We start from the raw sequence: 54,420 nt of genomic DNA, 5'->3' as shown, positions 1-54,420 counted from the left end.
GACTGCTGCGACCGTATCCGTCATCTGGGTTTCCTGTGGACTCTCGTTCCTTGCGCGAACCGTAGCCGTGGCTGCGCAGGCTGCAAAAGAAAAAGGGCGGCGGCTCTGTCGAACCGCCGCCCCAGTTTCGTCATTCGGCGATCAATACCGGACGGTGACCGACGCAGAGAAGGTGCGCGGCGGGCCGTAGAAGGCCGAAATCGAGTTGTTGAAGGTGGCGCCGGCGAAGTTGTAGCCGCCGACCTTGTATTCCTCGTCCGTCAGGTTCCGGCCGGTCAGGGCGACCTGATAGTGGCCGTTCGGAGCGGTCCAGATCGCGGCCAGGTCAACCAGGGTGTAGGCGGCCTGGTCGAGGATCGGATCCGGCGCGTCGAACAGGTGGTAGTCCGAGCGGTAGGAGATCGACGGGGTGATGTTCAGCTCGCCGCCGGCCACATCGCCCGTCCAGGTCACGCCCCAGAAGGCCGACCATTCCGGTGAGTTCTGTGGCTCACGCAGGTTGGAGATGTCGACCGGCACGCCCGTCACCCGGGTGATGAACCGATCGAACTCATTCTTCAGATAGCCGACCGACACGTTGGACGTGATGCTGTCGGTGATGAAGGCGCGACCCTCGAACTCGAAGCCGTAGATGGTCGAGGCGCCGGCGTTGTCGACGACCGAGGCGATGCCGACGGCGGGAAGCGTCGCCACCTGCTGGGTCGTGATCTGCTGGTCCTGGAAGTCCGAGTAGAAGGCCGCCGAGGCGAACGACATGCGGCGATCAAACGCCGTGCCCTTCAGGCCGAGCTCATAGGTGGTGACGGTCTCGGGCTGATAGCCGTTGACGGTCGAGGGCACCAGGGCCGCGTCGCCGCGCATGTCCCAGCCGCCGGACTTGAAGCCCTGGCTGATCGAGGCATAGCCGGTCATTTCCTCGGTCAGATCATACGAAATGCTGGCGCGGGGCGTGAACTTCTCGAAGGTGTCGTCAGCCGTATAGTTGGTCCGGGTCGCGAAGATCGGACGGGCCGCGCCGCCGGTCAGCGGCGTGCGGGCGGCGCCGAGGTAGAAGAAGCGCTGAACGCCGGCGTCCTTCTTGTCCTGGGTGTAGCGGCCGCCGAGCGAGGCGTGCAGGCGATCCGAGAAGTCGTAGCTGAAGTCGGCGTAGGCCGAGAACGACTCCGTGTTGACGTAGCCGGCGGCGGCGATCGCGAGGCCGAGGTTGCCGGCGATGGTGTCGAACACGCCCGAGGATTTGCCGTCCAGGTAGAACAGGCCGGCGACTCCCGACCAGTTGTCACCCTGCATCAGGGCCTGGAACTCCTGGGTGAACTGTTCGTCGGCGTAGACGGCCGGAACGTCCAGGAACGGCAGGGGCGTCTGGTCGAAGTCGATGACGGTGGCGGTGTCGCCGCTGCGCCAGGCCGAGATCGACTTCAGCGTCAGGGTGTCGTTGACAGTATATTCGACCGTGACGGCTGTGCCCTGGGTCTGGACTTCCTGGTTGCCCTGAACGCCGGCGTTGGTGTCATAGATGTTGGCCGGGGGCGTGTAGCCGCCAGTAGTCGAATTCACTTCGCGGTGGCCGTGACGGGGGGCCGAGTTGTCCTCGACGCGATCCCAGGCGAAGCGCACGAACAACTGGTCGGTGGGGGTCCACTCGGCGCTGGCGCGATAGGCGGTGACATCCTTGTCATACTGTTCTTCGCCGGTGAACAGGTTCGTGCCGAAGCCGTCACGGTCGTATTTGGCGAAGGCGCCGCCGACGGCAAAGGTCTCGCCCAGCGGGATGGTGGCCGACACCAGGGCGTCGCGCTGGTTATAGCTGCCGACGGTGCCACGACCCATGAACGCGAACTCGTCGCCGAGACGCTTGGTCACATATTTGATCGCGCCGCCGATGGTGTTGCGGCCGTAGAGGGTGCCTTGCGGACCGCGCAGGACCTCGATGCGGTTCACGTCGAAGATGTCGAGCACGGCGCCTTGTGGGCGGGCGACATAGACGTCGTCGATATAAAGACCCACGCCGGGCTCGAAGCCCCACAGCGGATCCTGCTGGCCGACGCCGCGGATGAAGCTGATCAGGGTCGAGTTGGAGCCGCGGGCGATCTGGACCGTGGCGTTCGGGGTCTGCTGCTGCAGGGCCGTGATGTCGGCGGCGCCGGTGCGCTCAAGCTGTTCGGCCGACAGGGCCGAAACGGCGACCGGAACGTCCTTCAGCTGTTCGTCGCGGCGACGGGCCGTGACGACGACGTCGTCCAGCGCGGTCTGGTCGTTTTGCGGCGCGGCGTCCTGCGCCATCGCCATCGATGACGCGGCGCTCCACGCGGCCCCGGCCAGCAGCACGCTCTTCATGACTCTGTTCATGCGAAACCCTTTTCCAATGATGTTTCCAGCCGAGACGCTTTTATTCAGCGTTCGATGATTTACCGGGAAACTGACGACCTTTGGCCCCGGTGTCAAACGGCAGAGCTTGCCAGGCGTCACGTCGAGGCTCGTCTGTGGCGCCGTTGCACCGAAGGGGGTTTTCGTGACTAGCTTGGCTTCATGAGTAAGCTGGACGTCACGGCCCCGGTTCCCGTCGCCCCCACCCGTCGCGGCCGCCCGCCAAAGGTCAAGGCCGAGGGCGTCGGCGGCGACACCCGGGAGTCCATCCTGGACGCGGCTGAAGACCTGTTTTCAAAACATGGATTCTATGGCGTCACGATCCGCGAGGTGGCGCGTGAGGCCGGGGTCGATACGGCTTTGGTCCACTATTACTTCGGGGCCAAGCGCGGCCTCTTCGACGCCGTCTTCCTGAGGCGCGCCGAGGTCTGGAACAATGAGCGGGTCGAGGCGATCAACCGCTATGCCCTGGCGAATGTCGGGACGATGACGCTGGAAGGGTTGCTGCGCGCTTTCCTGGAGCCGCCGTTCCAGTGGTCGCTGAAGGGCGGACCCGGATGGAAACACTATTCCGCCCTGGTCGCGCAGACCAACGCCAACCCCACCTTCGGCGGCGAGACCATGGCCCGATACTATGACCCGGCCATCCGGCGGTTGATCGAGCTGATCAAGCTGATCCTGCCGCAGGCCCGCGATGTCGACCTGTACTGGGCCTGGCATAACCTGTCGGGCGCCCTGACCCTGACGCTGGGCGAGACGGGGCGGCTGGACCGGCTGTCGAGCGGCCTGTGCCGGTCGGGCGATCTGGAGACGGCGTGCGACTACATGGTGCGGTTCGCCTCGGCGGGCTTCCGCGCGGTGTGCCCTCCATCTCCCTAGGGGCTATCGCTCTCGCGACGCGGTCTCTGACGGTCTGAGCCTAGCGCAGCGCGAACGCCTGCCGGGCTCCGGCCGCCGGGAGGTCGAAGGCGGCGGCGGAGAAGTTCGGCGGGCCGAAGCGACCGCGCGCGTTGCGGGAGAAGCCATAGGCCTCCCTCGGCAGACCGATCGGCCACAGGGTCAGGTCGCCGTTTCCGTCCGTGTCGTGGAAGGCCGCCACCGCATAGCGTCCGGGCGGCAGGCCGGTGATGACGACGGAGGTCACGGCGCCGGTGCGGTCGACCATTCGGCTGGCGACCGGTCCCTCGCCACGCCGGAAAGCCTCGGCGTCGCGATAGACAGCCACTGCAATCCGCCCGCCAGAGCCTCGCGTGGACAGGTCCAGGGTCAGGTCAGCGGCGGTTGCGGTCGACGCCAAACCGGCGAGAAACGTCGCCAAAACGCCGGCCAAGATTGCCAACTTCATCGAAACGCCTTTTCGTGGATGGGATAGCCCAGCCACGAGACACGCGCCGGAGAGGTTCGTCCAGCCATGACCGCCACCGTCGCCTCTGTTCGCTCACCGGCGCGCACCATCATGGTCGGACTGGCGCGGAGCCTGGCCATCGCCGCGGCGGCCGGGGCCGTTCTGGCGCTGACCGGGGCGTTCCACACCATCAATTCGCCCCTCTGGGTGAGGCTCGTCTACTGGATGCCGGTGATGCTGGCGGGGGCGATGTGGGGGCAGGTCTGCTCGTTGCTGATCGATCGCTGGATCGACATGGACGAGCGGCCGTGGCTCGCGGTGGCGGCCCTGACCGGGGCGATCACCGGCCCGGTCTCGGTCCTGGTCTGGTTCGTCACCGGCCTGGTGTTCGACGGAGACGTCTATCCGCTGGCGACCCTGCCGCTGATGGTCGGCCCGGTGCTGACCATTACCAGCGTCCTGAGCGCCATCAACGTCTTCGTGTCCAGGGCGCAGCCGGTCCAGACCCATGCGGCCCCGGTCGGAGCCGCCCCCGCCCGCTTCCCCGACCGCCTGCCGGTCAAATTGCGCGGCGCGGCGATCCGGGCGGTGCAGGCGGAGGATCATTATCTCCGCATCCATACCGACCGGGGATCGGACCTGATCCTGATGCGGCTGTCGGACGCCCTGGAGGAGCTGGAAGGCCTCGAAGGCTCCCAGACCCATCGCAGCTGGTGGGTGGCGAAGGACGCGGTCCGCGACGTGGCCCGGGGGGACGGTCGCGCGACCCTGACCCTCGAAGGCGGCGTCACCGCGCCGGTGAGCCGCCGCTACGCCCGGGCCCTGCGCGAGGCCGGCTGGTACTGATCCCCCGGCGACCGCGCGGTCGCGCGACTTGCGCCGGCTACCCCCTCCACGACCCGTGAAATCCGGCCGGCAGGGCCACGTCGGCCCGCCATGTCGCGACCGGCCCGTCGGACACCCGGGCGGCGTCGAACGCGTGCAACTCGGTGACGCCCTCGGCCAGGTTGATCGACGGGGCGATCAGCCAGGCGTCGCGCTCGGCCGAGGCGCCCGGCTTCGGGACGAAGACCGCCTCCTCCATGATCTGGTCGTCGCCGAACAGGAAGCGGTCGGATCGGCCCGCGTCCCAGTCCCATGTGGCCAGACCGGTCGGGAGCGGCCGGTCCGGGCGTTCACCGGCGACGTGGGCGGTCAGGCGACGGGCGAGGCCGGCGCGACGCGGATCGGCCTTGGGAAACTCGGCCGTAACGCCGCTGGAGGCCAGTTCGGCGCGGCCGTTGGTGTGCAGGGTGACCAGTTTCAGCACGGCATGTTCGCCGGGGACCGTGCCGCGCTGTTCGACCAGAACCCGAGCCCCGGCGATGGCGAAGGCCACATCCCTGCCGGCCGCGACGTCGAAGCGGATCGTGCCGTCGGCCTCTTCCCAGCCGTCGCCGAGGTGGAAGAAGCTGAAGGTCGGCAGTTCAAAGATCCGGGTCGAGGTCAGGTCGGCCTTGTCGACGACCAGCACCTGGGTCCCCAGCTCGGGTTTCCAGGCGAACTGGGTCGCATAGGGCATGCCGCGGTGATCGAAGACCCAGGGCTGGAGCACGAAGATCAGATGCCGCTCCGTCGCGGTGAAGTCGTGCAGATAGCTGGCGCGCGGCAGCCTCAGGACCCCGGCGTCGATCAGCGAGCCGTCGCGGTTCAGATGCCAGACAATGGCCTGGTCGCCGCTCATGCCGACGTTCCACACTGTGCCGTCGGGGGCGAAGCGGGGGTGGGCCTGGAACGGCATGCCCTTCAGGTCGTCGCGCAGGGTGACGAACTGTTCCGTCGCGAGGGTCGCGGCGTCCATCTCCAGCGGCGAACCGCCTTCCCACAGGGCCCAGACCTTGTCGCCCGTGACCATGACGGCGGTGTTGGCCGCGCTGGCATCGTCGGCCGAGCCGACCCGGGCGCGGGCGTCGCCGGCCGTGCCGAAGCCGGGAGTGACGACGGCGTCGAGTTCGGTCTCCGTGCGGCGCTTGGGCGTGTCGGCGAAGCGGGCCGCCAGGGTCACCGCGCCGTCGTTCACCGTGAACGATCGCATCAGCCCGTCCCCGTCGAACCAGTGGGTGGCGCTGCCGCCGGGCCGGCGGAACTTGCCCGGACCGTTGCGGAACAGGGTCCCCTCCAGCCCCGCCGGCGCCCGGCCGTGGACCAGTCGCATGGGGCGCGGCGCGATGTCGCCTTCGAGATCGGCGGTGGCCAGGGCCCAGGGAGCGGCGACCTCCTGGGCGATCGCGGCACGGACCCTCTCGGGGGTGGCGACGGCGGCGGACAGGGCCGCGGCGCCCATCAGGAAATGACGGCGGGAGGGAGTCATGTCTGCTGTTCCCTAGCGGATCGAAATGGTCTGGCTGGCGGCGCCCGAGACGCTGAACTTCGCGCGATCCCAGCTGGCGGGGCCCATGTTGCCGACCGCGTTGTTCGAGAAGGCGTAGGGCTCGACCGGCATGCCGAAGGGGTTGGTGTCCATCTGGCCGTTGCCGTTCAGGTCGTGGAAGGCTTTCACCCCGTAGTCGCCGGCCGGGAGACCTTCGAAGGTGACGCTGTGCTCGCCGCCGGCGACGTCGATGCGGGCGGCGCGGACTGGCTGTCCCCCGGCGTAGCTGGTCTCGTCATAGAGGGCGACCATCACGGCCCCGGTGTTCGCTCCGGTGTCGAAGGTCAGGGCGAGGCTGGCCGGGTCGGAAGCCAGGGCGGGGGCGGCGGTCAGGAGGGTCGTGGCGAGCAGGAAGGGGGCGAAGGCGGCGGTGCGGATCATCTTGGCGGTCCTTGTGAGGAGAGGCGTCAGGTGAGGCCTCGTGGGGATCTCGATGCCCCGACGATCGCCCCGCTCCGCCCCGGCCGCCAGCGGACTTGCGGCGACGGACGGTCCGGCTTCGTGAACGGCGGCCTGTGACCGCTGGCGAAGCGCGAACGAACACCTCTGCGCGCCTCCCTGCGTCAATGGACCGGTGGCCAGCGGAGCCGTTCGGGCGCACTATGCGGTCCGGGGCTGATCCTCCACCGGAGACTTGCCGATGACCGCGCGTATCCTCCTTTCATCACTGCTGCTGGCCGCCTCCCTGAGCGCCTGCGCCATGACCTCGAGCTCCCGTCCGACCTATGGACAGGAGCTGGACCAGCTGACCGCCGACTGCCGCGAGCGGGGCGGTATCCTCAGCCCCATCTCGGGCGCCCAGACGGGCCGGCCCCAGACCGACTACGCCTGCGAAATCCGGGGCGGGGCCAGCCGGTTGACCCGGAACTAGGGCGTCTTCGCCGGCGTCGTCACTGCCGTCGTCGGTGAGGCGGGGTGTGGGTGAGCCAGACTCCGCAAAGGGAGTGTGGAGCGTCCATGGAGTCTGGCCGGACGGCAAAACACCGTCCGAAGCGTTCGGCCGGGTTCGGAACCTTGTGCAGGATAAACCCGCTGCGAGGGGCGTCGCGTAAAAAGCCCCTCGTCAGGGCCGGCCGTTGAAATCACGGGCGGAGTCCGAGCGTCCGTTGATGGGTATCAGTCGTCTTCCGTCGGCGGGACCCAGTTCGGATCGTTCACCGGATACCAGTCGGCCGCGAGGTCCAGCCAGTTCGGGTTCGCCGTCTCGATCAGTTTCAGTTTCCAGTCGCGCAGCCATTTCTTCAGCCGCTTCTCGCGCCGGATCGCCTCGGTCACCCACTGGTGCTGTTCGTACCAGACCAGTTGGTCGCAGCCGTGCTCGGCCGTGTAGCCATCGTAGGTCCCGTTCTTGTGCTTCCACACCCGCGCGTGGAGGTTCGACGACATCCCGACATAGACCCAGCCGTTCCGTCCGCTGGCCATGATGTAGGTCGCGATAAAGGTGCGATGGGTCCCCATTCGCACAACCTATGCGCACCCCTTCCTTTCGTCATCCTCTGCCCCCGCTTCCTCCCTCCCCTTTCGTCATCCTCCGGCGTAGCGAAGCGAAGACCGGGGGACGCAGCGGCGCCGAAGGCGACCTGTTCAGGCACGATGTCGGAAGCAGGGTGTCCGCGACAGGTTCGCGCTCCCGCGCGCCGCTGCGTCCCCCGGTCTGCGCCGCGAAGGCGCGGCTTGCCGGAGGATGACGAAAGGATGGGGTTTTCCCCGTCCGTGCGACGGCTTCGGCGACGGACAGGCCCGACCCTCATCCGTCTCGCTGCGCTTGCCACCTTCTCCCACCGGGAGAAGGAAGGGAGTGAGCGGTCGCAGACGGCCCCTAATGCACCCGCGCCTTCCCGATCTCCAGCCCGTCCGCCCCCGCTGACACGGCGATCACGGACCCGTCCTCCAGCTCTCCGGCCAGCAGCTTCTTGGCCATCGGGTCGACGAGGTCCTTCTGGATCACCCTCTTCAAGGGCCGCGCGCCATAGACGGGGTCGTAGCCCTTGTCCGCCAGCCAGGCCAGGGCGCCGTCGTCGATGGACAGGGTCAGTCTCCGGTCGGCCATCAGCTTTTCCAGACGCGACAGCTGGATGCGGACGATGCCGGCCATCTGGTCGCGGCCCAGACGCCTGAACAGGATGATCTCGTCGATGCGGTTCAGGAACTCGGGCCTGAAGTGGGCGCGGACGGCCTCCATGACATAGGGGCGGACGGCCTCGACATCGTCACCCTCGCCCTGGTTGGCCAGGGCTTCCGAACCCAGGTTGCTGGTCATGATGATCAGGGTGTTGCGGAAGTCGACGACCCTCCCTTGCCCGTCGGTTAGGCGGCCGTCGTCGAGCACTTGGAGCAGGACGTTGAAGACGTCGGGGTGGGCCTTTTCGACCTCGTCGAACAGGACGACCTGATAGGGGCGGCGGCGCACCGCCTCGGTCAGGGCGCCGCCCTCGTCATAGCCGACATAGCCCGGAGGGGCGCCGATCAGGCGGGAGACCGAGTGCTTCTCCATGTATTCCGACATGTCCATGCGGGTGATGGCGGTCTCGTCGTCGAACAGGAAGGCGGCCAGGGCCTTGGTCAGCTCGGTCTTGCCGACGCCGGTGGGGCCGAGGAACAGGAAGGAGCCGAGCGGGCGGTGGGGGTCGTTGAGGCCCGCGCGCGCCCGGCGGACGGCGTCGGCGACGGCTTCCAGCGCCGCGTCCTGACCGACGACACGACCACGAAGCGCGTCCTCCATCGCCAGCAGTTTTTCGCGCTCGCCCTCCAGCATCTTGTCGACCGGGACGCCGGTCCAGCGGGAGACCACGGCGGCGATCTGCTGGGCATCGACGACCTCAGGGGTCAGCGGTGAGCCGGTCTTCTCGTCGGCCTCGGCCTGGGCCAGCTGCTTCTCGATCTGCGGGATCTGGCCGTAGGCGATCTCGGACGCGCGGCCGAGGTCGCCGTTGCGCTGGGCGGCGGCGAGTTCGGCGCGCAGGCGGTCGAGGGTCTCGCGCAGCTGGGCGCCCTGCCCGACCTTGTCCTTCTCCGCCTTCCAGCGGGCGGTCAGGTCGTCGGACTCGATCTCGAGGTCGGAGATTTCGTCTTCCAGCTTCTCCAGCCGCTGGACCGAGGCGCTGTCGGTCTCCTTCTTCAGGGCCTCGCGTTCGATCTTGAGCTGGACCAGACGCCGGTCGATCTCGTCGAGGGCCTCGGGCTTGGAATCGACGGCCATGCGCACGCGGCTACCGGCCTCGTCGATCAGGTCGATGGCCTTGTCGGGCAGGAAGCGGTCGGTGATGTAGCGGTTCGACAGGGTGGCGGCGGCGACGATGGCGCTGTCAGAGATGCGGACCCCGTGGTGGACCTCGTACTTCTCCTTCAGGCCGCGCAGGATCGAGATGGTGTCCTCGACCGTCGGTTCGGCCACGAACACGGGCTGGAAGCGGCGGGCGAGGGCGGCGTCCTTCTCGACGTGCTTCCTGTATTCGTCGAGCGTGGTGGCGCCGACGCAGTGCAGTTCGCCACGCGCCAGGGCGGGCTTCAGCAGGTTCGACGCGTCCATGGCCCCGTCGCCCTTTCCGGCGCCGACCAGGGTGTGCATCTCGTCGATGAAGAGGATGATCTGACCCTCGGCGGCCGTGACCTCGCCGAGCACGGCCTTGAGCCGTTCCTCGAACTCGCCGCGGTATTTCGCGCCGGCGATCAGGGAGCCCATGTCGAGGCTCATTACGGTCTTGTCCTTCAGGCTCTCGGGCACGTCGCCGTTGACGATGCGCAGGGCCAGGCCCTCGACGATGGCGGTCTTGCCGACGCCGGGCTCGCCGATCAGGACGGGATTGTTCTTGGTGCGCCGGGCCAGGACCTGGATGGTGCGGCGGATCTCTTCGTCGCGGCCGATGACGGGGTCGATCTTCTGATCGCGGGCGGCCTGGGTCAGGTCGCGGGCGTAGCGTTTGAGGGCGTCGTAGCCGTCCTCGGCGGCGGCGCTGTCGGCGGTCTTGCCCTTGCGGACATCGGCGACGGCGGCGTCGAGCTTCTCGGCCGTGACCCCTGCGGATTTCAGGGCGTCGCCGGCGGGGCCGCCTTCACGGGCGATGGCGGCGAGGATCCGTTCGGTGGTGACGAAGGCGTCGCCGCCCTTCTTGGCCGTCTCCTCGGCATTGGCGAAGACGCGGGCGGTGGCGCCGTCGAGATAGAGCTGGCTGGTGGCGCTCTCGACCTGGGGGCGTGTCTTGAGCAGGGCCTCGGCGGCCTCGGAGGCCTTGGCCGGGTCGCCGCCGGCGGCGGTGATCAGATTGCGGGCCAGGCCGTCGCGCTCCTCCAGCAGCACCTTCAGCAGGTGCTCGGGGGCGAACTGCTGGTGCTTGCGGGCGAGGGCCAGCGACTGGGCGGACTGGACGGCCTGTTTGGCGCGGTCGGAATAGAGGTCGAGGTTCATGAGAGGTCGGTTTCCCCGGAAAGGCGGACAGGATCCGTGCGTCCTTGTGTGAAGCGACGCCTTGATCTGGGGCAAGACTTGGGTGTGGCGATGCAGCCACACAAGTCCTGACGCAACCCCGGCGCCGCTTCCACAAAATCGACGCCCGCGTCGAGGGCGCCCAGGCGGACGCCGCCCCGGCCCGGCTCGCGATTGCGAAGGTCGGGAAGCGGTCATGTCCATTGGGCGCACTGGCGCATCGATCGGCGCCGGACACCCTGATCCCGGGCCCGCGGCATGCTAAGCGGCGGGGATGAAGACTGAGACCTTCGATGTTCTGGTGGTCGGCGCGGGCGCGGCCGGGATGATGTGCGCGATCGAGGCGGGCCGGCGGGGGCGCAGCGTCCGCGTCGTCGATCATGGGCGGGCGCCGGGCGAGAAGATCCGCATCAGCGGCGGGGGCCGGTGTAACTTCACCAATACGGGCACGAGCGTCGCCAACTTTCTGGGCGAGAACCCGATGTTCGCGGCCTCGGCGCTGAAGCGCTACAGCCAGCGGGACTTCATCAAGCGCGTCGATGAGGCGGGCATCGCCTGGCACGAGAAGACCCTGGGCCAGCTGTTCTGCGACGACAGCGCCAAACAGATCATCCGCATGCTGACCGACGACATGCGGGCGGCGGGCGTGGTCCTGTCGACGGGCGTCGGGGTCGACCGGGTCGAGGTCGGCGAGGGATTCGAGGCGGCGCTGTCGGACGGGTCGGTGGTGCGCTGCGCGTCGCTGGTCGTGGCGTCGGGCGGCAAGTCGATCCCCAAGATGGGGGCGACGGGGTGGGGCTATGACCTCGCACGGCAGATGGGCTTGCGGGTGACGGAGACGCGGCCGGCGTTGGTGCCGCTGACATTCGAGGCGGGGCTGCTGGAACAGACGACGCCGCTGGCGGGGGTGGCGGTCGATGCGGTGGTCTCAGCGGGGAAGACGAGGTTCGAGGAGGCCATGTTGTTTACGCACAGAGGGCTGTCGGGGCCGGCGATCCTGCAGATCAGCTCCTACTGGCGCGAGGGCGAGGCGATCACAGTGAAGATGGCCCCGGGCGTGGATGTGCTGTCGCGGCTGAAGGCGGCGAAGGCCGACAACGGCGGCAAACAGGCGGTGCACACGGCGCTCGGCCATATCGTGCCGCGGCGGCTGGCCGAGGTGCTGACCGCGCGCGAGGGCGCCAACGGCAAGCTGGCCGAGGTCGGGGACAAGGTGCTGGCGCGGCTGGATGCGGCGGTGAACGGCTGGACCGTCAAGCCGGTGGGGTCGGAGGGCTATCGGACGGCCGAGGTGACGCTCGGCGGGGTAGCGACGGACCAGCTGGACCAGCAGACCATGGCGACGAAATCCGTGCCGGGCCTCTATTTCATCGGCGAGGTCGTGGACGTAACAGGCTGGCTGGGCGGCTATAATTTCCAGTGGGCGTGGAGCTCTGGCTGGGCGGCGGGGCAGGCCTGCTAGTGCGCCTCGGGCGGCCGGGCCGCCGGGTCGAGGTATTCGTTCTCGGAATGAGGGTGGGCCGACAGGACGAAGCGGCGGTCGCAGTAGCCGCATTCGACGAAATTCTCGCCGCCCATGTCGAGATAGACCAGGGGATGGCCCAGCACGCCGCCGCCGTCGCAGGCCACGCGCTTGGTGGCGACCGTGATTTCCTCGGGCGGGAGGACGAGGTGATCGGGGTGGCGCGGCGGCATGGATCGTTCCGTGGTCTTGGCGTGGAGGGGCGCGACGCCTAGTTAGACGGCCTGCTCCCGCGCCGAAAGCCCCTTATGACCGAGACCGAAGCCCTGCCCGTCAACGCCATTGAGGTGCGCGGGCTGGAAAAGACCTATGCAGGCTCGAAGAAGTCGCCGCCGAAGACGGCCCTGCGCGGGGTCGATCTGGTCATCCCGCGAGGGTCGATGTTCGGCCTGCTGGGCCCGAACGGGGCGGGCAAGTCGACGCTGATCAACATCCTGGCGGGTGTGGTCAACAAGACCGGCGGGACCGCCGCCATCTGGGGTCGGGACATCGACGAACGGCCGCGTGACGCACGCGCCGCGCTCGGCGTCGTGCCGCAGGAGATCGTCGCCGACGTCTTCTTCACCCCGCGCGAGGCGCTGGAGGTGCAGGCCGGCTTCTATGGGGTGCCGAAGTCGGAGCGGCGTTCGGACGAGCTGCTGGCGGCCCTTGGCCTGTCGGACAAGGCCAACGCCTATGTGCGGGCCCTGTCGGGCGGGATGAAGCGGCGGCTGATGGTGGCCAAGGCCCTGGTGCACAATCCGCCGATCCTGATCCTGGACGAGCCGACGGCGGGGGTGGACGTCGAGCTGCGTCGCCAGCTGTGGGAGTATGTCCGGCGCATCAACGCCGAGGGCGTCACCATCCTGTTGACCACCCACTACCTTGAGGAAGCGCAGGAGCTCTGCGACACCATCGCCATCATGAACCGGGGCGAGGTCGTGGCCTGCGAGCCGACGCCGCAGCTGCTGCGCCGTCTGGATACGAGGAACGTCGTGGTGACGCCGGAACACGCCCTGGACGGGCTGCCGACCGTGGCCGGGTTCGACGTCGTGGCCCGGGCCAACGGCGCCTTCGCCATCTCTTACAGGAAGGGCCAGTCGTCGGTCGAACAGGTTCTGGCCGCCGTGCGCGCCGCCGGGATCACGATCTCGGACATCACCACCGAGGACCCGGACCTGGAGGACGTCTTCCTGGCCCTGACCTATGGGGATGTGAATGCGGTCAGCCCGACGAAGGATTGAACCGGGGCATTCGCCCCCATCGAGGGTCTGGCGATCTCGACATGTCGGCCGTGGGTCGAGAGAGGAACTCCAGTTTTACCGCCTTGGCGGGAACCCTCTTGCAGCTTCGCCGATTCGCGATTGGCGTAGATTTCTCACCGTATCCCGGTGATCCTCGCTGAGGCGGGGAAAACGTGCTTTTCGTAGGCTCAATGGCCACGGACCATCTTGCGTCTTCTGATGCACGTGACCCCGTGCGCGTCGCCCACCGACCCCCGGATGTCGTGCGCCAGGCCCTGCGCGCCGCGACGAACGAGATCCATGAGCGACTCCATCAGCATCCGGCTCTGGCCGCCGTTCAGGATGGCGCCATCGACAGCCTGGCCTACCGTCGCCTCCTGGCGCGGTTGTACGGATTCCATATCGCCTTCGAACGCGCCGCCCGGCTCAAGCCGGAACGGAGCGTCTGGCTTGAGAAGGACCTCGCGGCGCTGGGGATGAGTCCCGAGCGCAGGGCCGCCCTGCCCCTCTGTCGCGGATTTCCGGCCCTGGCCCTGCCTGAAGCGCTCCTCGGTGCGCTCTACGTCGTCGAGGGCTCTGCCCTCGGGGGCGTCACCCTGGCGCGAGGCCTGGAGGGGCTCGTTGGCGTCGGCGTTCTGGACGGGCGTCGCTTCTTCACCGGACATCAAGCCGAGACGGGTCGCGCATGGCGCGCCTATCTCGCCCGGTTATCGGCCACAGACTGGACGGCGGAACAGCAGGCGACGATCATCTCCACCGCGACGACGACTTTTGCACTGTTCGAATGCTGGCTTGGCGGATGGAACGATACCGATGACTGACTCCGTCCTTGCCCGTGACCAGGTCGACCTCACCAATTGCGACCGAGAACCGATCCACATCCCGGGCGCGATCCTGCCGCACGGAGCCATGCTGGTGCTCGATGGCGCCAGTCTTCGCGTGCTCCAGGCGGCGGGAGACACCGAAGGCCTGCTCGGTCGCCCCGTCAGCGCCCTTCTGTCCCGACCGCTCGACCACCTGTTCTCCAGCGAACAGATCAATCGCATTCGCGCCCTGAGCCAGGAGCCGGACCTGGTCAAGCCGCGCCACCTGCTCGACCCGGTTCTGCGCATCGCGGGGGGCGCCCCGCTCGACGCCAGCGCGCACCGCGTCGACGGCGATCTGGTCCTGGAGTTCGAGGCCACCGCGACCGACGATGCCTTCGTCACGGATCCGCTGGCGGCTGTGCAGTTGATGGTCGAGGGGTTCAGCGCCGCGCCGTCGCTCTTTTCGCTCTGCCAGATGGCGACGGCGAGCGTGCGTCGCGTGGCGCAATACGACCGGGTGATGATCTATCGCTTTATGCAGGACGGGTCCGGCTGGGTGATCGCCGAAAGCCGCGCCCCCGAACTGGCGCCGTTCTTGGACTTGCATTATCCGGCCGCCGACATCCCACAACAGGCCAGGGCGCTCTACCTGCGGAGCTGGCTGCGGCTGATCACCCAGGTCGACTACGACCCGGCGCCGCTGACGCCGGAGCTGAACCCGCGCACCGACAAGCCGCTGGACATGAGCCATGCGATCCTGCGCGACGTTTCGCCGATCCACCGTGAATACCTGCGCAACATGGGCATCAATGCCTCGATGTCGATTTCCATCATCGTGGCGGGCAAGCTCTGGGGCCTGATCGCCTGCCATAATGACAGTCCCCGACGGCTGCCCCGACACCTGCGGGCGGTCTGCGAACTGTTCGGCTCGATGTTCTCGCTGCAGCTCGAGGCCCGCGAGAAGAGCGAGCAGTTCGAGGCCCGTCTGGCCAGCCGCAAGATTCTCCAGGAGCTGATGCTGAACCTCGCAGGCGTGGAGGACTATGCCTATGGACTGACACAGCAGACCCCCAATCTGCTCGACTATATCCATGGCGGCGATATCGCTCTGGACGGGCAGCGAGGCGGCGGGGTCGCGGTCCGGGTGGAAGGCGCGACCACCGCTCTGGGAGCCACGCCCGACAAGGCGCAGATCACGGCCCTGGCGGAATGGCTGACCTCCTATATGACCGATACCGAAGGCGTGTTTTCGACCGATCGGTTGAGCGAGATCTACCCGCCGGCCAAGGACTTCGCCAACGTCGCCTCAGGGTTGCTGGTCATCGCCGTGTCGCGCGATCCATCCGACTTCATCCTGTGGTTTCGACCAGAGCTGGTCGAGACAGCCCTTTGGGCCGGTGATCCAACCAAGCCCTCAAAAACCAGCGCTGACGGCGACCGTCTATCGCCGCGCAAATCGTTCGAGGTCTGGAAGCACACGGTGCGAAACCGCGCCCTGCCGTGGACGGCCGCCGAGGTCGATTCGGCGTTCGACCTGCGGGTCTCACTGCTTCAGGTCGTGCTGCGCAGGATCGAGGCCGCGTCGCGAGAACGGGCCAAGGCGCATGAGCGGGACAAGCTGCTTATGGCCGAGCTGGATCACCGGGTGAAGAACACCCTGGCCAACATCCAGGCCCTGGTCACCCAGTCCAGCCGAAACGCCGCCTCGCTGACCGGCTTTGTCGAAGGTCTGGACCGGCGGATCCATTCCATGGCCAAGGCGCACAGCCTGCTGACCCAAAGTCGCTGGGAAGGCGTCTCGGTCGAGGGCCTGCTGACCGAGGAACTGGGCTCCTATATCCAGGGTTCCGGGGTGGTTCATCTCGAAGGTGATGACGCGGTCCTGACCCCCAAGTCGGCGCTGTCTCTGTCGCTCGCCCTGCACGAATTGGCCACCAACGCGGCCAAGTTCGGATCCCTTTCGCGGGTCGAGGGGCAGATCTCCGTCTCCTGGCGCGTTTCCGATGACGGATCCCTGATCCTGACCTGGCGGGAGACCGGCGGGCCGACCGTGATGGCTCCGACCCGACGCGGCTTCGGCTCCAGCCTGATCGAGCGTGCCCTCGCTCTCGAGACCGGCGGCAGGGCTACGATAGATTACGCGCCGACGGGCGTCATCTGCGAGATCATGCTGCCCAAATCGGCCTTGGTGGAAATCGGCGACAGAGCGTTGATGCGGGTCGAACCGCCGGAGGCTCCCGTTCCCGCATATGATATTCCCGACAAGCCGAGACTCTTAATCGTCGAGGACTCCTGTCTGGTGATCCTGACCCTGGAGGCGATGTGCGAGGATCTGTCCTGGACGGTGGTCGGTCCGGCCACGCGCCTGAGCGAGGCGATCAGGCTCGCTCGAACCGAGACGTTCGATGCCGCTCTGCTGGACGTCAACCTCGACGGCGAGATGTCCTGGGAAGTCGCCGGTATTCTCAAGGACCGCGGTATCCCGTTCGCCTTCAGCACGGGGTACGACGAAACCAACATCCTGCCGGACCATCTCGCTGGCTCGCAGATTTTCGCCAAGCCCTATCGCATGGCGGATGTCGAGAGCCGACTGCGCCGGATGATGTCCCTCAACGCGGCTGGCGAGACGACCTAGCTGACCCCGGGCTCAAGCGGCGAGCGACCGCGTCGCGAGCGGTAGCCCACCGGGGCTGTCGTTAACCCTTTCTCGACAGCATTCGTTAACCCTGTCGGCATGAGCGCGATTCGACCCGACATCCCGCAGACCCTGCCCGCCACGACCCCGGCGGGACCGTCGGCCCAGGCGAAAGCCGCGCAAGCCGCCTTCTTCCGGGCAGCGCTCAACGAGGTCCAGGCGGCCCAGCCCCGTCCGCAGGCCGCGCAGACGCTCCAGACCCCCCAGGCGAGCGAGCCGGACTCCCCCCGCCTGCCTCGTCTCGGCCAGCTGCTCGACATCCGGGTCTAGGTTCGAGCGACGCCATCAGGTGACCCCGGCGCCCCGTGGTGCTAGACGCGCGCGCATCCTCCCCCTCCCCCGGATTCGCCCATGCCCGCCGCCCCCGACTTTCCGCCCGCCCCTGACGCGGTGACGCCCGTCCGCGCCCTGATCTCGCTATCGGACAAGACGGGGCTGGAGGACGCCGCGCGCGCGATGCACGAGGCCGGGGTCGAACTGGTCTCGACCGGCGGCACCCGCGCCGCCATCGCCGGGTTCGGCCTGCCGGTGAAGGACGTCGCCGACCTGACCGGCTTCCCGGAGATGATGGACGGCCGGGTCAAGACCCTGCATCCCGTCGTCCACGGCGGCCTGCTGGGCGTGCGCGACGCCGCCGATCACAGGGCGGCGATGGACGAGCACGGCATCGGTCCGATCGATATCGTCTGGATCGACCTCTATCCGTTTGAATCAACCGTTGCCTCGGGTGCCGGCTTCGACGCCGTGATCGAGAACATCGACATCGGCGGCCCGGCCATGATCCGCTCGGGCTCCAAGAACCACGGCTATGTCGCCGTCGCGGTCGACAGCGAAAGCATCGGCCTGATCGTCGAGGCCCTGAAGACCTCCGGTTCGACGTCGCTGGCCCTGCGCAAACAGCTCGCCGCCCGCGCCTTCGCCCGCACCGCCGCCTATGACGCCGCCGTCTCGGGCTGGTTCGCGGGACAGCTGGAAGACGCCGCCCCGGCCCGCAAATCCATCGCCGGTTCGCTGGCTCAGACCCTGCGCTACGGCGAGAACCCGCACCAGACGGGCGCCTTCTACCGTACCGGAGAGACCCGCCCCGGCGTCGCCCATGCGACCCAGATCCAGGGCAAGGAACTGGGCTACAACAACATCGCCGACGCCGACGCCGCCTATGAGCTGGTCGCCGAGTTCGAAAGCCCCGCCTGCGTCATCGTCAAACACGCCAACCCCTGCGGCGTGGCGGTCGGCAAGGACCTTGGCGAGGCCTATGCACGCGCTCTGGAGTGTGACGCCGTCTCGGCCTTCGGCGGCGTCATCGCCGTCAACCGCCCGCTGAACGGCGCCGACGCCCGCGCCATCACCGAAATCTTCACCGAGGTCGTCATCGCCCCCGGGGCCGATGACGAGGCCAGGGCTGTCTTCGCGGCCAAGAAGAACCTGCGCCTGCTCATCACCGACGGCTTGCCCGACCCGCATGGCCCGGGCGAAGTCTTCCGCTCGGTCGCCGGCGGCTTCCTCGTCCAGTCGCGCGACCGTTCGCAGATCAAGCCCGCCGACCTCAGGATCGTCACCCGCCGCCAGCCGACGCCTCAGGAGATCGAGGACATGCTGTTCGCCTTCACGATCGCCAAACACGTCAAGTCCAACGCCATCGTCTACGCTAGGGACGGCCAGACCGCCGGCATCGGCGCCGGCCAGATGAACCGCCGCGACTCGGCTCGCATCGCCGCCATCCGCGCCAGGGAAGCGGGCGAGGCCAAGGGTCTGGCGCATTCGCTGGCGCAGGGATCGGCCTGTGCGTCGGAAGCCTTCTTCCCCTTCGCTGACGGTCTGCTGGAAGCCGTGGCGGCCGGCGCCACCTCGGTGATCCAGCCGGGCGGTTCCATGCGCGACGCCGAGGTCATCGCGGCGGCGGACGAACAGAACATCGCCATGGCCTTCACTGGCGTGCGGGTGTTCCGGCACTGAACCGTCTTCCCTCTCCCGTGGGGTCGACGAAGGATCGGATGCGATCCAAGAAGGGGTGGCTCGCGAAGCGAGACGGATGAGGGTCGGATCTCACCGGTGACGCACGGCCCTCACCCTTTCGCCTGGCCGATCGCTACGCTCCCGGAGGCTCAAGCCCTCTCCCAACGGGAGAGGGGACGTCATAGGGTGCCCCCATGGACACCCTCTCCGACCGCTGGGCGAAGCTTGAGCCCTTCGCCACCGTCGTCGGCCCCGACGACGACCGGCCGCGGCCGACGGCGATCCTGTTCCACGGTTGCGGCGGCCTGCGCGGCCATTTGCCGATGTACGCCCAGGCGGCGAAAGAGGCCGGCTGGCGGACGGTGATCGTCGACTCCTACGCCCCGCGCGGCTGGTCGCGCGAGTTCGCCATGGCCACGGTCTGCACCGGCCTGCTGCTACGCGGCTGGGAGCGGGGCGGCGATGTGATGGCCTCGATCCAGGGCGTCTCGGCCCGGCCCGACGTCGATGGGAGCCGCATCGCCCTGGCCGGCTGGAGCCACGGCGGCTGGGGCATCATGGAGGCCATGAGCTGTGATCCGGGTCCGGCGAAGGCGCTTGGCGTAAGGGACGCGGAGACCGCCGACCTGTCGGGCGTCAAGGCGACCTATCTGGCCTATCCCTATGTGGGCGTCGCGGCCCTGAACCGGATGCGGCCCTGGCGGCATTGTCCGAAGACCCTGGCCGTCATCTCCCGGAAGGATCACCTGACCACGGTCCGCAACGCCGAGCGCGTGCATGCCATGGTCCGCAACTGCGGCGCCGAGGTCGAGACCTGGATCGCGCCCGGCACCCACAGTTTCGACGAGCCGATGACGGCCCTGCCGATGAAATACGACGCCGAACTGACCGACGAGGCGATCCGCCGGTTCAGGGCCCTGCTGGAAGACGTCGCCGTCGCGCCGCGTCCGGTTCACGCCGCCGCCTGATGGACACCCAGGCGGAGCGCCGGGTCAGCCAAGCGAGGCTTCGACCCGGACCTTCGCCCTGACCGAGTTGGCCATGTCGCAACTCTCGTGCGCCTCATGGTGCAGCTGGTCCAGTTCGGCCTGATCCGGCCGGCGACCGGCGAAGGCCGTGACGGGCCGCAGGGTCACCTCGCTCATATATCTTCGCCCCGCGCCGTCATGGCCCAGGACGCCCGAGGCCTGATCGACATACCGGTCCACGACCAGCCCGGCGCGAGCCGCGAAGTCGAGGAACCACAGCATGTGACAGCTGGACAGGGAGGCTACCAGAGCCTCCTCCGGGTCGACCGCAGCCGGGTCGGAGAACGGAACCCGCACGCTCGACGGCGACGAGGACCCGCGCACCACCGCCCCGCCGTCGAAGGTCCAGTCGTGAGCGCGGGAATAGCGCTTGTCGGCGAAGGGCTGGTCGCCCCGGCTCCAGGCGATGGTCGCGACGTGCTCGCTCATCCGGCTCTGCGCTACTTGAGGATCGTATAGGTCATCGGCGCCCGGGCCTCGAATCCCAGCGACCGGTAGAAGGCGATAGTCGCGTCATGCCCGGCAAAGGCGTGCAGGAAGGCGGCCTCGCCGGTCGCCAGGATTTCGCCGACCACCGCCCGCGACAGACCCCCCGCATAGCCGCGTCCGCGATGATCGGGATGGGTGCAGACGCCGCTGAGCTCGGTGAAGCCGTCGACCCGCAGCCGCCGCCCCGCCATGCCCACAAGTCGCCCGTCCTGCCTGACCCCGATGAAGGGCCCCAGCCGCCGCGTCCTTGATCGGAAGGGGCCGGGCCGGGTCAGGGTCGCGAGCGCCAGCATCTCGGGCGCATCCGTCTCGGTCAGGGTTTCGAACGCAAGGTCCGGTCCACCCGGCGTCAGGACCTCGCAGACCATCTGGAGCAGCGGGATGCGGTTGATCACCTCGACGCCGGGCAGGTCGACTTCGGCCAGCGGCCCGCCGGTCTTCTCGACCAGTCCCGCCCCGGGGTGAGCCCGGGCGAGTGCGGCCATCGCCTTCAGCGTTTCGGGTTCCGCATCGGCGCCGGAGACGAAGATCCCGACCTCCGGATCGATCCTCACGGCGCGCGCATCGGAGTCGGCGGTGACGAAGCCCGACAACCGGCTGGTCAGGGCGTTCCACACGGCGCGGTCCAGCGGATGGGTCATGGCCACGCCTTAGCCCGCAGGAGATTTCGCGTCAGCCCCGGTGACGAGGCCAGGTCCGAAAACCGCTCCCCCCTGTCATCCCTGCGCAGGCGAGGACGCGATCAGGCCTGCCAGAAGCCGACGATTTGCTTGACCTCGGCGATGACCGGGTCGGCGATCTCGGCGGCGCGTTCGGCGCCGTCCCTGAGGACGCGGTCGATCTCGGCCGGGTCGTCCATCAGCCGGCGCATCTCCGCCGTGACGGGCGCCAGCGACGACACGGCCAGGTCGGCCAGCGCCGGCTTGAAGGCGCCGAAGCCCTGGCCGGCGAACTCGGCCGTGATCTCCTCGCGCGTGCGGTCGGACAGGGCGGCGTAGATGGCGATCAGGTTCTTGACCTCAGGACGTTCGTCCAGGCTCTCGCCGGGCTCGGGCATGACGCCCATGTCGGTCTTGGACTTGCGGATCTTGGACGCGATGGTGTCGGCGTCGTCGGTCAGGTTGATGCGGCTCTGGTCCGAGGGGTCGGACTTGGACATCTTGGCCGCCCCGTCCCGCAGGCTCATGACCCGCGTCGCCGGCCCCTGGATCAGGGGTTCGGGCAGGGGGAAATAGCCCGGCGCGTTGAAGTCGGTGTTGAACTTGCCGGCGATGTCGCGGGTCAGTTCCAGATGCTGTTTCTGGTCCTCGCCCACCGGCACCTCGGTCGCCTTGTAGAGCAGGATGTCGGCGGCCTGGAGCACGGGGTAGGTGTAGAGGCCGACCGAGGCCCGTTCCTTGTGCTTGCCCGACTTCTCCTTGAACTGGGTCATCCGGTCCAGCCAGCCGAGGCGGGCGACGCAGTTCAGGATCCAGGCCAGTTCGGCATGGGCGCGCACGGCCGACTGCGGGAAGATGGTCGATTTCGCGGGGTCCAGGCCCGAGGCGATATAGGCGGCCGCGATCTCACGCGTCTGGGCGGCCAGCAGGGCCGGGTCCTGCCACACGGTGATGGCGTGCAGGTCGGCCACGAACAGGAAACAGGGCGCGCCCGTTTCCTGGAGCGCCGTGAACCGCTTCAAAGCCCCCAGATAGTTGCCCAGGTGCAGGGCGCCGGAGGCCTGGATGCCGCTCAGGATGCGGCGCGGGCCGGTGTAGGCGGGGGCGGTCGCAGAAACGTCAGTCATCACTCGAGTCCGGTGGGGGTGGACGCCCCCGGTTCACGTCGCAGCGTCGCCTTCAGTTCGGAGAGGCTGACGGCGCGGAAAAGCACGATGCAGACGCCATACACAAGAGCGCCCACGCCGACGACCGCGATCACGGCGATCTCCTTGGCGAACAGACTCTGGCTGAGCTCGCGGTAGAAGAGGCTGGCGGGGATCAGGACGACGGCCATGACGGCCGATGCGGCCAGCACGCGCGAGAACCTGCCGACGAAGCGGACGGAGGGGGCCCAGACCCCTTCGCGGATCAGGGTCCCGCCCAGAAGCGCGACATTGATCCAGGCCGAGACCGACGTGGCGATGGCCAGGCCCAGCACCCCGTCGACGCCGATCCGGCTGAACCAGAAGAACAGACCTGAACCCAGGGCCACGGTCACCGCGACCGAAATCACCGCGAAGATCATCGGGCGGCGCGTGTCCTCCCGCGCGAAGAAGGGCGGGGTCAGGACCTTGGCCAGGACGAAGGCGGGCACGCCCCAGGCGAACTGGCGCAGCACGTCGGCGGTGCGGGCCGCGTCCAGGCTGGTGAAGGCCCCGCGCGTCACCGTGGCGTCGATGATGAAGAAGGGGATGACGAACAGGGCCACGGCGGCCGGCAGGGTGAAGGCCATGGACAGGGTAATGCCGTCGTCCAGCGTCCGTCGCCCGCCCTCGTGGTCGCCCGAGACGAAGGCCTTGGTCAGGCGCGGCACGAGGGCCAGGCCGATGGCCACGCCGACGAGGCCGAGCGGCAGCTGGTAAAGCCGGTCGGCGTTGTAGAGCACCGAACGGGCCCCCTCGTTCGACCCGGTCAGCAGCTGGCTGACCACCGAGTTCAGCTGCAGGGCGCCGCCCGCCAGCACGCCCGGAATGGCCAGCTTCAGCGTACGCGACACGCCGGCCGTCAGCCGGGGCCAGGACAGGTTCAGCCGGATGCCCAGCCGGCGCACACCCCACCACAGGAGCCCCGCCTGGATCACGCCGGACACGGTGACGGCGGCCGAGACGGCCAGCAGGGTCGTCGGCGGACTCATCGGAAGGAAGCTGGGGGCCAACAGGGGCACCAGGGTGCACAGGTTCAGGAACACCGGCACGCCCGCCGACAGGGCGAACCGGCCCGAGGTGTTCAGCACGCCGGACAGCAGCGAGGCGATGGTCATGCAGGCCAGATAGGGCATGGTCAGCTGGGCGGCCGTGGTCGCCGCGAACATCACGCCGCTGTCGTCCCGATAGGCCGAAAGCAGCACCGGCATGATCCAGGGCATGGCGACCTGCAGGACGATACAGAACCCGGCCACGACCGCGAACATGAAGCTGAGGGCCTCGGACGCCGTCACGGCCGCCGCTTCCTCGCCGTCACGCGCGCGCACGCCGCCATAGATGGGCACGAAGGCCTGGGCGAAGGCCCCTTCCGCGAACAGACGGCGGAACATGTTGGGCAGCATCAGCGCCGTGGTGAAGGCGTCCATCATCGGCCCCTGGCCGAAGCGGGCCGACAGGACCAGGTCGCGAGCGAAGCCCAGGATACGGCTGCCCAACGTCAGGGTCGCCTGAACGAGCGTGTTGCGGGCCAGGCTCACTCTAGATTTTCCCGCTCGTCCCCGCGAAAGCGGGGATCCAGGTCCTGGGTGGCTCACTTCTGCGCGGGATCAACGTCAGTGCAGGCACGGTGGCGCCGATCATCCAAAGGTCTGGGTCCCCGCTTTCGCGGGGATGAGCGGAATTTCAATGGCCCTTAGCGCGGTTCCGGCCCGGGCGAAACGGCCTTGCGGGGCCTCAGGTCGGAGACGTCGCGCGCACTCGCCCGCGCCGCCGTGATGCGGCGACCCTGCGGCTGCTCGGGCGCCCGGTCCAGCACCGCTTCCAGCGCTGCATGGACCTCGTCCAGCACGGCGTCCGACGTGATCTTCCGGCCCTCGGCATCGGTCACATAGAAGCTGTCCACCGCCCGCTCTCCGAACCCGGCGACATGGGCCGAACGGATCGACAGGGCGTGATCCGACAGGGTGCGGGACAGCTCGGCCAGCAGGCCCGGCCGGTCGGCGCCCGAGACCTCGATCACCGTGGCGTCTGCCGAGGCGGCATCGTCGATCATCACCACCGGCCGGACGTCAAACACCGCGCGGCGCGGCGAGGGTTTGGGCATGGCCGGGGGGGCGATCGGCGTCTCGCCGCGCGCCGCCGCCTCCAGCGCAGCGATCAGGGAGGTGAGGCGGCGCGGCTCGTCGTGACCATAGGGACGGTCTGCCCCGTCCTGGACCTGGAATACGTCCAGGGCCGTGCCGTCGGCGGCGGTCGCCACCCGGGCCCCGGCGACGTCAGCCCCCGCCGCCGCGAGCACTGCCGTCAGATCGGCGAACAGGCCCGGTCGGTCGCGGGCGGCCAGGGCGATTTCGGTCGTGGCCTCCATCGTGCCCGGTCCCCGGCGCGCCTCGGCCGCCGCCCCGGTGGCGCAGGCGCGGGCGACGAGATCAGCGTGGTCGGCCAGGGGGTCTGCCCCGACGGCGCTCTCGCCCCGGAACAGGGCCTCGACCCGGCCGTAGAGGCTGCGCATCAACTGGCCCTTCCAGCTGTTCCATACCCCCGGCCCGACGGCGCGGATATCGGCCACCGTCAGGACCAGCAGCATCCGCAAACGCTCGGGATCGCCGACGATCTCGGCAAAGGCCTGCACGGTCGCGGGATCGGAAATGTCCCGCTTCTGCGCGTAGTCGGACAGGGCCAGGTGATGCCGCACCAGCCAGACCACGATCTCGATCCGCCGCGTCTCGATCCCCAGCCGTTCGCAGGCCCGGCGCGCGGCGATCGCCCCGTCCTCCAGTTGCCCCCGTTCCCCGCCCTTGCCGACGTCATGCAGCAGCATGGCCAGCATCAGGGCCTCCGGATCGGCGATCAGATGGATCACCTCGGTGGCCAGTGGATGATCTTCCTTCAGCTTGCCGCGCTGGATGTCGTTGATGATGCCGATGGCCTGCAGCGTGTGCTCGTCGACCGTATAGGCGTGGTACATGTTGAACTGGGTCTGGCCGACGATCCGGCCCCATTCGGGCAGGAACCGGCCCAGCAGCCCGGCCTCGTTCATGATGGTCAGGACGCGATAGGGCCTCTGCCCGTGCGCCAGCACATGCAGCAACGCTGCGGTCGCGCGCGGATCGCGTCTCAGCTTCGGCGTCACCAGGGCCAGCGACCGGGTCACGGCGGAGAAGGCATGGGGATGGACGTCCAGGTCGTGCTGGTCGGCCGTGACGAACAGCGTCAGCAGCTTGACCGGGTCCTCGGCGAAGACCTCCGGTCCCGTGACCGACAGCCGCCCGCCGTCCTCGATGAAGCCGGGCACGCCCAGGTCCCGCTTGCGCCCCGGGATCAGCCGCGACAGGCTCATCGTCTTCTTCTGATGGCGGGCCTCCAGCGTCGCGCTCATGGCCCGGGTCAGGCCGCCGACGTCGCGGGCGACCAGAAAGTATCGGCGCATGAACCGCTCGACGGCCGGCTCGTCGCCCCGGCCGCGCCACCCCATTCGCCGCGCCACCTCGGGCTGCAGGTCGAAGGTCAGCTTTTCCTCGGCGCGCCCCGCCGCGAGGTGCAGATGCGCCCGCACGCGCCACAGGAAGTCGAAGGCCTCTTCGAAGGCCCGGCGCTCGCGCGGCGTCAGAAGTTCATCCAGCACCCGGGCGCCCAGCGGGCTTTCCGGCGCCAGCGACCGCGCGATCCAGAACAGGGTGTTGAGGTCGCGCAGCCCCCCCTTGCCATCCTTGATGTTCGGCTCGACGCGATAGCGGACGGCGCCGGCCCTCGCGTGGCGGCCATCGCGCTCCTCCATCTTGGCGGCGATGAAGGGGCGCGGATCGGCGTTGGTGACCATGCCCCTGAAGCGCCAGAGGAAATTCTCGGTGACCTGTTCGTCGCCCGCCAGAGGCCGGGCCTCCAGAAGCGCCGTGCGGATGGTCATGTCGGAGCGGGCCAGCGACAGGGCCTCGTCCACCGACCGGGCCGAGGACCCGACCTTCAGCCCGAGGTCCCACAGGACGTAGAGCATGAACTCGGCCACCGTCTCGGTCCGCGCCGTGGTCTTCCACGGCCGCAGGAAGACGAGGTCCAGATCCGAAAACGGCGCCAGCACGCCCCGGCCGTAGCCGCCGACCGCGATCAGGCTGAGCTTCTCCGCCTCGGTCGGGTTGTGGGACGGATAGAGGGTCTCGGTCGTGAACCGCCACAGCGCGAGCAACAGCTCGTCGGCCGCCGCGGAATAGAGGCGCGCCACGTCCACGCCCGGCAGACCGGCTGCGAGTTTCGCCGCGATCTTCTCGCGCGCCGCGTCGTAGTGGGCTTTCAGGATGGCGGCGACGGCGGGCCGCACGCCCGGACCGGACACGACGGCGTCGAGGCGGGCGTCGAGGATGTCGCTCACGGACTGATCCTCCCCCGTTGGGGGAGGTGGCGCGGCGCGTCTTCGCGCCGTGACGGAGGGGGCTCGAACCAGAGTCCGGCATGCGCGGCCTGCCCCCTCCACCGCTCCGCGGTCCCCCTCCCCCAGGGGGGGAGGATTGAAGCAAACATCACCGCGCCAGCCCCTTCAACCGGTACAGCGCCTCCAGCGCCTCGCGCGGGCTGAGCGCATCGGGATCCAGCGCCGCCACCGCCTCATCGATGGCCGATTTCAACGCCGGCGCAGGCGGCTCCATCACCGCGAACAGCGGCAGGTCGTCGAGCCTCCCATGCGCGGCCTTTTCGGTCTCAAGCCGGTCCAGCACGGCCCGCGCGCGGGCGACCACGGCCGGAGGCACCCCTGCCAGCTTTGCCACCTGGACGCCGTAGGACCGGTCCGCCGCCCCCGGCGCCGCCTCGTGCAGAAAGACCAGTTCGCCGTTCCACTCCTTCGCCTTCATGGACAGGTTGCAGACGTGGTCCAGCCGCTCCTCCAGCCGCGCCAGCTCGTGATAGTGGGTGGCGAACAGGGTCCGCGACCGGTTCACGTCGTGCAGGGCCTCGGCGCAGGCCCAGGCGATGGCGAGGCCGTCATAGGTGGCAGTGCCCCGCCCGATCTCGTCCAGAACGATGAAACTCTGTGGTGTGGCCTGGGTTAGGATGGCGGCCGTCTCGACCATCTCCATCATGAAGGTGGAACGGCCCCGGGCCAGATCGTCGCCGGCCCCGACGCGGCTGAACAGCCGGTCGACCACGCCCAGCCGCATCGATTTCGCCGGCACGAAACAGGCCCCTTGCGCCAGCACCACGAGCAGGGCGTTCTGGCGCAGGAAGGTCGACTTGCCGGCCATGTTCGGCCCGGTCACGATCGACAGCCGCGCGCATCCCGCCCCGTCGCCGTCCAGCCTGCAGTCGTTGGGCGTGAACGGATCGCCCGCCCGCTTCACCGCCGCCTCGACCACCGGATGCCGGCCGCCCTCGACGGCGAAGACCCTGGAACCGTCCACCACGGGTCGGACCGCCCCCACCTCCTCGGCCCATTCGGCGAGGGCGGCGGTGGCGTCGAGTTCGGCCAGGGCGTCGGCCACCGCCTGCAACGGCATGGCCAGCGCCTGGACCGTCTTACGCCAGACCTCGAAGGTCTCGCCCTCCATGGCCAGCGCCCGGTGCCCGGCCTGGCTGATCTTGGCGTCCAGCTCCGACAGCTCGACCGTGGTGAACCGCACCTGGGCCGCCAGGGTCTGACGGTGGATGAAGGGGCTTTCCGGTCCGGCCCGGAACAGGGGCTCGGCGTGTTTGGCGGTCGTCTCGAGGAAATAGCCGAGCACCGCATTGTGCTTGATCTTGAACGGCACCCCGCTGTCGGCCACGGCGCGGGCTTCCAGATCGGCGACGACCCGGCGGCTGTCGTCGCGCAGGGTCCGGGCCGTATCGAGCTCCGGCCTGAAGCCCGGCTTCACGAAGCCGCCGTCGCGCGCCAGATGCGGCGGCTCCTCGGCGAGCCCCTCGGCGAGATCGAGCATGAGCCGCGCCAGATCGGGCGACAGGGTCAGCCGGTCGAGACAGGCGACGATCCGCGCCGGCGGACCTGTGAGGGGATCAGGCGAGACCGTGAACAGGCCGGCGAGAGCCTCGGCGATGGTCAGGCCCGCCCGGATGGCGGCCAGGTCCCGCGGTCCGCCACGTCCGAGCGCCAGACGCGACACGGCCCGCGCCACATCGGCCGACGCCTTCAGCCCGTCGCGGAGGTCCCGCCGCAGCGACCGCCGCTCCATCAGCCATTCGACCGCATCGAGTCCATGATTGATCTCAACCGGATTGCGCAGCGGCCGGGCGATCCGCTCGGCCAGGGCCCGCGCCCCGCCCGAGGTCACCGTCCGGTCGATACAGGCCAGCAGCGATCCCTCGCGCTCGCCCCGCTGCGTTCGATCGATCTCGAGGCTCTGCCGCGTCGCCGGATCGATGGCGAGGAAGCCCGCATCGCCCGACCGGCGCGGCGGAGCCAGGGCCGGGACCTTGCCCGCCTGGGTGGTCTCCAGATAGGCGGCGATCAGCCCGAGCGCGGAGACCTCCGCCTCCTCGAACGCCCCGAACCCGTCCAGCGAGGCCACGCCATACAGGCGCGCCACCCGACCGCCCGCCGCCGCCGGTTCGGCCACGGCGGACGCGAGCGCCTGGACCACGCCGCCCGAGCCGTCGAGCGCGCCTTTCAGATCGGGATCGGAATAGAGTTTGTCGGTGACCAGCACCTCGCTCGGCCTGAACGCCGCCAGCGTCGCGCCCAGATCGCCGATGTCGCAGGCCACGCAGTCCACGGCGCCCGCCGACAGCTCGACCACCGCCACGGCCGCGCGGCCCTTGCGGATGGCCACGGCCGCCAGCCGGTTGGCGCCGCGCGCGTCGAGCAGCGAATCCTCGGTCAGGGTCCCCGGCGTCACCACCCGCACGATGTCGCGCCGGACGATGGACTTGGAGCCGCGCTTCCTCGCCTCGGCGGGGTCCTCCATCTGTTCGCAGATGGCGACGCGGAAGCCCTGGCGGATCAGCCGGGCGATATAGCCCTCGGCGGCATGGTGGGGCATGCCGCACATGGCGATGTCCTCGCCCAGGTGCTTGCCGCGTTTGGTCAGCGTCAGGCCGATGGCGGCGGCCACCAGCTCCGCGTCCCTGAAGAACAGCTCGTAGAAATCGCCCATGCGGAAGAACAGCACCGCATCCGGCTGCGACGCCTTGGCCGCCAGATACTGGGCCATGAAGGGCGTGACGACGCCGGGGTCAGGGGCGGTCGCGTCGGTCTTCGGCGGATGGGAGAGGGGGGCGTTCATGACGTCCGGTCAGGGTGACGGATCGTCGGCGTCGGCTCAAGCGGAGATGTCTCCTCCCTGGCGCGCAGCGGTGGGGAGGTGGCTCGCAGCGCAGCGGAGTGGAGGAAGGGTCGCATGCGACCCGGCGACGGGAGGGGCTCTTGCCGCACGAAGAACCCCTCCGTCGGCTCGCTAAGAGGCGAGCCGCCACCTCCCCCTTCGCCAAGCGGCGAACGGGGAGGAGACAGATTTGTTAGGCCGCGACCTGCTGGCGGTATCCGGCGCTGAGGACGGCGGGTTCCTGGAAGGCCAGGGCGTCCCAGTCCAGGTCGGGACGCGGCGCGTGGGCGGCGGCCAGGACGGCGCGCAGTTCGGCGGCGGAGGCGACGCTGGCGATCACTGCCGCGGCTGGCGGCAGGCCGAGGCAGAAGGCGAGCGCCGCCTGCATCGGATCGATCCGCGCCTCGGCCAGCCGACGCCGGGTGCGCGACAGGGCGATCCCGTGACCGGCCAGATGCGGCGGCAGGTTTTCCTGATTGGTGAACAACAGGCCGCGTGCGAACACCGACGAGACATGGACGTCGACGCCCATCCCGGCGAGGTCGCTGAGTACGCCCTCGGTCACCGGCCGCTGGTCGAGAATATTGCAGGGCATCTGTACGACGTCGGGCTGGAAGCGGCGTGCCAGAAGCGTCGGCCCGTCCTCCATCGTCGCCATGAAACCGATGCGCTTGTACAGGCCGCGGTCCTTCAGCGCCTGCATCCGGTCCCACAGGGCGCGACCCTCGGCCCCGGCCAGATCGCCCGCCCCGGACGCCAGCAGGACGTCGCCGCGTGGCAGGCCCATCCGCTCCAGCGAACGACGGGCGCGGGCCTCGACCCGGTCCAGGCCTTCGGACAGGGCCACAGTGCGCACGGAAACGGAGAAGGGCGAGGGGAAGGGCCAGGCCTGTCCCAGCAGCCGCTCGCTGTCGCCCTGAGGGCGGGTGGCGATCAGGGCGACGCCAGCGTCTGCGGCCGTCTGCAACAGGGTCCGCATGGCCTCTTCGCGTGCGCCGACGGGAATCGGGAGCGCGCGCTCGGGCTCGGTCACGACCGCCAGGGCCAGCTTCGCGGCCGGGGAAGGGGAAACGCCTGATTTCACCCGACCATTCTGCACCGGCAATGCTTAAGCGATGCTGAGGGAGACCCTACCTGTTCCTTACCGGCGGAACGTGAATCGGTCAGTCGGCGCCGGGCTGCCGGTCCGGATGGGCGGCGGCGAAGGCGGGGTGGGCCAGGGCCCGCGCCTCGATCGCCGTCAGCGCGGCGAACGGCGCCAGGTCCACGTTGAACCGCCGCGCCGAATAGAGTTGCGGGATCAGATAGCAGTCCGCCAGGGTCGGGGCGTCGCCGTGCAGCCAGCCCCTGCCCTGCTTCGCCGTCAGGGCGGTCAGGGCCTCAAATCCCGGGACCATCCAGCGTCCGGCCCAGGCGTCGATCTGCGTTTGATCGGCCCCGAAGGTCGTCCGCAGCTCGGTCAGGACGCGCAGATTGTTCAGCGGATGGATGTCCGAAGCGATCAGTCCGATCAGCCCCCGCACCTGGGCCCGGCCGATGGCGCTCCCGGGCATCAGCGGCGGCTCGGCATAGGTCTCGTCCAGCCACTCCAGGATGGCCGCGCTCTGGGTCAGGACCACGCCGTCCACTTCCAGCGCGGGCACCAGCCCCTGCGGGTTCAGCCTGAGGAAGGCCTCCGACCGCTGCGCCCCGGTGCGCAGGTCGATGTCCTGCTGTTCGTAGTCGACGCCCTTAAGGTTCAGGGCGATGCGGGTCCGGTAGGCCGCGCTGGAACGGAAATAGCCGTGCAGGATCATCGAACCGTGAACCTCAAGGTTTCGAGACCGGCGACCGTCGCCTCGACCGCATCGCCCGCGACCAGGGGCCCGACGCCCTCGGGCGTGCCCGTGAAGATCAGGTCGCCGGGCTGGAGCGCCCACAGTTCGCCCGCCTTCCCGACGATCTCGGCGGGGTTCCAGATCATCTCGGCCAGGGTCGACGACTGTTTCGTCTCGCCGTTGACGGTGATCGCGATGGCCCCCTCCGGCTCCGGGAGGGCGCCGAGCGTCAGGGCGCCGCAGGGCGCAGACTGGTCGAATCCCTTGGCCGCATCCCACGGACGGCCCTTCTCCTTTGCCTGGGCCTGCAGGTCCCGCCGCGTCAGATCGACGCCGACGGCCCATCCGACGATGGCCCCACCCTCACCGATCGCCGCCACCAGCTCGACCTCGTAGTGCAGGTTCGCCGTCGCCGATGGATAGGCCGGGTCGCCGCCGTCCGTGACGATGGCGTCGGCGGGTTTGGAAAAGAAGAAGGGCGCCTGGCGCGTCGGATCATTGCCCATCTCGCGCGCATGGGCCGCATAGTTCTGGCCCACGCACAGGATGCGCCGCACCGGAAAACGGCGCGCATCGCCGACGACGGGCAGGGAAACGGCCGGGGCGGGGGGGAACAGGAAAGAGATCATGGTTGCCGTTGTAGAGCGCTCGCGGGTTTTGAGAAGTGGCTGGTGGCGCGTGCCGGCGGCTGAAACCCTGCCTCAACCCGTCAGCAATCACCCACCACCCGCCACCCTTCTTGCTGCACCGCAAAGGAACCGGCGCCGCAATCTGGCGTTCACCGGACTAGGCCTGTATCTAGGGCCAAGCTGACAAAACGGAGCGCGGCACCATGGCGACCACGAAGGCTAGAGAAGACATCAAGAACGACCTGAACACCCTCAAGGAGGACCTGAAGGTCGGCGCCCGCGAAGAAACCGCGCGGCTGAAGGCCAGGGCGGCCGAGACCGAGGCGCGCCTGCGCGAAAAGGCCGCCGAGGCCGACGCCCGCATCCGTGAGCGCGCCGACGAAATGCGCGACCAGGCCCGCGGCTATTACGACCAGGCCCGCGTGCGCGGCCGCGAATATTACGACGACGCCTCCGAGCGTTTCGATGAAGCCCAGCGCTACATCACCGAGCGGGTCCAGGAGCGTCCGGTCCAGTCGACCGCCATTGCCCTGGGTGTCGGCGTCGTGCTCGGCCTGCTGCTGGCGGGTCGTCGCCGCTGATGATCGGCAAGGGGCTGATCAAGAAACTGACGGCGGCCTTCGTGGTCGCCGCTAGCGCCTTCGTGGCGATCGTCGCCCTGGGCGCGACCCTGTATTACGCGCTCGCCCTGGTCCTGCCCGCCCTGGGCGCCGCCGCCATCACGGCCGGGGTCTTCGCCCTGATCGCGATTATCGTGGCCGTCGTCTTCCTCAACCCCGCCGGCGTGATGGATGACGAGGACGAGGAAGAAGAGCCCGAGGGTCTCGGCGGCCGGGCCTATGCCCTGTTCCGCACGCGTCCGATCCTCGGCACGGTCGCGGCGCTTGCCGGGGGCTGGATCTTCCTGCGCAACCCGGCCCTGGCGACCATGGTCGCTGCGGCCTTCACCGAGAAATCGCACACGCGGTACCGGCGATAGACGGAACGGCTACGCCTTGGGCACGTTGATCAGACAGGCGGCGTCGAGGTTGGGCGGCGCCTGTCATCAACCCCTTTCAAGGAGGGCCGTCCATGATTCGCTGGGCCATTATTTTTCTCGTTGTCGCCCTCGTCGCTGCCGTTCTCGGCTTCGGCGGGATTGCCAACTTCTCGTTCGAAATCGCCAAGTTCGTCGCCGTCATCGCCATTATCCTGTTCGTCATCTCGCTGGTCGCGGGCGGACTTCGGGGACGCGGGACGCGCACATAGCCGGCTGAGGCCAGCACGACAGAGCAAGAGCCGCGGCCTTCTGGTCGCGGCTCTTTCTTTGGGCAGCGCTCGCGGCCGGATAGGGCGACATCCCGATCCGCGCCCTTTCAAACCGCCGCCGCCTCCTTCACCCCCGGTACGGCCGGATCGGGCGCGGTCTCGGCGTGGCGGGTGTCCTGGCGGCGCGGCAGCTTCCAGGACTTGCTGCATTCGAACCGGTCGCCGGTCCAGGCGATGGCGTTGACGGTGATCTGGTGTTTGTCCCAGAGGATTTCGTTGAAGCCGGGCGGGGTGCCGCGCTCCCGGTGCGACAGGGTCCCGCAGCCGATGGCGTAGGAACAGCGGTCCGACAGGTCGATGGGCAGGGCGAACGGCACATGCACATGGCCCGTGGTGATCAGGTCGACCCCCGCCTCGGCGAAGATTGTCGCCGCCGCCTCGCCGCGCCTGACCTCGCCGGTCATCGGCGCGCCGATCATCTCGATCAGCGGATGGTGGCAGGCCAGGATCCTCAGCGCCCCGACCGGCGCCGCACGCAGGGCCTCGGCCGCGCGTCGGGTCTGGTCCAGATCGATGACGCCCTTGGACCAGTTGGCCCGCGCCTGCCAGCCGCGCGCCGTCGTCACGCCCCGCACCATGACGGCGTCGGAAACGAACTCTCCATCATGCGCTGGATGGCCGGTCGCCGTCTCGAACGCCTTCCACGGCCAGAACAGCCGCGCCGCGACGTCCCAGTAGGGCACGTCGTGATTGCCCACGATGACGAAGCGCGGCGTCGGCATGGCCTTGATCCAGGCGCCGGCGGCCGCGAACTCGTCCGGATAGCCCTTCTGGGTGATGTCACCGGTGATCAGGATCAGATCGCTGGGCGCGGCATGGGCATAGTCGAGCGCGGCGGCGCAGGCGTGCTTGTGCTCGACCCCGAAATGGACGTCCGAAAACTGGAGAACCCGCCCCATGCTCATGCGGCGTCCCCGGCCGTCCCGGACCCGGAGGACTCGGGCGGAAGCGGCTCGGGGACCAGGGCCTGGAAGGCCTTGGGGATGAAGGTCACCGTCGTATCGTGCGGCAGGAGGGTCGGCTCGCCATCGAGCACCGCCGGGATCCGCGACCTGGCCCGGATGTGGATGCGCCTGGCGGGCTGGGTCATGACCGAGGGATCCTGACGCCAGTCGCTGAACAGGGCGGTGGCGGCCAGGCGGAAGGCCTGGGCCGCATCGGCCGGATTCATGGCCGCCGCCTCCAGTCCCACGGGCGCGTCCATGGCCTGGGAGATCATCGGGCTGATCAGAACCAGGGCCTCGCTGCGCCGCGCCCTGCCGCCATCCAGTTCAACCCGGATCTTGCCCGAGAAGGCGCGGCGCAGGGCGCGTCGGCCATAGGTCCAGGCCAGGCTCAGCTTTCCGGTGCGCATCGCCTCCCGGGCCGGAGCCCACAGGGCGGGCGAGCCGAAGATGCCGGCGCAATAGAAGGCCTGGCCCTCGACCGAGCCGCCCGATACGCACTGCGGTTCGCCATGCTCGAGCGCGCGGCGCAGGGCGACCTTCCAGTCGGTCGTGCCGTAAAGCGCCTTGGGCAGCATGTTCATCGTCCCGCCCGGCAGCGGGGCGACCAGCGGGCCCTTCGGCCCGGCCCTTGACGCGACCGCTCGCGCCGTACCGTCGCCGGCCAGGACGAACAGCACGTCCGGCGAGGACGCAATGGCCGTGTTGATCTGGGCGTCCATGGTCTCGCCGACCAGCTCGACGACCTCCGCCTCGCACGGATAGTCGGCCAGGATCGCCTCGACCTCGGCCGCCGCGCGCGGGCCCACCGAACCGGACAGCGGATTGACCAGCACCACCACCCGGGTGATCGCCACATGAGCAGTCAGACTGCGCGGCCCGGAACCGGAGTCCTGGGCCGCGTCGTCGGGCGTAGAGATTTCGACGTCAGGCAGTGTCGTTTCGGTCATTCGCCCCGAACGCGTCGTTTCGCCGGTCGTTCCGGCGAAGCTTCACTATTGCTTCTGGAGTTTCTCGGCCGTGGTCGCCGCGCCGGCTTCCAGAGCGTCGCCGGTCTTCTCTGCGGCCGCGCCCGCCTTGTCGACGGCGACCTCGGCGGCCTCGGGGGCCTGGCCGATCAGTTTTCTGCCCTGATCGACGCCGGCGGTGATCCAGCCGTCCATCATGGCCCCGCCCTCGGCCAGCGACTGCTCCTTGACGCCCAGCACCGCAGTCAGAACGCCGAACAGCGCCAGCAGGGTGACGATCAGGCCCACGAACCCGCCTCCGCCACCGCCTCGCCGTTTCGAGCGGGCCCACACAGGGCTGGCGTGGTCGTCGTCCGCCATACGGACCGGTTCAGGAAAACGCATCATAAAAACCCCCTCGGACTGCCGTGATGCGGACCACGCCCCTCGCGCGCCCGCACTGCAGTCATATGTCATCGTTAACCGGGAGCATAGGCGCGGAACCTCTGCCATAATCCAGCGTTCTCGCTCCCGGGGCGAAACATCAGGAATGAAGGACCATCCTATGAACAAGGCAATTCTCGCGATCGGGGCCGCAGGTCTGCTGGCCACGGCCTGCGCCAGCGACCCGTACGGCAACAGCAGCAGCAACCAGACCGTCCGCCAGGGCGCCATCGGCGCCGGCCTCGGCGCAGTCGCCGGCGCCATCATCGGCAACAACGTTGGTTCGGGTAACGCCGCGACCGGCGCTCTCATCGGCGGCCTCGCCGGCGGCGCCGTCGGCGCTGTCCGCGGCTCGCAAGCCGACCGCAACGCCCAGCAGCGCTACCGCGATAACCGCGGCAGTTACTACTATTGCTACGATAACCGCCAGGACGAGTGCTATTGGGAAAACGGTCAGCGTCGCTACTAGGATACTGAACCGCAAGGTTTTTCAGGGCGGCTCGTCGACGGCGGGCCGCCCTTTCCGTGAGAGAATTCAGGGAGGCGGCGACATGACGATGAAATCGACGATTCTGGCGGCCAGTTTGGCGGCTATGGCGCTGGCGGGGTGTTCAAGCCTGCGGACGCCCAGTCGTGACGAGCTGGTAACCGAGCCCTCGGCCTGCGCCGCCAAGCGGTTCGACATCTATTTCGCCGAGGACCAGGCGAGCCTGACGCCGGCCGCGCGGACGGCGATCGGCCTGACCGCGACCCAACTTCAGGGCTGCGAGATCAAGACCGTCCAGGTGCTGGGCCTGGCGTCGTCTACGGGCAGCGCCGACGCCAATCAGGCCCTGTCCGAGCAACGCGCCCTCGCAGTGGCCGAGGCCCTGACCGCCGCCGGATGGCCGACGCCCGCTTTTGAACTCACCGCTGCAGGTGATCAGGGCGCCACCACGCCCTCAGGCGTGGCCGAACCCCTGCGCCGCCGCACCGAAGTCCTGGTTGAGGCCGCGCCCCGCTAGGGATCGTGCCGTCCGTGCTCGACGACGCCCAGCGCGTCGGCGAGCCGGACCCTGGCCGATCCGCGCGGCAGCGGTTTCGGCTGGCTCTCATGCGGCGCCCAGCCCGCCAGGTTCACGATCTCGAACGTGACCGGAATGCGACCATCGGCCTCGCCATATCGCTCTGAATAGAGGGCGGCCGCCCGCGCGATGATCGGCCGGGTCAGGGGCCGGACCGCGCCCGCCAGCACATTGGTCTCGCCCATGGCGCGCAGGTCGCGGATCAGGGCGAACAGGTCCGGATAGCGAACCGTCAACCGATCCACGTCCGCCACCGGCAGGGCGAACCCGGCCCGCTGCAGCAGGCCCGCCCCGTCGAAGCCGTCGGCAAAGGGAGAGACCCGCGCCTGGGCCCCGCCGCGTTCGGCCAGCTCCGCCTCGGTCAGCACGCCGCGCAGTTCCTTTAGCGTCCCCGCGCCCAGCAGCGTCCCCAGAAACAGCCCGTCCGGCTTCAGCGTCCGCCGGATCTGGCTCAGCGCGCCGGGCAGGTCGTTGGCCCAGTGCAAGGTCATCAAAGACACGATCAGATCAGCCGACCCCGGCTCGATGTCCAGGGTCCTGGCGCCCGGTCCGGCGCGATCCGTCCGATCCCCGACCGCGCGCGGCGGTCCGACCCGGCCAGCGGCATCGCTCCCGGCCAGAGCCTGAGCGAACGGTCCCGGATGCGCAGACAGGTCGACGGCGACCGGAAACTCCCGCAAGGTCGCTTCGAGACTCAGAACGGCGTTCTCGGCGGCGCGGTGGTGCAGGAAGTCGGCGTCAGCGAAACGGCGCTCCGACCGCACCAGCCGGGCCGCCCGCCGCGCGGCGTCGAAGATCAGGGGAGGGCCGGTTTCGGTCATGGCTGTTCAGGATGGGGGCTGGAGCGAGCGTTGGGAAGACGGCCGGTCGCGGATCGGTCGAAGCCTGACGTCTTTCGGCCGGGGTCTGGCCGACCTGATCCTGCCGCCCATGGCCCATGACAGCCGCGAAGCGACGGCCGCCGCCGGCCTGACCGCCGGCGCCTGGAGCCGGGTGATCTTTCTTGAAGACCCCGTCTGCGACGGCTGCGGGGCGGCGTTCGAATACGACGGCGGCGACTTCGCCTCCGACCGCTGCGCCGCCTGTCTGGCCCGGCCCTACGCCTTCGCCCGCGCCCGCGCCCGCGCCCGCGCCCGCGCCGCCTGCGTCTACGACAACGCCTCGCGCGGCCTGATCCTGAAGTTCAAGCACGGCGACCAGCAGCAGTTCGCATCTCTGTTCGCCCGCTGGCTGGGCCGGGCCGCCGCGCCCCTGGTCGAGGACTGCGACGCCGTCGTGCCCGTGCCGCTGCATCGCTCGCGCCTGCTGGCCCGGCGCTTCAACCAGGCCGCCGAGATCGCGCGGCCGATCGCCCGGGCGGCGAACCGCGACTATCTGCCCGAGGCCCTGATCCGCGCCCGCGCCACCGAAACCCAGGGCGGACGCAGCCTGCGCGGCCGCAAGCTGAATGTGAAATCGGCCTTCGCCGTGTCCGAAGCTGCTGCGCGACAGGTACGCGGGCGGCGCATCCTGCTGGTCGACGACGTCCTGACCACCGGAGCGACGGCCGAGGCCTGCACCCGCGCGCTTCTCGAGGCCGGCGCCCGCGCCGTGGACCTGGCCGTCATCGCGAGGGTGCGAACGGCGCGGGAACTGCCTAGATAGGGGAACAGTTCGATCCGTACGCCTTGCACCGTGCACGGTCGATCACACTGATTTTTCGGAGTTGCCGCCTTGGCCGACGTCGTCCTCTACACCAAACCCGGTTGCCCCTACTGCATGGCCGCCATGGGCCTGCTGGCGCGCAAAGGCGTCGACTTCATCGAGATCGTGGCCTCCAACGACCCGGAGAAGAAGGCCGAGATGATCCAGAAATCGGGCGGCAAGGCCACCTTCCCGCAGATCTTCATCGACGGAAAACACATCGGCGGCTCCGACGACATGCACGCCCTGGACCGGCGCGGCCAGCTCGACGAGCTTCTGGCCGCCTGATGTCTTCGGGCCTGCCCATCGCCCTGATCCAGACCCGCACCCCGGGGACGCAGGCTGCGGCGCTGGCCCATGTAGAGCCCCTGATCCGGCAGGCGGCGGCGCACGGGGCGAAATTCATTCTGACGCCCGAGGGGTCGAACCTGCTGGAACAGCGCAAGGACCGCCGCGGTCTCTCCATCGTCAGCGAACGGCAGGACGCCGTCGTCCTGGGCCTGCGCCATCTGGCGGCGGAGCTGGACGTCTGGATCCTGATGGGCTCAGCCATCGTCAAGTCGGAGCAGGCCGGAGACGACCGGGCCGCCAACCGTTCCCTGCTGATCGACGCCCACGGCGGCATCGTCGCCCGCTATGACAAGCTGCACGTGTTCGACGTCGACCTGCCGAATGGCGAGACTTACCGCGAGAGCTCGACGATCCGGCCCGGCGACGGCGCGGTCGTAGCCGACACGCCCTGGGGCCGTCTGGGCCTGACGGTCTGCTACGACATCCGCTTCCCACACCTGTTCCGCCAGCTGGCCAAGGCCGGCGCCGGCATGATCTCGGTTCCGGCCGCCTTCACCGTCCCGACGGGCGAGGCCCACTGGGAGACCCTGCTGCGCGCCCGCGCCATCGAGACCGGCGCCTTCGTCCTGGCTCCCGCCCAGGGCGGGACGCACGAGGACGGCCGCAGGACCTGGGGCCGCTCGACCGTCGTCGGTCCCTGGGGCGAGGTGATCGCCAAGCTGGATCACGACGAGCCGGGCGTGCTGTACGCGAAGCTGGACTTCTCGGCCGTCGAGAAGGCCCGGTCTTCCGTGCCCGCCCTGCGTCACGACCGGGAGTTCACGGCGCCATGATCCGTTACGCCCTCGTCTGCGATCACGCCCACCCGTTCGAAGCCTGGTTCGGGTCGTCCGACGCCTATGACGATCAGGCGGCGCGCGGCCTCGTCGAATGCCCCTTCTGCGGCTCCCACGCCGTATCGAAACAGATCATGGCGCCGGCCCTCGCGGGCACGAAGACTCGCGGCGCCGATCCCGATCTGGCGGCCCGGGTCCAGACGATGATGATGCAGGCCGCCCGCGAGGTGCGCAGCCATGTCGAGCAGAATTTTGACTATGTCGGGGATTCGTTCGCCCGCGAAGCCCGCGCCATCCACGAGGGCGCCGCCGAGAAGCGCGAGATCTACGGCGAAGCCACGCCCGCCGAGGTCAGGGCGCTGAAGGAGGACGGCGTCCCCTGCGCCGCCCTGCCGCCAGTCCCGGTGGATCCGGCCAAGACGAACTGAGGTCCCTTCCCTCCGTGCATCCCGGCCAGGGCCGGGATCCAGATCACGGACACGGGCAGGTTGGACGACGGACCTGGGCCCCCTGAAACGCGTCATTCCATCTAGACCCCGGCCTTCGCCGGAGTGCGCGGTAGGAGGGGTTGGGGGATCGCCGCTTGAGCACTGAAGACCGTTACGCCGAGTTTCCGCCGCCGCCGTCCCTTGCCCCCTGGGTCAAGGTGGTCTGGACCTACGCCAGTCCCGAGCCGTCGGACACCGTCCAGCGGATCGCCCCGGACGGCTGTCCCGAACTGATCCTCGACATCGGCGCGCCGTATGAAGAGCAGGGGCCGAACGGCGTCTGGAGCCTCCAGCCCAGGGCCCTGTTCGCCGGCCAGATGACCCGACCCATCGCCATCCGTCCGGTCGGGCCGGTGGAGCTCGTCGCTGTCCGTTTCCATCCCGACGGCGCGAGGGATTGGCTGGACGCTTCGTTGAGCACCGCCACAGACCAGCGGCTGGACATGGTCGCGCGGCTTGTGGGCGTCGCCCCGCCTGCCGGCGATCCGGAGGCGCAGGCGAAGGCCATGACCGACCGGCTGGAGGCGCTGCGACTCCAACAGGGCTGGACCGTCGATCCGGTCGTCCGCGCCGAGGTCGAGGCGATGATGGACGATGCGCCCGCCGCAGTGCGCGCCCCCGCCGGCCAGCGCGCGATGCAGCGCCGCTTTCTCGACCGGGTCGGCGTCTCGCCCCGGATGCTGCGCTCCGCGCTGCGGTTCCGGCGGGTGTTCGACCATGCGCTGGAACCGACGCCCGAGGCGGGAGGCTGGCTGGAGGCGGGGCTGGGCGCCGGCTATTTCGACCAGCCGCAGATGGCACGCGACTTCCGCCGTTTCCTCGGCTGCACGGCGACCGAATGGGCGCGCGAACAGGTCGAACTGGCCCGCGCCATCGCGTCGCAAACCTACAAGCCTGGCCCGCCGCACCTAGCCTAGCCTTACCTCATCGCCGTCTGACGCGGCCTTGGAGGACAAACCATGATCCTGACCGCCCTGTTCGTCGCCGGCCTGACCCAGGCCGCGCCCATCACCGCCGACCAGTTGTCGTGGATGAGCGGCTACTGGCTGTCGTGCGACGGCGGCCGCGAGGTCTCGGAAACCTGGACCGATCCGCGCGGCGGGCTGATGGCGGGACACGCGGTGACCCTGCAGAACGGCCGGGCCAGTTTCGAACTGTCGCGCATCGCTCCGACCACGGCCGGAGCGCCCGGCGTCGCCTATTTCGCCGGGGTCGAGGGCGCGCGCGCCGTAGTCTTCCCCGTCGTGGAGGCTGGCGGGACGCGCGTGGTGTTCGAGAACGCCGCCCACGACTTTCCCCAGCGCGTCATCTACGAACGCGACGGAGATGTCCTGAAGGCCCGCATCGAGGGAGTTATGGGCGACCGGCAACAGGCGATGGCATGGGAATATCGCAAGGCGGACCTGAACGCGCGCTGCCCGGGCTGACCACCGGCTGGCGGTCGATGACGGCTGCGGATCTCGATCGCGTCGCCGGGATCGCCGTCATCGGTTTTCCCAACCATTTCGAGGGCCGGGACTGTTTCGAGAACCGGCTCGCCCTCAACCCGGCGGGCTGTTTCGTGCTCCAGACGCCGGGCGGGCTGGAGGGCTATCTGGTCGCCTATCCGTGGACGAGGGACGCAGCGCCGACGCTCAACACCCTGATCGAGGCGATTCCAGCGGACGCCTCGATCCTCTATCTGCACGACCTCGTCCTGACGCCCGCGATGCGGGGGCAGGGCTGGTCGAGGCCGGCGGTGGCCGCTGTGGTCGATCTGGCCAGGGCGAGCGGCCGGACGACGATCGCCCTGGTCGCCGTCAATGACGCCGTCGACTTCTGGCGCGGTCATGGCTTCGAGGTGCGCGAGACGCCGGAGATGGCGGCCAAACTGGCCAGCTACGGCTCAGACGCCCGCTATATGACGAGAGCGCTCTAGCTGCGGGTCCAGCCCTTTTCGGCCATGCAGACGACGAAGGCGTCGCGGCTTTCGGTGCGGTCGTCGCACTCCTCGCGGGCGGCGTCGAACGGCTGGGCATTGTTGCCGTGCCAGGAGTCGTCGCCGTCGGCGTCGATCACGGTGATGCAGCCCGAGGCCATCAGGGCGGCGGAGACGGTGGCGAGAATCAGCAGGCGTTTCATTGCGGAGGCTCCATTGCGATGGCTCCTCGTTGCCACCGCGCGCGGCCAAAATCCCGTTACAAGTCTGACAGCTGGATGAAATCTCCGTAAGCTTTGCGGTCAGTCCCGTGTGGCCAGCATCATGTAGTTGACGTCGGCCCCGGCGCTCTCGCTCCAGCGGTCGCTGAGCGGCGAATAGTTCAGGCCGAAGGGGCCTGTCACCGCTACCGGCTCGGTCGACAGCATCGACCGGATCTCGTCCGGCTTGAGGAATTGACGCCAGTCGTGCGTGCCCGCAGGCACCCAGCGCAGGATGTATTCGGCCGCGATCTTGCCAAGCGCCAGCGACTTCAGCGTCCGGTTCAGGGTGGCGACGACCAGGATCCCGCCGGGCGCGATCAACCGCGCACAGGCCCGGATGAAGGCCTCCGGGTCGGCCACATGCTCGATGATTTCCAGCACCAGAACGACGTCGAACGGTCCCGCGCCTTCCGCTTCGACCTGCTCCACCGTCGCGGCGCGATAGGCGATGTCGAGACCCTGTTCGGCCGCATGGGCCCGGGCCGTGCCGATGTTCTCGGATGAGGCGTCGACGGCGGTGACGGCAAACCCCATTCGCCTCATCGGCTCGGCGATCAGGCCGCCGCCGCAGCCGATGTCGATCAGGCTCAGGCCCTCGAACGGCGCGCGCGTCCTGGGGTCGCGCCCGAACCGTTCGGCCACCCGGTCGCGGATGAAGGCCAGCCGCGCCGGGTTGAACCGGTGCAGGGGGGCGAACGGGCCGCTCGCGTCCCACCATTCCGCCGCCTGGGCCGAGAACCGGGCCACGTCGGCGGGATCGATGCTGGCGCCTTCGGCTATATCGGCAAAACCCTGCCCCGTTTGGGGTTTGCGCATCGTCGACGGGTCGGTAGAAGCGGCCATGGCGGCAAGGGTGAACCCCTTTTGCGGCTTTCTGGCAAGACGGGGACGAACGCCACGATGACGCGGCCGACCAACACACGACTGGTGATGAAGTTCGGCGGCACGTCGATGGGCGACCTCGAGCGCATTCGTCGCGCCGCCCGGATCATCGCCGCCGAGGTCAAGGCCGGCCATTCGGTGGCCGTCGTCGTCTCGGCAATGGCGGGCAAGACCAATGAACTGGTGGCCTGGACGGACGGCGCGGGAAGCGCCGCCGCCGGCCTGCCGCTGTCGGACGATGAGTACGACGTCGTCGTCGCCTCGGGCGAACAGGTGACCTCAGGTCTTCTGGCCATCACCCTGCGCAACATGGGCCTGAACGCGCGCAGCTGGATGGGCTGGCAGATTCCGATCCTCACCGACGAGGATCACGCCCGCGCTCGCATCGTCGACGTGCCGGGCGAGACACTGGGCGCCGCGCTGGACGCCGGGGAGATCGCGGTCATCCCGGGCTTCCAGGGCGTCTCGCCGACCGGCCGGATCACCACCCTGGGCCGGGGCGGATCGGACACCTCGGCCGTGGCCGTGGCCGCCGCTCTGGGTTGCGGCTGCGACATCTATACGGACGTGGACGGGGTCTATACGACCGACCCGCGCATCGAGAGCCGGGCCCGCCGGCTGGAAAAGGTCTCCTACGAGGAGATGCTGGAAATGGCGTCGCTCGGGGCCAAGGTGCTCCAGACCCGATCGGTCGAACTGGCCATGGGCATGCAGGTCCCGGTGCGCGTGCTGTCCAGCTTCATCGAACCCGACGAAAACGGCGTGTTGCCCGCCAAGTCCGGCACCCTGATCTGCGACGAGGAGGAAATCGTGGAAAAACGCATCGTGTCCGGCGTGACCATGAGCCGCGACGAGGCCCGTATCACCCTGCTGGGCCTGTCCGACCGGGTCGACGCCCCCGCCGATGTCTTCACCCGCCTGGCCGAGGCCAGCGTCAACGTGGACATGATCGTCCAGTCCCAGGCCCGCACCGAGGGGGCGGTCAACCTGACCTTCACCACCGGCCGGCGAGACGCCGCGCGCGCCGCCGAACTGATGCGCGCGGCCCAGAAGGACATCGGCTTCGAGGAAATCCGCGTCGACGAGGACGTGGCCAAGGTCTCGGTCGTCGGCGTCGGCATGCGCAGTCACGCGGGTGTCGCCCAGACCATGTTCAAGGCCCTGGCGGACAAGGGCGTGAAGTTCCAGGCCATCTCGACCTCGGAAATCAAGATCAGCGTCCTGATCGACGCCGCCTATGCCGAGCTGGCCGTTCGCGCCCTGCATTCGGCCTATGGGCTGGAAGCGGTATAGTATCGGCTGAACCCGTCCCCATCCCGGGGGCGGACAGGGAGACCGGATGGCCATAGCGGGCGGAGCGATGACCAGGGGACCTCGCGTCCTCCTGCGCCAGATCCGCGAGGCGATGGCCGATGGCGGTCCCGCCCAGGGTCGTCTGGACGTCGTGGTCACCACCATCGCCCAGTCGATGGTGGCCGAGGTCTGCTCCATCTATCTGCGCCGGGCCTCGGGCGAGCTTGAGCTGTTCGCCACCCACGGCCTGAACCGCGACGCCGTCCACGCCACCCGCCTGAAGCCCGGCGAGGGTCTGGTCGGCGAGGTGGCGCGCCTGGCCCAGCCGATCAGCCTGTCGGACGCGCCGAGCCACCCCAGCTTCTCCTACCGGCCGGAGACGGGCGAGGATCCCTATCATGCCTTCCTCGGCGCCCCGCTGCTGCGTGGAGGTCGGGCCATCGGCGTCCTGGTCGTCCAGAACCGGGCCGAGCGCCGCTACGATCCCGACGAGGTCGAGGACATCCAGACCATCGCCATGGTCCTGGCCGAGACCGTCGCTTCGGGCGAACTGCTGGCCCAGGAGGAGCTGCGTGACATCGAGGTCGCGCCCCACCGGCCCGAACGCATCAAGGGCCAACGATTCGCCGAAGGTCTGGCCTTCGGCCGCGTGGTCCTGCACGAGGCGCCCCTGCCGCCGGAACGGCTTCTGGCCGAGAACCAGCAGGTCGAGGAAATCCGCCTGCGCGAGGGGCTCACGGTCCTCAAGACCTCCATCGACGCCCTGCTCGACGGCGGACAGGGCAAGCTGTCAGGCCAGTCGTTCGAGGTGCTGGAAACCTACCGCATGTTCGCCGACGACCGGGGCTGGAACCGGTCTCTGGAGGAGGCGGTCCGGGGCGGATTGACCGCCGAGGCGGCGGTCGACCGGGTGCGCAACGAACACCGCGCCCGCTTCGCCCAGGCCCGCGATCCCTATATCAAGGAACGGCTGCACGACTTCGAGGACCTGGCCAACCGGCTGCTGCGGGTGCTGGGCGGCGAGAAGCCGGGGCAGCGCGTCCTGCCCGACGACGCCATCCTCGTGGCGCGCAACCTCGGTCCGGCCGACCTGCTGGAGTATCCGCGGCACAAGCTGAAGGGCCTGCTGATCGAGGAAGGCTCGGCGGCCAGCCACGCCGCCATCGTCGCCCGCGCCCTCCAGATTCCCTGTGTCGGCCGTCTGCAGGGCGTGCGCGACCGGCTGAGCGAGGGCGACCTCGTCATCGTCGACGGAGAGACCGGCGAAGCGTATCTGCGACCCCGTCCCGACATGCTGGAATCGATCCAGTCGCGCATGGCCGTGCGCGAACAGCGGCAGGCCGAGTTCGCCAAGCTGCGCGACGTCCCGGCCGTGACCGTCGATGGAACCCGTATCACCCTGTTGACCAACGCTGGCCTTGCTGTCGACCTGGAGAACCTGGATGAGACCGGCGCCGAGGGCATCGGCCTTTTCCGCACCGAGTTCCAGTTCATGGTGTCGGAGGAACTGCCGCGCCTGAACTCCCAGACGGCCCTGTACAAACTGGTGCTCGACGCGGCCGGTGACCGGCCCGTCACCTTCCGCACCCTCGACATCGGCGGCGACAAGGTCCTGCCCTATATGGAGACCACCGAGCGGGAGGAGAATCCCGCCCTGGGACGGCGCGCCATCCGCCTGGGTCTCGACCGCCCCTCCCTGCTTCGTCTTCAGTTGCGCGCGCTTCTGGCCGCGGGGGCCGGGCGGGAGCTGCGCGTCATGTTCCCGATGATCGCCACGGTGGACGAATTCCGCGCCGCCCGGGAACTGGTCGATGTGGAATGCGAATGGGCCCGGCGTCGCGGTCGGCCCCTGCCCGCGACCCTGCGCGTCGGGGCGATGATCGAATGCCCAAGCCTGCTCTGGCACCTGGACGCCCTGCTGCCGATGACCGATTTCGTCTCGGTCGGCTCCAACGATCTGTTCCAGTACATGTACGCCGCCGACCGGACCAATCCCCTGGTCTCGGATCGCTACGACGCCCTGTCACCGCCGGCCCTGCGCGCCCTGCAATCGATCCAGAAGGCCTGCACCGAGACCGGAACGCCCGTTTCGGTCTGCGGCGAGCTGGCCGGCCGGCCGCTGGAGGCCTTCGCCCTGATCTGCCTCGGCTTCACCCGGCTGTCGGCGCCGGCGGGCGGCATCGGACCGGTCAAACGGATGATCCTGACGACCGATCTGACGGCGGCGAAACGCGGCATGAACAACCTGCTCGGATCATCGGCCGGATCGATCCGCAGCGAAATCGAAAGCCTGGCCCGGAAGTTGAACGTCGGTTTGTGATCCGTCCCGTCCGGGGACGGATTCAAGCTTAACAAGGCGTTGAACCGGCGGCTGAAATGGGTTATCCACAGGACGATATGAGTGGGCCTCCGGGGGGAGGCGGGATCCGTCATACCAACGTGGTAAGCGGGTCCTGGTCGAGTACGGCGCGGCTGGAATTCCCGGTCGGGCCGAGTGTGGGGCGACGCGTCATGGCGCTGGATACGGGGAATGTCCCCGATGAATTTCGGGCTCATCCGGACTGGAAGGACCCTGTGCCCTCCATCACAGACGCGGCGACTCTGGGCGACGGCCTGCGCAAGGCCCGCGAACTCTCCGGCAAGTCCATGGCCGAACTCTCCGCCGACACCCGGGTGCACCAGCGCTATCTGAACGCGCTCGAGGAAAACAATATCTCCGGCCTGCCGTCGCGCGTATTCGCCATCGGCTATGTGCGCGCCTATGCCGGCGCCCTGGGCCTCGACGAACAACTGGCGGTCGAACGCTACAAACGCGAGACGCCGGACGTCTCGGTGCCGCTGCAGGCGCCGACCGGCGTCGCCTTCGAGGAGGTGCGTCGCTATTCGCCGCGCATCGTCGGCGGCATCCTGATCGTGGTCGTGGCAGTCATCGGCTGGAACGTGTTCCAGCGCGTCAGCCTGATCCGCGCGCCCCAGCCCTCCGACATCGCCGAGGTTCCCGAAAGCTGGAGCCTCGGAGACGTTCCGGGCCAGAGCGGCCTGCGCGTCGGCGCGCCCCAACCGGCTCCGGCCGACCAGACTACGCCTGTCCTCTACATCACGCCCGGCCTGGAGGCGCAGTTGACCGGCGTCGATCCGTCCGACACCGCCGCCGTCGCGGCGGCTGCGGTGGCGAACGCCCCGCCCGTCCAGGCCGCCTTCAACCCGCGCGGCGCTGTCTACGGTGCCTCGGCCACCGCATCCCAGGTCGTGCTCCAGGCCCGCAAGACCGGCGCCCTGATCGTCAAACTGTCTGACGGCAGCGTCCTGTTCGCTCGCCAGCTCGCAGCCGGAGAGGCCTGGCGCGCTCCGATCGGCCTGTCCGGGACCATCGACGTTTCCGATCCCGCCGCCTTCGACGTCTATCTGAACGGAGAGCATGGCGGGGCCCTGCCCGCCGCACTGACGCCGCTCAGCCAGTTGAACACCCGCGCCGCCACCCTCGCCCGCCAGACCGCGGCCCAGGTCCAGGCCCAGGCCCTCGCCGCCCAGGCCGCAGCAGCCCGCGCGGCGGCCTCGACCCAGCAGGCGTCCATGGTTCAGGCCGTCTCGACCGGGCAGCAGACCTTGGCGCGCTGATCTCGTCTCCTCCCTGTCACGCAGCGATGGGGAGGTGGCAGCGAGCCCTTCGCGAGCTGACGGAGGGGTTCTTGCCGCACGCAGAACCCCTCCGTCTCTCCGCTACGCTTCGAGCCACCTCCCCACGCCTGCGGCGCAGGGAGGAGACAGCAAGCCGTCATGGCCTTGTCTCCGCTCCGCGCCTATATTGACCCTGTCATGAGCGACCATTCCCACATCCGTCCCTGGCGCCACATCGAGCGCCGGAAGTCTCGCCAGATCATGGTGGGCAATGTCGCGGTCGGCGGCGATGCCCCGATCAGCGTCCAGTCGATGACCAACACCCTGACCTCGGACGCCAATGCGACCATCGGTCAGATCCGCGAGCTGGAAGAGGCCGGGGCCGACATCGTCCGCGTCTCCTGCCCCGACGAGGCCTCGACGGCCGCCTTCCGCACCATCGCCCGTGAGGCGAAGGTCCCGCTCGTGGCCGACATTCATTTCCACTACAAACGCGGCATCGAGGCGGCCGAGGCCGGCGCTGCCTGTCTGCGCATCAATCCGGGCAATATCGGCAATGCCAGCCGCGTCCGCGACGTCATCCAGGCGGCCAAGGACCACGGCTGCTCCATGCGCATCGGCGTCAATGCCGGCTCGCTGGAGAAGGAATTGCTGGAGAAATACGGCGAGCCCTGCCCCGAGGCCATGGTCGAATCGGCCCTGAACCACGCCCGCATCCTGCAGGATCACGACTTCCACGAGTTCAAGATCTCGGTGAAGGCCTCCGATCCCTTCCTGACCGTCGCCGCCTACCAGCAGCTGGCCGAGGCCATCGACTGCCCGCTGCACCTCGGCGTCACCGAAGCCGGCCCGCTGCGTTCCGGCACGATCAAATCGGCCATCGGCATGGGCAATATGCTGTGGGCCGGGATCGGCGACACCATCCGGGTCAGTCTTGCCGCGGACCCGGTCGAGGAGATCAAGGTCGGGTTCGACATCCTCAAGTCGCTCGGCCTGCGCCACCGGGGCGTCAACATCATCGCCTGCCCGTCGTGCGCGCGTCAGGGCTTCAACGTCATCGAGACGGTCGGCCTCCTGGAAGAGAAGCTGGCCCATGTGACCACGCCCATGTCGCTGTCGATCATCGGCTGCGTCGTCAACGGCCCCGGCGAGGCGCTCTACACCGACGTGGGCTTCACCGGCGGCGGCGCCGGCTCGGGCATGGTCTACCTGAACGGCAAGATGGCCCACAAACTGGCCAATGGCGGGATGATCGAACACATCGTAGAGCTGGTGGAGGCCCGCGCGGCCGAACTGGACGCCGCCCGCAACGCCGCCCTCGAAGCCGCCGAGTGACGACGAAGCTCTACATCGCCGCCCCCTCGCCCTTCGCCCGCAAATGCCGCATCGTGGCCCGCCAGAAGGGGCTGGCCGACCGGATCGCGGAGATCGCGGTCGATCGCTACGCCTGATCCGGCCTCAGGCCAGCACGCCCGCCAGCTGCAATCCCTGGACGCCGGCCAGCAGCAACAGCACGATCCCGACTCCATAGGCGAGAACCCGCCGCGGCACCCGTTTGGCGATGAGGCCGGCGAAGGGCGCCGCCGCCAGCCCGCCGACCACCAGTCCGGCCACGGCTGAGGCATGGTTGGTCAGGGCGTCCGCGTCCTTCCAGTGTCCGGTCACCAGGGCCCAGACGAAGGTCGCCGAGATGGCCACTGTCAGAAAGAATTCGGCGGTGTTGACCGTGCCGATGGCGCGGCGCGGCTCCTGACCGGCCCCCACGAGGGTCGAGGACACCGTCGGGCCCCAGCCTCCACCGCCGATGGCGTCCAGAAAGCCGCCGATCAGCCCCAGCGGGGCAGTCACCCATGAGCGTATTCGGCGCAGGGGGATGTCATGCCCGGCGCGCCACAGGATGTAGACCCCCATCAGCGCCAGATAGGCGACCACGAACGGCTTGATGACCCTGCCGTCAATGCAGGCCAGCACATAGGCGCCCAGACAGCCGCCGATCACCCCGGCGACCGCAAGCGGCGTCAGCAGCCGCCAATCGACGTTGCGATGCCAGATATGGCTGCCGGCCGAGGCGGCGGTGGTGAAAACCTCAGCCCCGTGCACGCTGGCCGAGGCCGTAGCGGGCGGCACGCCCAAGGCCAGAAGCACCGACGACGATATCACTCCATAGGCCATGCCCAGGGCGCCATCGACCGCCTGGGCGACCAGGCCGACCAGCAGAAACAGCAAGAACGTGTCCATTCGGCCCCTGTAGGGTATCGATCGTGCGTCCCGGGAAGCGTCACCGGTCCCGCCTTAACCGATTTTACCCGATCGGGTTGCCTCGCTACACACCCTCAAACGGACTTGTCAGCGGCGACTCTCCGCCGCGCCGCCAGCACCTGGCGGCGGCCCCGCAAGAAACGAGGGCTCAGTTCGCCACCGCCCCCGCCTTCGGCGCCGCCACCGTGCGGCCGAGGTCGCTGGCGAGGCTGCGCCAGACCTGGATGGGATCGTCGAGCTGCTGCGGGCCCGCGCCCGCGCTCAGGAGGACGTCGTACTGGGCCACGGCCTGGGGGTCGGCGCCTTCGGTTTCTGGCGCGGCGTAGAAGGCCTTCACGAAGCGGCGGTCGCCGTTCCAGCGCGAGACGATGTCCGGCGTGGCGTCGGCTCCGGAGAAGACGGCCGTGAACTGCACGTCCGGGCAGGAGCCGTCGGTGCAGGAAAACAGGGTCATGACCCAGCGCATCGGGCCGTCATCGACGCGCAGATAGACCCGGTCGGCGTTCGTCTGGGGCGGGGCGACGGTCAGGCCGGCGGCGGTCAGCCGGCCGGTGATCTCCGCCACCGTCAGGCCATTCCAGCGGGCCGGGGCTGACTGGGTCGCGGGCGCAGCGGGCGCGTCCTGGGCGAGGGCCGGGGCGGCGGTGACGGCGAGGAGGGCGGCGGCGGCGGCGGCGAGGGATTTCATGGGCATGTTCCGTTGAGAGGGCGAGCCTAGAGGGCTTTGCGGCGAACGGAAGGCCGGCAAGGGGTTCAGTCCGTGTGCTCGGCCTGTTCCAGCCAGGACTGCGACGACATCTCGTTCAGACGGGACACCGTGCGTTCGAACTCGAAGGCGCCGTCGCCGGTCGGATAGAGGCTTTCGGGGGCGCCGGCCGCCATGGCGACCAGGCGTGTCTTGGCCTCATACAGGGCGTCGATCAGGGTGACGAAGCGGCGGGCGGCCTGTCGATTGTCGGGCGTCAACAGAGGCACGCCGTCGAGGAAGAGGGTGTGGAACCGCCCGGCGATAGCCAGATAGTCCTGCGGCCCCAGGGGCTGTTCGCACAGTTCGGCGAAGGTGGCGCGGGCTAGGCCGCCGGCGGTGCGCGCGATGACCACGTCGCGGCCCAGAACGGCCAGATGCGCCGGGCATTCGGGCATGTCGCCCTTCAGGTCGATCCACAGCTGTTCGAAACCCTCGCGGCGGGCGCCGGCCTCGCCCCCCTGCTGCTTTCCAAGGTCATACCAGACGCGGGAGGCCTTGATCCGGTCGAGCCGCCAGTCCCGCGCGCCCGAGAGCTCGACGACCTGGCAGCGCTCCTTGATCCGTTCGATGAAGGGGACGAACAGGGGGCGGTTGATGCCATCCTTGTAAAGGGCGTCCGGGGCGCGGTTGGAGGTGATGCAGACCACGACCTTCCTCTCGAACAGGGCGTCGAACAGCCGGCCCAGGATCATGGCGTCGGCGATGTCGGTGACCTGGAGCTCGTCGAAGCACAGCAGCCGCGCTTCCGAGGCGATCAGGGCGGCGACCGGCTCGATGGGGTCGTCGCCCTTGTGGGTTCCGAAGACGTCCTGACGGGTCTTTTTGTCACCCTCGCGCCACTGGCGGATCAGGTCGTGGACCCGGGCCATGAAGGCGTGAAAATGGGCGCGGGTCTTTCGCGTCTCCGGCGCGTTGGCGCAGAACAGGTCCATCAGGATGGATTTGCCGCGCCCGGGCGGGCCCCACAGGTAGACGCCCCGTACCTCGGAGACACCGCCGAACAGGCCTCGCCTGCCAAGGCCCTTCTCCAGGCGTGTCAGGGCGTCGACGGCCTTCTTCTGCGCCGCATCGGCGGTCCACTGGCCGGACTTGAGACGATCGGCATAAGCGCGGGCAATGTGTGACGGCATGGAACTGGGCCTTAACCGGCCCGCCTCCGGCTGAAAAGCGGTTGCTTCGCAGGCGCGAACGCCTAAATGCGGAACCCCGAGATTTGCTTATCTCGGACTCCCCAACTTTCGCGCTCAAGCAGCGAGCCACCGCGTGGCGAGCGTTAGCGCGTCCGAAGGACTACGCTTATGGGATATGTTGTCGCTATCGTCGGCGCCACCGGCAATGTCGGGCGCGAAATGCTGACCATCCTCGAGGAACTGGAGTTCCCCGTCGACGAGATGCACGCGGTCGCCTCGCGAAAATCCAAGGGGATGGATGTCGCCTGGGGCGACAAGACCATCAAATGCCAGGACATCGAGAGCTTCGACTTTTCCAGGGTCGACATCGTCCTGATGTCGGCAGGCGGGGACGTGTCGCGCGCCTGGTCCGAGAAGATCGGCAAGCTGGGCCCGATGGTGATCGACAACTCCTCGGCCTTCCGCAAGGACCCGGACGTGCCCCTGATCGTGCCCGAGGTGAACCCGGACGCGATCAAGCTGGCGGGCAGGAAGAACATCATCGCTAACCCCAACTGCTCGACCGCCCAGCTGGTGGTGGCGCTGAAGCCGCTGCACGACGCGGCGAAGGCGAAGCGGGTCGTCGTCTCGACCTATCAATCCGTGTCGGGCGCCGGCAAGGAAGGCATGGACGAGCTGTGGAACCAGACCAAGGCCATCTATGGCCTGGGCGACGCCAAGCCGAAGAAATTCCCCAAGCAGATCGCCTTCAACGTCATCCCCTACATCGGCTCGTTCAACGAGGACGGCTACACCGACGAAGAGCAGAAGATGTCGGACGAGACCCACAAGATGCTGGACCCGAACATCAAGCTGACGGTCACCTGCGTCCGCGTGCCGGTCTTCGTCGGCCACTCCGAGGCCGTGACGGTCGAGTTCGAAAAGCCGATCAGCCCCGACGAGGCGCGCGCCATCCTGCGCGAGGCGCCGGGCGTGCAGGTGATCGATAAGCAGGAGCACGACGGCTATATCACGCCCGTCGATGCGGCCGGCGAGCACGCCGTCTATGTCTCGCGCATCCGCAAGGATCACACGGTCGAGAACGGCCTGGTCTTCTGGGTGGTGTCCGACAACCTGCGCAAGGGCGCGGCCCTGAACGCGGTCCAGATCGCCCAGCTTCTGGACGAGACGGGCACGATCAAGCCGAAGAGCGGATACCGCAGCCTGACCGTCTAGGGCCATGGCGCCGCCGACTCCGACACGCGCCGCCTTCCTGTCGGCGGTGGGTTGCTATGTCATGTGGGGGTTCATGCCCCTGCTGTTCATGGGCCAGGCCGCGCTGGGCTTCTCCGCGCCGGAAATCCTGTCGCACCGCGCCCTCTGGTCTGTGCTGTTCGCCGGCGCCCTGGTGCTGCTGGCCGGGCAGTCGAAACAGGTGCGGGCCGTGCTGGGCCAGCCGAAGACGCTCGCCTGGCTGGCGCTGGCGACCGTGCTGATCGCGGTGAACTGGGGTATCTACGTCTGGGCCACGACCCACCATGCGACGCTGGAAGCCAGCCTGGGCTACTACATCAACCCCCTGCTCAACATGATCGTGGGGCTGTGGCTGTTCCGCGAAAAGATCGACAAATGGGGCTGGGTCGCCATCGGTCTGGCAGCCGTGGGCGTGCTGTTCCAGGCGCTGGCGCTGGGGCGGCCGCCTTGGATCTCCATCGCGCTTGCTCTGAGCTTCGGCGCCTATGGGGTGATCAAGAAACGCATCCCGGTGGACGCCCAGACGGGGCTGTTCATCGAATGCCTGTTGCTGCTCCCGTTCGGTCTGATGTTCGTGATCTGGCTGCAGACGCAGGGACTGGGCCATGGGTTCGCGACATGGGAGGGCTTCGGCTGGGCCCTGCTGAACGGGCCGGCGACCGTGTTCCCCCTCGTGCTGTTCGCCTGGGCGGCGCGGCGGATGCCCCTGTCGACCATGGGCTTCATCCAGTTCCTGGCGCCGACGATGCAGTTCGGCATCGGGCTGGCGACCGGCGAACTGTTCACGCCGCTCCGGGCCGTATCCTTCGCCTTCATCTGGCTGGGCGCCGGGGTGTTCGCGGCGGCGGCCCTGTGGCGGGCGCGGGCGGCCAGGCGGGCGATGGCGGAGACCGCGCAACCGGTCTAGCCTCCCGTCCATGGCGGAGGCCCACCCAGACCTGTCGAAGGCGCAAAAGCGGTGGATCCTGGTCGCTACGGTGCTGGGGTCCAGCCTGACCTTCATCGACGGTTCGGCTCTCGGCGTCGCCCTGCCCGCCATCCAGCGTGACCTCGGGGCGGGGCCGGCGGCGGCGCAATGGATTTCCAACGCCTATCTGCTCACGCTGGGGGCGCTGGTCCTGATCGGCGGGGCGGCGGGGGACCGGTTCGGACGGCGGCGGGTGTTCCTGATCGGGGTCGTCCTGTTCGCCCTGTCGTCCATCGCCTGTGGACTCGCGCCCACCGCGCAACTGTTGATCGCCGGGCGGGCGGCGCAGGGGATCGGCGCGGCC

General features: G+C 68.9%; 56 protein-coding genes (2 of these 56 cut by a window edge). 30 read left to right on the top strand and 26 right to left on the bottom strand.

Features of this window, described 5'->3' with window-relative positions; translation table 11 throughout:
* Both ACP7AZ_RS10885 and ACP7AZ_RS10880 read right to left on the bottom strand, forming a co-directional pair.
* Window positions 1-24, bottom strand: the 5' end (the start) of a protein-coding gene (locus ACP7AZ_RS10885) for a spinster family MFS transporter (protein WP_426038677.1). Its footprint begins 1,485 nt before the window's first position; the window shows 24 of its 1,509 coding nt (coding positions 1-24); it begins with the start codon at window positions 22-24; the stop codon falls past the left edge of the window.
* A gap of 117 nt (window positions 25-141) precedes the next feature.
* Window positions 142-2,349, bottom strand: a complete 2,208-nt coding sequence (locus ACP7AZ_RS10880; protein ID WP_426038676.1) for a TonB-dependent receptor — start codon at window positions 2,347-2,349, stop codon at window positions 142-144.
* 180 nt (window positions 2,350-2,529) lie between these two features.
* On the opposite strand from ACP7AZ_RS10880, the gene ACP7AZ_RS10875 reads away from it, so the two are divergent.
* Window positions 2,530-3,246, top strand: coding sequence for a TetR/AcrR family transcriptional regulator (locus ACP7AZ_RS10875; protein WP_426038675.1), 717 nt, complete (start codon window positions 2,530-2,532; stop codon window positions 3,244-3,246).
* A 40-nt stretch (window positions 3,247-3,286) separates the two neighbouring features.
* Here ACP7AZ_RS10875 and ACP7AZ_RS10870 read toward each other — a convergent pair whose 3' ends face one another.
* Entirely contained in the window at window positions 3,287-3,712 is a 426-nt protein-coding gene (locus ACP7AZ_RS10870) for a DUF2141 domain-containing protein (protein WP_426038674.1), read from the bottom strand.
* A 66-nt stretch (window positions 3,713-3,778) separates the two neighbouring features.
* On the opposite strand from ACP7AZ_RS10870, the gene ACP7AZ_RS10865 reads away from it, so the two are divergent.
* On the top strand, window positions 3,779-4,558 hold the full coding sequence (locus ACP7AZ_RS10865) for a LytTR family DNA-binding domain-containing protein (RefSeq protein ID WP_426038673.1): 780 nt from the start codon (window positions 3,779-3,781) through the stop codon (window positions 4,556-4,558).
* Between the two features lie 37 nt (window positions 4,559-4,595).
* Here the strand turns inward: ACP7AZ_RS10865 and ACP7AZ_RS10860 are convergent, their stop codons facing one another.
* A complete protein-coding gene (locus ACP7AZ_RS10860) occupies window positions 4,596-6,062 on the bottom strand; it encodes a carotenoid oxygenase family protein (RefSeq protein ID WP_426038672.1) in 1,467 nt (488 codons plus the stop codon).
* A gap of 12 nt (window positions 6,063-6,074) precedes the next feature.
* The gene (locus ACP7AZ_RS10855; protein WP_426038671.1) at window positions 6,075-6,503 is read right to left on the bottom strand and encodes a DUF2141 domain-containing protein; all 429 of its coding nucleotides are present in this window, start codon (window positions 6,501-6,503) and stop codon (window positions 6,075-6,077) included.
* A gap of 259 nt (window positions 6,504-6,762) precedes the next feature.
* Here ACP7AZ_RS10855 and ACP7AZ_RS10850 point away from each other — a divergent pair, with 259 nt between their 5' ends.
* Window positions 6,763-6,993: a hypothetical protein gene (locus tag ACP7AZ_RS10850; RefSeq protein WP_426038670.1), complete on the top strand. Its 231-nt coding sequence runs from the start codon at window positions 6,763-6,765 to the stop codon at window positions 6,991-6,993.
* 245 nt (window positions 6,994-7,238) lie between these two features.
* Here ACP7AZ_RS10850 and ACP7AZ_RS10845 read toward each other — a convergent pair whose 3' ends face one another.
* A complete protein-coding gene (locus ACP7AZ_RS10845; RefSeq protein WP_426038669.1) occupies window positions 7,239-7,580 on the bottom strand; it encodes a GIY-YIG nuclease family protein in 342 nt (113 codons plus the stop codon).
* Window positions 7,581-7,941: 361 nt separating this feature from the next.
* Complete coding sequence (gene clpB / locus ACP7AZ_RS10840; protein WP_426038668.1) at window positions 7,942-10,527, bottom strand: ATP-dependent chaperone ClpB; 2,586 nt, start codon at window positions 10,525-10,527, stop codon at window positions 7,942-7,944.
* Window positions 10,528-10,819: 292 nt separating this feature from the next.
* Here clpB and ACP7AZ_RS10835 point away from each other — a divergent pair, with 292 nt between their 5' ends.
* Window positions 10,820-12,007, top strand: a complete 1,188-nt coding sequence (locus ACP7AZ_RS10835) for an NAD(P)/FAD-dependent oxidoreductase (protein WP_426038667.1) — start codon at window positions 10,820-10,822, stop codon at window positions 12,005-12,007.
* Here ACP7AZ_RS10835 and ACP7AZ_RS10830 read toward each other — a convergent pair.
* On the bottom strand, window positions 12,004-12,240 hold the full coding sequence (locus ACP7AZ_RS10830) for a zinc-finger domain-containing protein (protein ID WP_426038666.1): 237 nt from the start codon (window positions 12,238-12,240) through the stop codon (window positions 12,004-12,006). The genes ACP7AZ_RS10835 and ACP7AZ_RS10830 overlap by 4 nt on opposite strands.
* Before the next feature lie 75 nt (window positions 12,241-12,315).
* On the opposite strand from ACP7AZ_RS10830, the gene ACP7AZ_RS10825 reads away from it, so the two are divergent.
* The 6 genes from ACP7AZ_RS10825 (at window position 12,316) to ACP7AZ_RS10800 (ending at window position 19,715) form a co-directional block, all read left to right on the top strand.
* The gene (locus ACP7AZ_RS10825) at window positions 12,316-13,290 is read left to right on the top strand and encodes an ABC transporter ATP-binding protein (protein ID WP_426038665.1); all 975 of its coding nucleotides are present in this window, start codon (window positions 12,316-12,318) and stop codon (window positions 13,288-13,290) included.
* Between the two features lie 233 nt (window positions 13,291-13,523).
* Complete coding sequence (locus ACP7AZ_RS10820) at window positions 13,524-14,111, top strand: biliverdin-producing heme oxygenase (RefSeq protein WP_426038664.1); 588 nt, start codon at window positions 13,524-13,526, stop codon at window positions 14,109-14,111.
* Window positions 14,104-16,731 carry an HWE histidine kinase domain-containing protein gene (locus ACP7AZ_RS10815; RefSeq protein ID WP_426038663.1) on the top strand — a complete coding sequence of 876 codons (2,628 nt, stop codon included), beginning with the start codon at window positions 14,104-14,106 and terminating at the stop codon, window positions 16,729-16,731. Before ACP7AZ_RS10820 ends, ACP7AZ_RS10815 begins: the two co-directional genes overlap by 8 nt.
* Before the next feature lie 99 nt (window positions 16,732-16,830).
* Window positions 16,831-17,061: a hypothetical protein gene (locus tag ACP7AZ_RS10810; RefSeq protein ID WP_426038662.1), complete on the top strand. Its 231-nt coding sequence runs from the start codon at window positions 16,831-16,833 to the stop codon at window positions 17,059-17,061.
* An 81-nt stretch (window positions 17,062-17,142) separates the two neighbouring features.
* Window positions 17,143-18,747 carry a bifunctional phosphoribosylaminoimidazolecarboxamide formyltransferase/IMP cyclohydrolase gene (gene purH, locus ACP7AZ_RS10805; protein WP_426038661.1) on the top strand — a complete coding sequence of 535 codons (1,605 nt, stop codon included), beginning with the start codon at window positions 17,143-17,145 and terminating at the stop codon, window positions 18,745-18,747.
* Between the two features lie 194 nt (window positions 18,748-18,941).
* A complete protein-coding gene (locus ACP7AZ_RS10800) occupies window positions 18,942-19,715 on the top strand; it encodes a dienelactone hydrolase family protein (RefSeq protein WP_426038660.1) in 774 nt (257 codons plus the stop codon).
* Window positions 19,716-19,739: 24 nt separating this feature from the next.
* Here ACP7AZ_RS10800 and ACP7AZ_RS10795 read toward each other — a convergent pair whose 3' ends face one another.
* From ACP7AZ_RS10795 to ACP7AZ_RS10755, 9 genes are all read right to left on the bottom strand, one after another.
* The gene (locus ACP7AZ_RS10795) at window positions 19,740-20,204 is read right to left on the bottom strand and encodes an OsmC family protein (protein ID WP_426038659.1); all 465 of its coding nucleotides are present in this window, start codon (window positions 20,202-20,204) and stop codon (window positions 19,740-19,742) included.
* A gap of 11 nt (window positions 20,205-20,215) precedes the next feature.
* A complete protein-coding gene (locus tag ACP7AZ_RS10790; RefSeq protein ID WP_426038658.1) occupies window positions 20,216-20,905 on the bottom strand; it encodes a GNAT family N-acetyltransferase in 690 nt (229 codons plus the stop codon).
* Between the two features lie 101 nt (window positions 20,906-21,006).
* On the bottom strand, window positions 21,007-22,050 hold the full coding sequence (gene trpS, locus ACP7AZ_RS10785; RefSeq protein WP_426038657.1) for a tryptophan--tRNA ligase: 1,044 nt from the start codon (window positions 22,048-22,050) through the stop codon (window positions 21,007-21,009).
* Complete coding sequence (gene murJ / locus ACP7AZ_RS10780; RefSeq protein WP_426038656.1) at window positions 22,050-23,645, bottom strand: murein biosynthesis integral membrane protein MurJ; 1,596 nt, start codon at window positions 23,643-23,645, stop codon at window positions 22,050-22,052. Before murJ ends, trpS begins: the two co-directional genes overlap by 1 nt.
* Before the next feature lie 155 nt (window positions 23,646-23,800).
* Complete coding sequence (gene glnD, locus ACP7AZ_RS10775) at window positions 23,801-26,473, bottom strand: [protein-PII] uridylyltransferase (protein WP_426038655.1); 2,673 nt, start codon at window positions 26,471-26,473, stop codon at window positions 23,801-23,803.
* Between the two features lie 148 nt (window positions 26,474-26,621).
* Window positions 26,622-29,315: a DNA mismatch repair protein MutS gene (mutS, locus tag ACP7AZ_RS10770; protein ID WP_426038654.1), complete on the bottom strand. Its 2,694-nt coding sequence runs from the start codon at window positions 29,313-29,315 to the stop codon at window positions 26,622-26,624.
* 232 nt (window positions 29,316-29,547) lie between these two features.
* Window positions 29,548-30,438, bottom strand: coding sequence for an aldo/keto reductase (locus ACP7AZ_RS10765; RefSeq protein WP_426038653.1), 891 nt, complete (start codon window positions 30,436-30,438; stop codon window positions 29,548-29,550).
* Window positions 30,439-30,517: 79 nt separating this feature from the next.
* The gene (maiA, locus tag ACP7AZ_RS10760) at window positions 30,518-31,150 is read right to left on the bottom strand and encodes a maleylacetoacetate isomerase (protein WP_426038652.1); all 633 of its coding nucleotides are present in this window, start codon (window positions 31,148-31,150) and stop codon (window positions 30,518-30,520) included.
* Window positions 31,147-31,800 (bottom strand): fumarylacetoacetate hydrolase family protein, encoded by a 654-nt coding sequence (locus ACP7AZ_RS10755; protein ID WP_426038651.1) that lies wholly within the window; start codon window positions 31,798-31,800, stop codon window positions 31,147-31,149. The genes maiA and ACP7AZ_RS10755 overlap by 4 nt, the downstream gene beginning before the upstream one ends.
* A gap of 203 nt (window positions 31,801-32,003) precedes the next feature.
* Here ACP7AZ_RS10755 and ACP7AZ_RS10750 point away from each other — a divergent pair, with 203 nt between their 5' ends.
* From ACP7AZ_RS10750 to ACP7AZ_RS10740, 3 genes are all read left to right on the top strand, one after another.
* Window positions 32,004-32,381: a glycine zipper domain-containing protein gene (locus ACP7AZ_RS10750; protein ID WP_426038650.1), complete on the top strand. Its 378-nt coding sequence runs from the start codon at window positions 32,004-32,006 to the stop codon at window positions 32,379-32,381.
* A complete protein-coding gene (locus ACP7AZ_RS10745; RefSeq protein ID WP_426038649.1) occupies window positions 32,381-32,779 on the top strand; it encodes a hypothetical protein in 399 nt (132 codons plus the stop codon). Before ACP7AZ_RS10750 ends, ACP7AZ_RS10745 begins: the two co-directional genes overlap by 1 nt.
* Before the next feature lie 92 nt (window positions 32,780-32,871).
* Complete coding sequence (locus ACP7AZ_RS10740) at window positions 32,872-33,048, top strand: DUF1328 domain-containing protein (protein ID WP_426038648.1); 177 nt, start codon at window positions 32,872-32,874, stop codon at window positions 33,046-33,048.
* Between the two features lie 107 nt (window positions 33,049-33,155).
* Here the strand turns inward: ACP7AZ_RS10740 and ACP7AZ_RS10735 are convergent, their stop codons facing one another.
* The 3 genes from ACP7AZ_RS10735 to ACP7AZ_RS10725 are packed head-to-tail and all read right to left on the bottom strand — an operon-like array spanning window position 33,156 to window position 35,404.
* Window positions 33,156-34,013 carry a metallophosphoesterase family protein gene (locus ACP7AZ_RS10735; RefSeq protein WP_426038647.1) on the bottom strand — a complete coding sequence of 286 codons (858 nt, stop codon included), beginning with the start codon at window positions 34,011-34,013 and terminating at the stop codon, window positions 33,156-33,158.
* Window positions 34,010-35,002, bottom strand: a complete 993-nt coding sequence (locus ACP7AZ_RS10730; protein WP_426038646.1) for a diacylglycerol/lipid kinase family protein — start codon at window positions 35,000-35,002, stop codon at window positions 34,010-34,012. The genes ACP7AZ_RS10735 and ACP7AZ_RS10730 overlap by 4 nt, the downstream gene beginning before the upstream one ends.
* A gap of 45 nt (window positions 35,003-35,047) precedes the next feature.
* Window positions 35,048-35,404, bottom strand: coding sequence for a hypothetical protein (locus ACP7AZ_RS10725; protein WP_426038645.1), 357 nt, complete (start codon window positions 35,402-35,404; stop codon window positions 35,048-35,050).
* 160 nt (window positions 35,405-35,564) lie between these two features.
* On the opposite strand from ACP7AZ_RS10725, the gene ACP7AZ_RS10720 reads away from it, so the two are divergent.
* Together ACP7AZ_RS10720 and ACP7AZ_RS10715 are read left to right on the top strand one after the other, a co-directional pair.
* The gene (locus tag ACP7AZ_RS10720) at window positions 35,565-35,912 is read left to right on the top strand and encodes a YMGG-like glycine zipper-containing protein (protein ID WP_426038644.1); all 348 of its coding nucleotides are present in this window, start codon (window positions 35,565-35,567) and stop codon (window positions 35,910-35,912) included.
* 82 nt (window positions 35,913-35,994) lie between these two features.
* Window positions 35,995-36,447, top strand: coding sequence for an OmpA family protein (locus ACP7AZ_RS10715; protein ID WP_426038643.1), 453 nt, complete (start codon window positions 35,995-35,997; stop codon window positions 36,445-36,447).
* Here the strand turns inward: ACP7AZ_RS10715 and ACP7AZ_RS10710 are convergent.
* Window positions 36,444-37,328, bottom strand: coding sequence for a methyltransferase domain-containing protein (locus tag ACP7AZ_RS10710; protein WP_426038642.1), 885 nt, complete (start codon window positions 37,326-37,328; stop codon window positions 36,444-36,446). The genes ACP7AZ_RS10715 and ACP7AZ_RS10710 overlap by 4 nt on opposite strands.
* Here ACP7AZ_RS10710 and ACP7AZ_RS10705 point away from each other — a divergent pair.
* The 7 genes from ACP7AZ_RS10705 to ACP7AZ_RS10675 all read left to right on the top strand — a co-directional run bounded on the left by ACP7AZ_RS10705 (window position 37,327) and on the right by ACP7AZ_RS10675 (window position 41,723).
* A complete protein-coding gene (locus ACP7AZ_RS10705; RefSeq protein ID WP_426038641.1) occupies window positions 37,327-38,151 on the top strand; it encodes a ComF family protein in 825 nt (274 codons plus the stop codon). The genes ACP7AZ_RS10710 and ACP7AZ_RS10705 overlap by 2 nt on opposite strands.
* Window positions 38,152-38,220: 69 nt before the next feature.
* On the top strand, window positions 38,221-38,478 hold the full coding sequence (grxC, locus tag ACP7AZ_RS10700) for a glutaredoxin 3 (RefSeq protein ID WP_426038640.1): 258 nt from the start codon (window positions 38,221-38,223) through the stop codon (window positions 38,476-38,478).
* Complete coding sequence (locus tag ACP7AZ_RS10695; protein ID WP_426038639.1) at window positions 38,478-39,314, top strand: carbon-nitrogen hydrolase family protein; 837 nt, start codon at window positions 38,478-38,480, stop codon at window positions 39,312-39,314. The genes grxC and ACP7AZ_RS10695 overlap by 1 nt, the downstream gene beginning before the upstream one ends.
* A complete protein-coding gene (locus tag ACP7AZ_RS10690; protein WP_426038638.1) occupies window positions 39,311-39,745 on the top strand; it encodes a DUF1178 family protein in 435 nt (144 codons plus the stop codon). Before ACP7AZ_RS10695 ends, ACP7AZ_RS10690 begins: the two co-directional genes overlap by 4 nt.
* A gap of 155 nt (window positions 39,746-39,900) precedes the next feature.
* Window positions 39,901-40,722 carry an AraC family transcriptional regulator gene (locus ACP7AZ_RS10685; protein ID WP_426038637.1) on the top strand — a complete coding sequence of 274 codons (822 nt, stop codon included), beginning with the start codon at window positions 39,901-39,903 and terminating at the stop codon, window positions 40,720-40,722.
* A gap of 42 nt (window positions 40,723-40,764) precedes the next feature.
* Window positions 40,765-41,232, top strand: a complete 468-nt coding sequence (locus tag ACP7AZ_RS10680) for a DUF6265 family protein (RefSeq protein ID WP_426038636.1) — start codon at window positions 40,765-40,767, stop codon at window positions 41,230-41,232.
* On the top strand, window positions 41,187-41,723 hold the full coding sequence (locus tag ACP7AZ_RS10675) for a GNAT family N-acetyltransferase (RefSeq protein WP_426038635.1): 537 nt from the start codon (window positions 41,187-41,189) through the stop codon (window positions 41,721-41,723). Before ACP7AZ_RS10680 ends, ACP7AZ_RS10675 begins: the two co-directional genes overlap by 46 nt.
* Here the strand turns inward: ACP7AZ_RS10675 and ACP7AZ_RS10670 are convergent.
* Window positions 41,720-41,926 (bottom strand): hypothetical protein, encoded by a 207-nt coding sequence (locus tag ACP7AZ_RS10670; protein WP_426038634.1) that lies wholly within the window; start codon window positions 41,924-41,926, stop codon window positions 41,720-41,722. The two genes, ACP7AZ_RS10675 and ACP7AZ_RS10670, sit on opposite strands and share 4 nt — an antisense overlap.
* A gap of 99 nt (window positions 41,927-42,025) precedes the next feature.
* Entirely contained in the window at window positions 42,026-42,802 is a 777-nt protein-coding gene (ubiG, locus tag ACP7AZ_RS10665; RefSeq protein ID WP_426038724.1) for a bifunctional 2-polyprenyl-6-hydroxyphenol methylase/3-demethylubiquinol 3-O-methyltransferase UbiG, read from the bottom strand.
* 84 nt (window positions 42,803-42,886) lie between these two features.
* On the opposite strand from ubiG, the gene ACP7AZ_RS10660 reads away from it, so the two are divergent.
* From ACP7AZ_RS10660 to ACP7AZ_RS10640, 5 genes are all read left to right on the top strand, one after another.
* On the top strand, window positions 42,887-44,161 hold the full coding sequence (locus ACP7AZ_RS10660; RefSeq protein ID WP_426038633.1) for an aspartate kinase: 1,275 nt from the start codon (window positions 42,887-42,889) through the stop codon (window positions 44,159-44,161).
* A gap of 67 nt (window positions 44,162-44,228) precedes the next feature.
* Entirely contained in the window at window positions 44,229-46,481 is a 2,253-nt protein-coding gene (ptsP, locus tag ACP7AZ_RS10655) for a phosphoenolpyruvate--protein phosphotransferase (protein ID WP_426038632.1), read from the top strand.
* A gap of 254 nt (window positions 46,482-46,735) precedes the next feature.
* Window positions 46,736-47,779 (top strand): helix-turn-helix domain-containing protein, encoded by a 1,044-nt coding sequence (locus ACP7AZ_RS10650; protein WP_426038631.1) that lies wholly within the window; start codon window positions 46,736-46,738, stop codon window positions 47,777-47,779.
* Window positions 47,780-47,977: 198 nt separating this feature from the next.
* Entirely contained in the window at window positions 47,978-49,114 is a 1,137-nt protein-coding gene (gene ispG / locus ACP7AZ_RS10645; RefSeq protein WP_426038630.1) for a flavodoxin-dependent (E)-4-hydroxy-3-methylbut-2-enyl-diphosphate synthase, read from the top strand.
* Entirely contained in the window at window positions 49,111-49,230 is a 120-nt protein-coding gene (locus tag ACP7AZ_RS10640) for a glutathione S-transferase N-terminal domain-containing protein (protein WP_426038629.1), read from the top strand. The genes ispG and ACP7AZ_RS10640 overlap by 4 nt, the downstream gene beginning before the upstream one ends.
* A 7-nt stretch (window positions 49,231-49,237) precedes the next feature.
* Here the strand turns inward: ACP7AZ_RS10640 and ACP7AZ_RS10635 are convergent, their stop codons facing one another.
* From ACP7AZ_RS10635 to zapE, 3 genes are all read right to left on the bottom strand, one after another.
* The gene (locus tag ACP7AZ_RS10635) at window positions 49,238-50,005 is read right to left on the bottom strand and encodes a sulfite exporter TauE/SafE family protein (RefSeq protein WP_426038628.1); all 768 of its coding nucleotides are present in this window, start codon (window positions 50,003-50,005) and stop codon (window positions 49,238-49,240) included.
* Window positions 50,006-50,186: 181 nt separating this feature from the next.
* Entirely contained in the window at window positions 50,187-50,726 is a 540-nt protein-coding gene (locus ACP7AZ_RS10630) for a YbjN domain-containing protein (protein WP_426038627.1), read from the bottom strand.
* 65 nt (window positions 50,727-50,791) lie between these two features.
* On the bottom strand, window positions 50,792-51,916 hold the full coding sequence (zapE, locus tag ACP7AZ_RS10625) for a cell division protein ZapE (protein WP_426038626.1): 1,125 nt from the start codon (window positions 51,914-51,916) through the stop codon (window positions 50,792-50,794).
* 168 nt (window positions 51,917-52,084) lie between these two features.
* Between zapE and ACP7AZ_RS10620 the strand changes: the two genes are divergently transcribed.
* The 3 genes in view from ACP7AZ_RS10620 to ACP7AZ_RS10610 are tightly spaced (at most 10 nt apart) and all read left to right on the top strand, a layout consistent with a single transcriptional unit that may run on beyond the window.
* The gene (locus ACP7AZ_RS10620; RefSeq protein ID WP_426038625.1) at window positions 52,085-53,131 is read left to right on the top strand and encodes an aspartate-semialdehyde dehydrogenase; all 1,047 of its coding nucleotides are present in this window, start codon (window positions 52,085-52,087) and stop codon (window positions 53,129-53,131) included.
* A gap of 4 nt (window positions 53,132-53,135) precedes the next feature.
* Window positions 53,136-54,056: an EamA family transporter RarD gene (rarD, locus tag ACP7AZ_RS10615; RefSeq protein ID WP_426038624.1), complete on the top strand. Its 921-nt coding sequence runs from the start codon at window positions 53,136-53,138 to the stop codon at window positions 54,054-54,056.
* 10 nt (window positions 54,057-54,066) lie between these two features.
* Window positions 54,067-54,420 carry the start of an MFS transporter gene (locus ACP7AZ_RS10610; protein ID WP_426038623.1) on the top strand. The gene runs 1,143 nt beyond the window's last position, so 354 of the gene's 1,497 nt are visible here — the first part of the coding sequence; it begins with the start codon at window positions 54,067-54,069; its stop codon lies off the right edge, out of view.

The sequence above is a fragment of the Brevundimonas sp. DC300-4 genome (assembly GCF_049897365.1).
Taxonomy (GTDB): domain Bacteria; phylum Pseudomonadota; class Alphaproteobacteria; order Caulobacterales; family Caulobacteraceae; genus Brevundimonas.
Note: the sequence above shows the minus strand (reverse complement) of the source record. Positions and strands in the feature narration are given on the sequence as shown.

Excerpts from the sequence above, each read along its gene's own strand:
- ACP7AZ_RS10880 (WP_426038676.1), bottom strand. The coding sequence starts at position 2,349 with ATGAACAGAGTCATGAAGAGCGTGCTGCTGGCCGGGGCCGCGTGGAGC.
- ACP7AZ_RS10875 (WP_426038675.1), top strand. The coding sequence starts at position 2,530 with ATGAGTAAGCTGGACGTCACGGCCCCGGTTCCCGTCGCCCCCACCCGT.
- ACP7AZ_RS10870 (WP_426038674.1), bottom strand. The coding sequence starts at position 3,712 with ATGAAGTTGGCAATCTTGGCCGGCGTTTTGGCGACGTTTCTCGCCGGT.
- ACP7AZ_RS10865 (WP_426038673.1), top strand. The coding sequence starts at position 3,779 with ATGACCGCCACCGTCGCCTCTGTTCGCTCACCGGCGCGCACCATCATG.
- ACP7AZ_RS10860 (WP_426038672.1), bottom strand. The coding sequence starts at position 6,062 with ATGACTCCCTCCCGCCGTCATTTCCTGATGGGCGCCGCGGCCCTGTCC.
- ACP7AZ_RS10855 (WP_426038671.1), bottom strand. The coding sequence starts at position 6,503 with ATGATCCGCACCGCCGCCTTCGCCCCCTTCCTGCTCGCCACGACCCTC.
- ACP7AZ_RS10850 (WP_426038670.1), top strand. The coding sequence starts at position 6,763 with ATGACCGCGCGTATCCTCCTTTCATCACTGCTGCTGGCCGCCTCCCTG.
- ACP7AZ_RS10845 (WP_426038669.1), bottom strand. The coding sequence starts at position 7,580 with ATGGGGACCCATCGCACCTTTATCGCGACCTACATCATGGCCAGCGGA.
- clpB (WP_426038668.1), bottom strand. The coding sequence starts at position 10,527 with ATGAACCTCGACCTCTATTCCGACCGCGCCAAACAGGCCGTCCAGTCC.
- ACP7AZ_RS10835 (WP_426038667.1), top strand. The coding sequence starts at position 10,820 with ATGAAGACTGAGACCTTCGATGTTCTGGTGGTCGGCGCGGGCGCGGCC.
- ACP7AZ_RS10830 (WP_426038666.1), bottom strand. The coding sequence starts at position 12,240 with ATGCCGCCGCGCCACCCCGATCACCTCGTCCTCCCGCCCGAGGAAATC.
- ACP7AZ_RS10825 (WP_426038665.1), top strand. The coding sequence starts at position 12,316 with ATGACCGAGACCGAAGCCCTGCCCGTCAACGCCATTGAGGTGCGCGGG.
- ACP7AZ_RS10815 (WP_426038663.1), top strand. The coding sequence starts at position 14,104 with ATGACTGACTCCGTCCTTGCCCGTGACCAGGTCGACCTCACCAATTGC.
- ACP7AZ_RS10810 (WP_426038662.1), top strand. The coding sequence starts at position 16,831 with ATGAGCGCGATTCGACCCGACATCCCGCAGACCCTGCCCGCCACGACC.
- purH (WP_426038661.1), top strand. The coding sequence starts at position 17,143 with ATGCCCGCCGCCCCCGACTTTCCGCCCGCCCCTGACGCGGTGACGCCC.
- ACP7AZ_RS10800 (WP_426038660.1), top strand. The coding sequence starts at position 18,942 with ATGGACACCCTCTCCGACCGCTGGGCGAAGCTTGAGCCCTTCGCCACC.
- ACP7AZ_RS10795 (WP_426038659.1), bottom strand. The coding sequence starts at position 20,204 with ATGAGCGAGCACGTCGCGACCATCGCCTGGAGCCGGGGCGACCAGCCC.
- ACP7AZ_RS10790 (WP_426038658.1), bottom strand. The coding sequence starts at position 20,905 with ATGACCCATCCGCTGGACCGCGCCGTGTGGAACGCCCTGACCAGCCGG.
- trpS (WP_426038657.1), bottom strand. The coding sequence starts at position 22,050 with ATGACTGACGTTTCTGCGACCGCCCCCGCCTACACCGGCCCGCGCCGC.
- mutS (WP_426038654.1), bottom strand. The coding sequence starts at position 29,315 with ATGAACGCCCCCCTCTCCCATCCGCCGAAGACCGACGCGACCGCCCCT.
- maiA (WP_426038652.1), bottom strand. The coding sequence starts at position 31,150 with ATGATCCTGCACGGCTATTTCCGTTCCAGCGCGGCCTACCGGACCCGC.
- ACP7AZ_RS10755 (WP_426038651.1), bottom strand. The coding sequence starts at position 31,800 with ATGATCTCTTTCCTGTTCCCCCCCGCCCCGGCCGTTTCCCTGCCCGTC.
- ACP7AZ_RS10750 (WP_426038650.1), top strand. The coding sequence starts at position 32,004 with ATGGCGACCACGAAGGCTAGAGAAGACATCAAGAACGACCTGAACACC.
- ACP7AZ_RS10745 (WP_426038649.1), top strand. The coding sequence starts at position 32,381 with ATGATCGGCAAGGGGCTGATCAAGAAACTGACGGCGGCCTTCGTGGTC.
- ACP7AZ_RS10740 (WP_426038648.1), top strand. The coding sequence starts at position 32,872 with ATGATTCGCTGGGCCATTATTTTTCTCGTTGTCGCCCTCGTCGCTGCC.
- ACP7AZ_RS10735 (WP_426038647.1), bottom strand. The coding sequence starts at position 34,013 with ATGAGCATGGGGCGGGTTCTCCAGTTTTCGGACGTCCATTTCGGGGTC.
- ACP7AZ_RS10730 (WP_426038646.1), bottom strand. The coding sequence starts at position 35,002 with ATGACCGAAACGACACTGCCTGACGTCGAAATCTCTACGCCCGACGAC.
- ACP7AZ_RS10725 (WP_426038645.1), bottom strand. The coding sequence starts at position 35,404 with ATGCGTTTTCCTGAACCGGTCCGTATGGCGGACGACGACCACGCCAGC.
- ACP7AZ_RS10720 (WP_426038644.1), top strand. The coding sequence starts at position 35,565 with ATGAACAAGGCAATTCTCGCGATCGGGGCCGCAGGTCTGCTGGCCACG.
- ACP7AZ_RS10715 (WP_426038643.1), top strand. The coding sequence starts at position 35,995 with ATGACGATGAAATCGACGATTCTGGCGGCCAGTTTGGCGGCTATGGCG.
- ACP7AZ_RS10705 (WP_426038641.1), top strand. The coding sequence starts at position 37,327 with ATGGCTGTTCAGGATGGGGGCTGGAGCGAGCGTTGGGAAGACGGCCGG.
- ACP7AZ_RS10710 (WP_426038642.1), bottom strand. The coding sequence starts at position 37,328 with ATGACCGAAACCGGCCCTCCCCTGATCTTCGACGCCGCGCGGCGGGCG.
- ACP7AZ_RS10695 (WP_426038639.1), top strand. The coding sequence starts at position 38,478 with ATGTCTTCGGGCCTGCCCATCGCCCTGATCCAGACCCGCACCCCGGGG.
- ACP7AZ_RS10690 (WP_426038638.1), top strand. The coding sequence starts at position 39,311 with ATGATCCGTTACGCCCTCGTCTGCGATCACGCCCACCCGTTCGAAGCC.
- ACP7AZ_RS10680 (WP_426038636.1), top strand. The coding sequence starts at position 40,765 with ATGATCCTGACCGCCCTGTTCGTCGCCGGCCTGACCCAGGCCGCGCCC.
- ACP7AZ_RS10675 (WP_426038635.1), top strand. The coding sequence starts at position 41,187 with ATGGGAATATCGCAAGGCGGACCTGAACGCGCGCTGCCCGGGCTGACC.
- ACP7AZ_RS10670 (WP_426038634.1), bottom strand. The coding sequence starts at position 41,926 with ATGAAACGCCTGCTGATTCTCGCCACCGTCTCCGCCGCCCTGATGGCC.
- ubiG (WP_426038724.1), bottom strand. The coding sequence starts at position 42,802 with ATGCGCAAACCCCAAACGGGGCAGGGTTTTGCCGATATAGCCGAAGGC.
- ACP7AZ_RS10660 (WP_426038633.1), top strand. The coding sequence starts at position 42,887 with ATGACGCGGCCGACCAACACACGACTGGTGATGAAGTTCGGCGGCACG.
- ptsP (WP_426038632.1), top strand. The coding sequence starts at position 44,229 with ATGACCAGGGGACCTCGCGTCCTCCTGCGCCAGATCCGCGAGGCGATG.
- ispG (WP_426038630.1), top strand. The coding sequence starts at position 47,978 with ATGAGCGACCATTCCCACATCCGTCCCTGGCGCCACATCGAGCGCCGG.
- ACP7AZ_RS10630 (WP_426038627.1), bottom strand. The coding sequence starts at position 50,726 with ATGAAATCCCTCGCCGCCGCCGCCGCCGCCCTCCTCGCCGTCACCGCC.
- zapE (WP_426038626.1), bottom strand. The coding sequence starts at position 51,916 with ATGCCGTCACACATTGCCCGCGCTTATGCCGATCGTCTCAAGTCCGGC.
- ACP7AZ_RS10620 (WP_426038625.1), top strand. The coding sequence starts at position 52,085 with ATGGGATATGTTGTCGCTATCGTCGGCGCCACCGGCAATGTCGGGCGC.
- rarD (WP_426038624.1), top strand. The coding sequence starts at position 53,136 with ATGGCGCCGCCGACTCCGACACGCGCCGCCTTCCTGTCGGCGGTGGGT.